We start from the raw sequence: 55,812 nt of genomic DNA on the forward strand, positions 1-55,812 counted from the left end.
GCCCGGCTCGCCCCAGAAGATCTCGCCGGTCGGGACGGTCACCGGGCTGCCGTCGGCGCGCACCGACTTGCCGTTGGACTCCATGGTGAGCTGCTGGAGGTAGGCGGGGAAGCGGTGCAGCCGCTGGCTGTAGGGCAGCACGGCGCGGGTCTCGGCGCCGAAGAAGTCGGTGTACCAGATGCCGAGCAGGGCCATCAGGACCGGCATGTTGGCGTCGAAGGGCGCGGTGCGGAAGTGCTCGTCCATGCTGTGGAAGCCGGACAGCATCTCGCGGAACCGGTCCGGCCCGACGGCGATCATCAGCGACAGGCCGATGGCGCCGTCGAAGGAGTAGCGGCCGCCCACCCAGTCCCAGAAGCCGAACATGTTGTCGGTGTCGATGCCGAACTCGGCGACCTTGCCGGCGTTGGTGGAGACGGCCACGAAGTGCTTGGAGACCGCGTCCTCGCCCAGCGCGCCGGCCAGCCAGGACCGGGCGACCCTGGCGTTGGTCAGCGTCTCCAGCGTGGTGAAGGTCTTGGAGGCGACCACGAACAGCGTGGTGGCCGGGTCGAGGTCGCGCAGGTTGCCCAGGATGTCGGCGGGGTCGATGTTGGAGACGAACCTGGCCTCGACGCCGGCGTCCACGTAGTCGCGCAGCGCCTCGTAGGCCATGGCCGGGCCGAGGTCGGAGCCGCCGATGCCGATGTTGACCACGGTCCTGATCGGCTGCCCGGTGGCGCCCTTCCACTCCTTGGACCTGACGCGGTCCGCGAAGGCGCTCATCTTGTCCAGCACCGCGTGCACGTCGGCCACGACGTCCTGGCCGTCGACGACCAGCTCGGCGTTCTCCGGCATGCGCAGCGCGACGTGCAGGACGGCGCGGTCCTCGCTCACGTTGATGTGCTCGCCGCCGAACATCGCGGCGATGCGCTCGCGCAGGCCCGCCCGCTCGGCCAGGGCCACCAGCAGGTCGATCGTCTCCTGGGTGGCGCGGTGCTTGGCGTAGTCGAGGTAGAGGTCCCCGGCGCTCACCGTCATCCGCCCGGCCCTGCCCGGGTCCTCCGCGAACAGCTCACGAAGCTGCTTTCCCGCCAGCTCCTCGTGATGCTTGCCCAGAGCCGCCCACTCCTGGCTCTGGCTGATGTCGCCGTTCACCGCTTCCTCCTCATACGTCGTCAAACCTGATCACATCGTCCCGTACTCGCGGGAGATCCGCTGAGCCGGGCTCCCGTCAGGGAACCCCGTACCCCACGGGGATGATTCCGCGCATGGCGCCGGGCACTCTTTGCTTTCAGTGGGACTCCCGGCCGGGCGCGTCGCCGGAGGAGCCCGTCAGGAAGTCGAGGTCGGCGCCCAGGTGCGCCTGCGTGACGTGGTCGACGTACAGGCGCTGCCAGCCGCGGGCCGGACGGGCGTGGCCGGTCATGACCGGCTCCCTGGCGGCCAGCTCGGCCTCGGGGACGTCGACGTCGAGCCGCCTGGCCGCCACGTCGAGCACGATCGGGTCGCCGGTGCGCACCCGCGACAGCGGGCCGCCGGCCGCCGCCTCCGGCGAGGCGTGCAGGACCACCGTGCCGTACGCGGTGCCGCTCATCCGGGCGTCGCTGACCCGCACCATGTCGCGCACCCCCCTGGCCAGCAGCTTGCGCGGCAGCGGCAGGTTGCCGACCTCCGGCATGCCCGGGTAGCCCCTGGGCCCGCAGCCGCGCAGCACCAGCACCGAGGTCTCGTCGACGTCGAGGCCGGGCGAGTCGAGCCGGGCGCGGGCGTCCTCGACGCCGTCGAAGACGATCGCCCTGCCGCGGTGGCGCAGCAGCTCAGGCGAGGCGGCCGCGGGCTTGATCACGGCGCCGTCGGGCGCCAGGTTGCCGCGCAGCACGGCGATGCCCGCGTCGGGCAGCAGCGGGTCGGAGCGCCGCCGGATCACGGTGTCGTCCCAGATCTCGGCGCCGGCCAGGTGCTCGACCAGCGGCCTGCCGGTGACGGTGATCGCCGCGGGGTCGAGCAGGTCCTCGACCTCCCGCAGCAGGGCGGCCAGGCCGCCCGCCCTGAACAGGTCGTCCATCAGGTGGCGGCCGGCGGGCTGGAGATCGGCCAGCAGCGGCACGCCGGAGCCGGCCCGGTCGAAGTCGTCGAGGCTCAGCTCGACGCCGAGCCGCCCGGCGATGGCCAGCAGGTGCACGACCGCGTTGGTCGAGCCGCCGATCGCGGCCAGCGTCACGATGGCGTTGAGGAAGGAGGCCCGGGTCATGACGTGGCTGGGACGGCGGCCCGCGCCTACCAGCTCCACGGCCAGCCGGCCGCTGACGTGCGCGCGTTCCAGCAGGCGGCTGTCGGGGGCCGGGGTGCCGGCCGTGCCGGGCAGCGTCATGCCGAGCGCCTCGGCCATGCAGGCCATGGTGGAGGCGGTGCCCATCGTGTTGCAGTGGCCGCGGCTGCGGATCATGGACGACTCGGAGGCGAGGAACGCCTCGCGGGACAGCGTGCCGGCCCGCACCTCCTCGCTGAGCCGCCACACGTCGGTGCCGCAGCCGAGCGGCACGCCGCGGAAGTGCCCGGTCAGCATGGGCCCGCCGGGCACGACGAGCGCCGGCAGGTCGACCGAGGCGGCGGCCATGAGCAGCGCCGGGATCGTCTTGTCGCAGCCGCCGAGCAGCACCACGCCGTCGATCGGGTTGGCCCGCAGCAGCTCCTCGGCGGCCATCGCGGCCAGGTTGCGCCAGAGCATGGCGGTCGGGCGCACGTTCGTCTCGCCCAGCGACAGGACGGGCAGGTCGAGCGGCACGCCCCCGGCCTCCCACACGCCGTTCATGACGCTGCGGGCGACCTCGTCGAGGTGGGAGTTGCACGGCGCGAGGTCGGAGGCGCTGTTGGCGATGGCGATGTGCGGCCGCTCGCCCTCGAACGCCTCGCGCGGCAGGCCGCGGCGCATCCAGGCCCGGTGGATGTAGGAGTTCCTGTCGTCACCGGAGTACCAGAGGGAACTGCGCAGCGCCATGTGACGGCACATTATCGGCAGCCCGGGGATTCAGCACCGCCTGCGGAGGAATGGGCAAGGGCATGGACCACATAGACGCGTACTGGCGGGCGGCCAACTACCTGTCCGTCGGGCAGATCTACCTGCTGGACAACCCGCTGCTGACCGAGCCGCTGCGTCCCGAGCACATCAAGCCGCGCCTGCTCGGCCACTGGGGCACCACCCCGGGGCTGAACTTCTGCTTCGCCCACCTCAACCGGGTGATCTCCGAGCGCGACCAGGACATGATCTACATCGCCGGTCCCGGCCACGGCGGGCCCGCCGCCGTCGCGCACGCCTGGCTGGAGGGCTCCTACACCGAGCGCTATCCGGACGTCTCGCAGGACGCCGAGGGCATGCGGCGGCTGTTCCGCCAGTTCTCCTTCCCCGGCGGCATCCCCAGCCACGTCGCGCCCGAGACCCCCGGCTCCATCCACGAGGGCGGCGAGCTGGGCTACTCCCTCGCCCACGCCTACGGCGCCGCGTTCGACAACCCCGGCCTGGTGGTGGCCTGCGTCATCGGCGACGGCGAGGCCGAGACCGGCCCGCTGGCCGCGAGCTGGCATTCCGACAAGTTCCTCGACCCCCGGCGCGACGGCGTCGTGCTCCCCATCCTGCACCTGAACGGCTACAAGATCGCCAACCCCACCGTGCTCGCCCGCATCCCCGAGCAGGACCTGTTCAAGCTCATGGAGGGCTACGGCTACCGCCCCCACCTGGTCGGCCCCTCGCACGAGGAGATGGCCGCCACCCTGGACACCGTCTTCGACGAGCTGGCCGAGTACAAGGACGGCCAGGACCGGCGGCTGCCGATGATCGTGCTGCGCACGCCGAAGGGCTGGACCGGCCCGCGCGAGGTGGACGGCAAGCCGGTCGAGGGCACCTGGCGGGCCCACCAGGTGCCGCTGTCGGGCGTCCGCGACAACCCGGCGCACCTGGCGATGCTGGAGGAGTGGATGCGCTCGTACCGGCCGCAGGAGCTGTTCGGCTCCGACGGCAGGCCGGTCGAGGAGGTGCTGGCGACGGTGCCGCGGGGGCCGCTGCGGATGAGCGCCAACCCGCACGCCAACGGCGGCGAGCTGCTGCAGCCGCTGCGGCTGCCGGACTTCCGCCGGCACGCGGTCGAGGTCAAGTCCCCGGCCGCCCAGCTGACCGAGCCGACGCGGGTGCTCGGCGGGTTGCTGCGCGACGTGATCGCCGGCAACCCGCGCAACTTCCGGCTGATGGGCCCGGACGAGACCGCCTCCAACCGGCTGCAGGCCGTGTTCGAGGTCACCGACCGGGCGTGGGAGGCCGAGCTGCTGCCCACGGACGAGAACCTGGCCCCGGGCGGCCGGGTGATGGAGGTGCTGAGCGAGCACCTGTGCCAGGGCTGGCTGGAGGGCTACCTGCTGACCGGCCGCCACGGCCTGTTCAACTGCTACGAGGCGTTCATCCACATCATCGACGCCATGTTCAACCAGCACGCCAAGTGGCTGGAGTCGTCGCAGAAGATCCCCTGGCGGCGGCCGGTGGCGTCGCTGACGTACCTGCTGTCGTCGCACGTGTGGCGGCAGGACCACAACGGCTTCAGCCACCAGGACCCCGGCTTCCTGGACGTGGTCGTCAACAAGAAGGCGTCCGTGGTGCGGGTCTACCTGCCGCCGGACGCCAACACCCTGCTGTCGGTGGCCGACCACTGCCTGCGCTCGCGCGACTACGTCAACGTGATCGTGGCGGGCAAGCAGCCGGTGCTGGACCTGTTCACCATGGAGGAGGCGATCGCGCACAACACGCGCGGCCTGGGCATCCTGCCGTGGGCCTCCACCGACCAGGGCAGCGAGCCGGACGTGGTGCTGGCCTGCGCGGGCGACGTGCCGACCCAGGAGACGCTGGCCGCCGCGGCGCTGCTGCGCGAGCACCTGCCCGAGCTGAAGGTGCGCGTCGTCAACGTGGTGGACCTGATGCGGCTGCAACCGCGGTCGGAGCACCCGCACGGCCTGCCGGACGCCGAGTTCGACACGCTGTTCACCGTGGACCGGCCGATCATCTTCAACTTCCACGGCTACCCCTCGCTCATCCACCAGCTCGCCTACCGCCGCACCGGGCACGCCAACATGCACGTGCGCGGCTACAAGGAGGAGGGCACCACGACCACGCCGTTCGACATGGCCATGCTCAACGACATCGACCGCTACCACCTGGTCATCGACGTCATCGACCGGGTGCCGGGGCTCGGCTCCAAGGCCGCGCACCTGCGCCAGCGGATGAGCGACGCGCGGCTGCGGGCCCGCGCGTACACCAGGGAGCACGGCGAGGACCCGGCGGAGATCAGGTCGTGGACGTGGCCGGCCGAATTCTCGTCCTGAACACCGGCTCCTCCTCCATCAAGTACGAGCTGGTGGACGCGCGCACCCGGGAGCGGCCGGCGCGCGGGCTGGTGGAGCGCATCGGCGAGGAGCGCGGGCGGCTGACGCACCACGCGGACGGCGGGCCGCCGTACGTGCGGGAGGAGCGCTTCCCCGGGCACGCCGAGGGGCTGGCGGCGATGCTGGAGGCGTTCGCGCGGGCCGGGCCCGAGCTGGCGCCGGTCGCGGTCGGTCACCGGGTCGTGCACGGCGGCACCCGCTTCACCGGCCCGGCCCTCGTCGACGACGAGGTGATCGCCGCGATCGAGGAGCTGGCGCCGCTCGCGCCGCTGCACAACCCGGTGAACCTGGCCGGGATCCGGGTGGCGCGGGCGGCGTTCCCCGGGGTGCCGCAGGTGGCGGTGTTCGACACGGCGTTCCAGCTCACGCTGCCGCCGCAGGCGTACACGTACGCGGTGCCGCGGGCCTGGCGGGAGCTGGGCGTGCGGCGCTACGGCTTCCACGGCACCTCCTGCGCCTACGTCTCCCGCCGCGCCGCCGCCCTTCTCGGCCGCGACCTGGCCGACCTCGACCTGGTCGTGCTGCACCTGGGCAACGGCGCCAGCGCGACGGCGATGTCCGGCGGGCGCAGCGTGGACACCTCCATGGGGCTGACCCCGCTGGAGGGGCTGGTGATGGGCACCCGTTCCGGCGACGTGGACCCCGCCATCGCCGGCTACCTGGCGCGGGTGCGCGGCCTGGGCGGCGAGGAGGTCGAACGCGCGCTCAGCCACGAGGGCGGCCTGCGCGCCCTGGCCGGGACGCTCGACATGCGCGAGGTGCGGGCGCGCGGCGACGAGGAGGCCCGGCTGGCCCTGGAGGTCTACACCCGGCGCATCCGCAAGTACGTCGGCGCGTACTACGCCCTGCTCGGCCGCCTGGACGCGATCGTGTTCACCGGCGGCGTCGGCGAGCACGACGCGGCCACCCGCGCGGAGTCGCTGGCCGGGCTCGACCGGCTCGGCATCACCGTGGACCCCGCGCTGAACGCGGCCGGCCCGGCCGGGGAGCGGGCGGTCTCGCCGCCGGGCGCGGAGGTGGCGGTGCTGGTCGTGCCCACGGACGAGGAGTGGGAGATCGCCCGCCAGTCGCTGGAGGTGCTCCCCCGCCGCTGAGCGCCGCTCCGGTCAGGCGTGCGGGACGGCCGGGACCCAGAAGTCCACGATGGTGCCGGCCCCCGGCCGGTCGGTCAGGCTCCACCAGCCGCCCGCGATCTCGGCCCGTTCGCGCATCTCGATCAGCCCGAAGTGCCGCAGCGGCCCCTCGGCGCCCGGCGGCAGCCCGGCGCCGTCGTCGGCGACGCGCACGTGCACGCCGCGGTCGAGCGAGACCAGCGAGAGCCTGATCGAGGTGGCGCGGGCGTGCTTGCGCACGTTGGTGATCGCCTCCTGGCAGATCCGGAAGATGGTGACGGCGGCCTCGGGCGGCGGGTCGGCGTCGAGGCGGTGGTCGATCTCGAACGACAGCCCGGTGCCGGCCGTCACCTGCCGCAGGTAGCCGGCCAGGCCCTCGACCAGGCCCTCCTCGTCGAGGGCCGGCGGGCGCAGCTCGAAGGTCAGGTCGCGCAGGCGGGCGACGGCGGCCTCGACGGCCTCGCCGATGCCGCGCACCTCGGCGGCCCGCTCACCGCCGAGGCCGCTCTCCATCGCGCGCAGGCGCATGCCGACGGCGACCATGGACTGGATCGTGTCGTCGTGCACGTCGTAGGCGATGCGCCGGCGTTCGACCTCCTGGGCGCGGACCAGGTGGGCCAGCAGCATGCCGCGTTCGTCGAGGGCGCGGGACACGTTGCGGCGCTCGGTCAGGTCGCGGGTGACCTTGCCGAACCCGCGCAGCTCGCCGCGGTCGTCGTGCAGGGCGGTGATGACCACGCTGGCCCAGAACCTGGTGCCGTCCTTGCGGACGCGCCAGCCCTCCTCCTCCCACCGGCCGTCGGCGACGGCGACCTCCAGCTCCATGGCGGGTTTGCCGGCCGCGACGTCCTCGGGCGGGTAGAAGACCGAGAAGTGGCGGCCGATGATCTCCTCGGCGTGGTAGCCCTTGATGCGCTCGGCGCCGGCGTTCCAGCTCACGATCCGGCCCTGGGCGTCGAGCATGAAGATGGCGTAGTCGACGACGTTCTGGACCAGCAGGCGGAAGCGCTCCTCGCTGTCGCGCATCGCCTGCTCGGCCAGGCGGCGCTCGGTCAGGTCGCCGGTGACCTTGCCGAACCCGCGCAGCAGGCCCCGCTCGTCGCGCAAGGCGGTGATGACCACGCGCGCCCAGAACCGGGCGCCGTCCTTGCGCACCCGCCAGCCCTCGTCGGCCACCCGGCCGGCCGCCGCCGCGCGGCCCAGCAGCTGTTCCGGACGGCCGGCCGCGACCGCCTCGGGCGGGTAGAACACCGAGAAGTGGCGGCCGATGATCTCCTCGGCCCGGTAGCCCTTGATGCGCTCGGCGCCGGCGTTCCAGCTGGTCACATGGCCCGCGGGGTCGAGGAGACAGATCGAGTAGTCGACGACGCTGCGGACGAGCAGCTGGATGTCCTCTGACTGCCTGTCTTGACCGGGCATACTGCAGCTTCGCACGGCCCGGCGGAAGACCGAAACTCGATCATGCCCTGGAGCGCTCCTGGGCGGGCGCGACGACGTGGGGCGCCAGCTCGCACCACACCACCTTGCCGCCTTCCCCGCTCTCCCCGGCTTCCCCGCCTTCGTCGGCTTGGTCGCCTTCGTCGGCTTCGTCGGCGCGGGAGACGCCCCAGCCGGTGGACAGCAGCTCGATGACGTGCAGGCCCCAGCCGTTGTCGGGCCCCGGCTCGCGCGGCTCGGGCAGGCGGGCGCCGCGGTCGCGCACCTCGATCCGCACGTGGGAGGGGGTGCAGCGGATGCGTAAGGCGGGCGGGCCGTCGCCGTGCACCAGCGCGTTGGTCACCAGCTCGGAGACCACGAGCAGGACGTCCTCGCGGCGCCCGAGGTAGCCGCACTCGGCCAGCACCTCACGTGCTCTCTGACGGGCCGCGGTGATGCTGCCCATCTCTTCCGGCAGCCGGGTGTCCACCTGGTACGGCGCCGCGAAACTGCCCATCCTCCTACTGTCGGGCAGTACAGGGTTGATCACGAGACGCAGCGGAACCACTTCTTCCGGTGCGGATGAGGGACGCCGTCTGGTGCATCTGCGTCAGTCGAGCAGCCCTTCCCGTCGCGCGACGGCCACGGCCTCCAGCTTGGAGCGGGCCCCGAGCTTCTCCAGGACGTGCTGGACGTGGTTGCGCGCGGTGTTGCGGGCCACGCCGAGCCGCGCGCCGATCTCGACCGTGCTCGCTCCTTCGGCCAGCAGCCGCAGCGTCTCGCGCTCGCGCGCGGTCAGCGCCGTACCCGGGCTCCGCACCCGGCCGGTCAGCCGGTCGAGCACGCCGGGCAGCAGGCCGGGCGCGAACACCACGCCGCCGGCGGCCGCCTCGCGCACCGCCGACTCCAGCTCCTCCAGCCTGGACGACTTCACCAGCAGGCCCGCCCCGCCCGCCTCCACCACCCGCGCGGCGACCGAGGCGGTGGCCTCCCCGGTGAGCACCAGCACCCGGGCCTCGGGCGCGACCGCCGCGAACCGGCCGATCGCCTCGACGCCGTCGCCGTCGGGCAGCCGCCGGTCGAGCACCACGACGTCGGGCCGGCTGTGGGCGGCCGCGGCGAGGGCGGCGGCGACCGTGCCCGCCTGCGCCACTACCTCGATGCCCGGCGCCCGGCCGAGCGCCAGGCCGATGGCCTCGGCCACCATCGCGTGGTCCTCCACGAGCAGCAGCCGGATGGGGGAAGTGGTCGGCATCGCTTCGTCTCGCCTCTCCCGCGGCAACGTCCCCGGCATCTTCCCACCCGCGTCCGGCCCGCGCCGCCGGTTCCCGCGCGGCCTGTCCCCGTGCCGCCCGCTCCCGCATCGCCTGTCCGCGCCGCCCGCCCCCGTGCCGCCCGCTCCCGTGCCGCCTGTCCCGCGCCGCCTGTCCCCCGCCGCCTGTTCCGGCGCAGGCCGGGCGGGCGGCGTCGCGGGCGGCCGGAAGGGCGCGGGACGGCTCATGGGCGGGATTCGAGGAGGTCGGAGAGGCGGCGACCATTGGTAGTGTTGTCCGAAAATATGCGTATTTTTTGGATGGGTGGGATAGGTGGAGGTTGAGCAGACAGCGTTGCCGGGCATCGGACTCCGGCACGATTTCACCACCCGCGCCGGCCAGCGAGTAGGCATCGTCTCGCACCGCACCGGCCGTCGCGACCTGGTGATCTACGACAAGGACGACCCCGACCGCGCCTGTCAGACGGTCAAGCTGAACGACGAGGAGGCCGACGCCCTGGCCGAGCTCCTCGGCGCCCCCCGCATCGTCCAGCGGCTCAACCAGCTGCACCAGCAGGTCGAGGGCCTGGTCAGCGTCCAGCTCCCCATCCCGTCCGGCTCCCCCTACGCCGGGCGCACCATGGGCGAGGCGCGGGTCAGGACCCGTACCAGCGCCTCCATCGTCGCCGTGGTCCGCGGCGGCCAGGTGTTCGCCAGCCCCGGTCCCGACTTCGTCTTCGGCGAGGGCGACGTCGTGGTCGTGGTGGGAAGCGCGGACAGCACCGCGGAAGTCGCCGGCATCCTGGCTGACGGGTAGGGCCGCGGGTGCACGAAACCGCGGTCATCTTTCTCGAATTCGGTGCTGTTCTTCTAGGTCTGGGGGTATTGGGCGCGCTCGCGCTGCGCGTCGGCATCTCACCGATCCCGCTCTACCTGATCGCCGGTCTGGCGTTCGGCACGGGCGGCGTGCTGCCGCTGGCGACCAGCGAGGAGTTCATCTCGGTCGGCGCGGAGCTGGGCGTCGTCCTGCTGCTGCTGACGCTCGGTCTGGAGTACAACGCCGACGAACTGGTCACCAGCCTCACGAGCAACGCGCGGGCCGGCATCGTCGACCTCGTGCTGAACGCCGCCCCCGGCGCGATCTGCGCCTTGCTGCTGGGCTGGGGGCCGGTCGCGGCGGTGGCCATGGCGGGCGTCACCTACGCCACGTCCTCCGGCATCACCGCCAAGGTGCTGTCCGATCTGGGGTGGATCGGTAACAGGGAGACGCCGACGGTGTTGTCCCTGCTGGTGTTCGAGGACCTGACCATGGCGGTCTACCTGCCGGTCCTCACCACGCTGCTGGCGGGCCTGAGCCTGGTCAGCGGGGCGATCTCGGTCGGCATCGCGCTCGGCACGGTGAGCGTCGTGCTCGTCGTGGCGCTGCGCTTCGGGCGCTTCATCGAGGCGTTCGTGTCCAGCCCCAACTCCGAGGTGCTGCTGCTGAAGGTGGTCGGGCTGGCGCTGCTGGTGGCCGGGCTGGCCCAGCAGCTGCAGGTCTCGGCGGCGGTCGGCGCGTTCCTGGTCGGGATCGCGCTGTCGGGGCAGCTCGCGCACGACGCGCAGGCGCTGCTCGCGCCGCTGCGCGACCTGTTCGCGGCGGTGTTCTTCGTGTTCTTCGGGTTGCAGACCGATCCGGCCAAGATCCTGCCGGTGGCGGGGCTGGCCGCGCTGCTGGCGCTGGTGAGCATGGTGACCAAGCTGCTGACGGGCGCGTACGCGGCCAGACGGGCGGGCATCGGCAAGGCCGGTCAGGCGCGGGCGGGCATCGCCCTCATCCCGCGCGGCGAGTTCAACATCGTCATCGCCGGTCTGGCGGTCGGCGCCGGGGCCCATCCCGACCTCGGAGCCCTGGCGGCGGCGTACGTGCTGATCCTGGCGGCGTTCGGGCCGCTGGCGGCCAAGCTCGTCCAGCCGCTCATCACGGCCATCGCGAACAAGGCGTGATCCGCTAGTTTGTTCGCATGGCCGACCGTAAGCACGGGGTGCCCGCGCCCCCGATCGAGACGACGATCCACGCCGACGACTGGGACAGGACGGAGATCGCCGGTGAGACCTTCCACCGGGTCCTGTTCCAGGGCGTCGACCTGACCGAGCTGGTCGACCAGGGGGCCTCGTTCGAGGAGTGCACGTTCAGGAACGTGCGGCTCAACGTCTCCGTCCACGAGGACGCGCGCTTCCTCAACTGCCTGTTCAGCCGGTGTTCCCTGTTCGACGCCACGTTCAGGGGGTGCAAGCTGACCGGCAGCATGTTCGACGGCTGCACCTTCGGGCTGCTGAAGGTCGACGGCGGCGACTGGTCCTACACCGGGCTGCCCGGCGCCGACCTGCGCGGCAGCGCCTTCCACGGCGTCCGGCTGCGGGAGGCCGACCTGACCGGGGCCCGGCTGGCCGGGGCCGAGCTGCGCCGGGCCGACCTGTCGGGGGCCTGGCTGCACGGCGCCGACCTCACCGGCTGCGACCTGCGCGGCAGCGACCTGAGCACGCTCGACCCGCACACGGTCACGCTCAAGAAGGCGGTCATCGACCCCGTCCAGGCCACGGTCATCGCCGAGGCCCTGGGCCTGGAGGTCCGCTCCTGAGCGGAGGCCCTGGAGGTCCGCTCCTGAGCGGAGGCCCTTGAGGTCCGCTCCTGAGCGAAGGCCCTTGAGGTCGGTTCCTGAGGCGGGGTCGGCGATGATGGCGGGGTGCCGATCGCCGATCTCAACGACGCCGAGCGGGCCGTGGCCGCCGCGCTCGCCCACGGCCGCGCCGTCGACCTGCGCACCGGCGACCCCGCCGCCGACGACCCGGCCACGGCCGCGTCCTGGGACGCCGGCCGCACGGTCCGCGGCGAGGCGCTGGCCGGGCTGCTGCTCGGCGGGGTCGACGAGCCCGCCGCCCAGCCACGGCTGATCCTGGCGGGGGCGAGGATCACGGGCGCGCTCAACCTGGCCTTCGCCGAGCTGCCCTTCCCCGTCACCTTCCAGGGCTGCGCCTTCGACGCCGCCCCCGACCTCTACCACGCCCGCACCCGCTTCCTCAGCTTCAGCGGCTCGCTGCTGCCCGGACTGACCGCCTCGAACGTCCAGGTCGAGGGCAACCTGCGGCTGGCGGGCAGCCACGTCACCGGCGAGCTGCGGCTGCCCGGCGGCCGGATCAGCGGCAACCTCGTGCTCAACTGCGCCCGCCTGAGCCACCCGGCGGGCACGGCGCTCAACGGCGAGCACCTCGACGTGGCCGGCCACCTGCGCGCCCAGGACGGCTTCGCCTGCGACGGCACGCTCGTCCTGGCCTCCGCCCGGATCGGCGGCGCGGTCGAGCTGGACGGCGCCCGACTCAACGCGCCGGGCGGCACGGCCCTGGAGGCGTCCAACGTGATCGTCCAGGTCGGGCTGTTCGCGCGGGACATGGAGGCCGACGGCGAGGTCAGCCTGCGGTTCGCCCGCGTGTCCGGCCCGCTCACGTTACGCGGCTCGCGCATCCGGCGGCCGGGCGGGCTCGCGCTGCGCGCCACCGGGCTCAACGCCGAGGCGGGGCTCTTCCTGGCCGGGCTGACGGCCGAGGGGCAGGTGCGCCTCAACCGCTCGGTCGTCGGCGGCACCCTCGGCCTGGAGGGCGCGCGGCTGAGCGCCCCGGGCGGCGTGGTGGTCGCCGCCGACGGCCTCACCGTGAACGGCTCGCTGCTGGCCTGGCGAGGGCTGCGCGCCGAGGGCGAGTTCAGCCTGCTCGACGCCACGGTCACCGGACCGGCGCACTTCGAGGGCGCGACCCTGGTCAATCCCGGCGGAGCGGCGCTGTCGGCCAACGGCCTGTCGGTGGGCAAGGTGCTCAACCTCTGCGACGGCTTCTCCGCCCGCGGCCGGATCAGGCTGACCAGCGCCCAGGTCGGCAGCCGCCTGTGCCTCGACGGCGCCACCCTGGCCGCGCCCGGCGAGGTGGCGCTGAAGTGCTGGCGGCTGGAGGCCCGCGAGCTGGCGCTGCGCACGGCCGCGCCGGTCGAGGGGGTGGTGGAGTTACGGTACGCGCGGATCGGCGTCCTGCGTGACGACCCCGCCGGGTGGCCGCGGGCGATGCGCATGGACGGGCTGTCGTACGAGGTGCTCGACCCCATGCTGCCGGCGGCCGGGCGGCTGCGCTGGCTGCGTACCGATCCCGACGGCTACCTGCCGGGCGCCTACGAGCAGCTCGCCGCGATGTACCGGCGGCTCGGCGGCGACGCCGACGCCCGCGAGACGCTGCTGGCCGGCCAGCGGCGACGCCGCGCCGCGCTCCCCTGGTACGCCCGCTTCTGGGGCCACCTCCAGGACGCCACCGTCGGCTACGGCTTCCGCCCCCTGCGCGCGGCGGCCTGGCTGGCCGCGCTGCTGGCCGCGGGCACGGTCGTGTTCGGGCTCGACGTGCCGCCGCCGCTGAAGCCGGGCGAGGCGCCGCCGTTCCACGCGCTGGTCTACACCCTCGACCTGCTGCTGCCGATCATCGACCTCGGGCAGGAGAAGGCCTACAACCCGCAAGGGGGCGCGCAGTGGCTGGCCTGGGGGCTGATCATGGCCGGCTGGGTGCTGGCCACGACCATCGCCGCCGGTCTGACCCGCTCACTGCGCCGGACCTGAGCCGGGGGCCGCGGGACGCCGTCAGCACAGCGCCATGGCCGTCTGCCACAGGCTGGGCAGGGCGGCCAGCACGTGGTCGCCGCGGCGGCGCCGGTCGGCGAACGTCTCGGCGCCGAGGTCGGCCAGCAGCTCCTGGAAGCCCTCCTCGTACCCGCCCGGCGCGCCGGCGGCGGCGCGTTTGTCCAGGCAGCGCGCGTACGTGGCGACCAGCCAGAACACCGCCTCCCGGTGGAGCCCGGCGGCGACGAGCTCGCGGCTGCCGTCGATGGCCACCGGACGCGCCTGCGGCGAGATGTCGGAGGCGAAGCGATAGGAGGGCGCCTCCAGCCCGGCCGTCGCGTCGAAGACCGTCTCCAGGGCCGCCAGGTGCCGCTCCACCCGCTGCCGGGTCATCCGCGCGCAGCCCAGCAGTTCGAGCAGGTGCTCGTGCCAGTCGAGCCGGCCGTGCCCGGCCAGCAGCTCGCGCACGGCGGCGTACCGGCGGCGCACGGTCGGGTTGCGCAGCCCGGCGACCAGCAGGACGTGCGTGGTCACGCCGGTGCCGAACAGCCAGGACGCCACCTGCTCGGGGACGGGCGCGTTCTCGTCCATGGAGTTGATCCAGCCGCGCACCCGGTCCATCGCCTGCGTGCAGCGGGCGATGATCCAGGGCCGCTCGGCGAAGTCGCGGGCCACCAGGCGCTGGATCTCGCCGAGCCGCCCGGTCGGGTCGGCCAGCACGCCGGGCAGGTGGAAGCTGCCGGCCAGGTGGTAGTCGCTCAGCACCTCGTGGGTGGAGCCGATGCGGGCGATGCCGGAGACCTCCAGCAGGACGCCCTCGTAGCGGAACTTGCCGATCGCGGGCGGCGGGTCGGCGAGCACCATCACGTCCACGTCGGACGTGGGGCCCAGCTCCATGCCCGGGGCCGCCCACAGCGCGGACCCGGTCAGGAACGCCCCCTCGAACCCGGGCAGGCGGGCGCCCTCGTCGAGCACCCACTGCCGGGCGAGCTGCCTGGCCCGCTCAACCAGCATCCACGTCCTCCCGGTCAGGGCCGCGCCGCGCGCCCCTGATCAGGAGGAACGCGCCCAGCACGACGAGCACCGCCAGCCCGCCCCAGATCCAGCCGGGGACGCCCGTCGCGGCGGGCCGTTCCTCGACGGGCGAGGACGCCACTGCCGGTTGAGAACTAGATCCTTTCATGACGAACGGGATTTCGCCCTCGATCGGATGTCCGTCCGAGGACACGACACGCCAGGCGATCACGTACGAACCGGGCGCGGGCTGACGGGGCACGTCGGCGACCACCTTGGGCCCGTCGACGCGGGGCTTGCCGACCTCGACGGCCTTGCCCGCCGCGTCGTGCAGCACCACGAAGGGGAACTGGACGTGGGCGTTGAACTCCAGCTCGATCCGCTCGATCGCGGACACCTGCGCGTTCTTGGCCGGTGAGCTGCTCTTGAGCGTGTCGTGGGCGAGCGCCGCGGTGGACGGCAGCAGCGCCAGGAGGGCCGCGCAGACGAGTACGGCCAGGCGGAAGGGCCAGGAGGGTTTCATCGCAACTCCGGATGCGGACGGCCGGACCGGCGCGGGGGCGCCGTCCGGGCACGGAAGGTCAAGGATCGGACGAGGACGCGTCCTGAGCCGGACGCGGGACTTTCAGCGGAGGCGGAGCCGCCGGGGTGGTCCTCGCCGGGTGACCGTGCGGCAGGCGGTCCTGCCCATCGGAGTGGGGACGTCGGCGTACGCCGCAGGACGCCCGCCGGGGCGGCGCGGCCCGACCGGAACCTCGACCGGCCCGAGCGGCAGCGGGCCGAGGATCGCGGGCGGCGCGGCGGACAGGCGGATCATCAGCCACAGCGCGCGCTCGCCGCGGTGCAGCCACCACGCCGTCAGCGCGGCCACGGTGAGGTGGACCAGCGCCATGGCGGGCGCGGGATGGCCGTGCGCGGCGGCGGCGCCCGTGGCGGGCGCGAGGCGTTCGAAGAGCTGGTGCAGCACGAGCTGGGTGAGCGTGGTGGCGGCCAGGATCGCCGCGGGGCCGCGCTCGCGGCCGCTGATCGTGGCCGCGGCGGCGAGGGCGGCCAGCACCCCGAGCGCGCCGCCCCAGAGCGGGACGGCCCCGCCACCGGCCAGCAGGTGCCCCGTCGCGGACACGAAGCCGCAGACCGTCGCGAACACGACGGCCCGCGACAGACGCAGCCAGACTGACGCGGCGGTCACAGCCGCCATCCTTACACAACCGCCACACTTACCAGGCGGCGCGTTCGGCGTGTCCGTGCGGGGGCAGCGGATTCTGATGGACTTCGCCCGAGGCGATGGGCCGGATCTGGAACTGGTGGTCCGGCAGGAGCTGACCGACGCGGGTTTCAACGTCGAACCGGCCCTGCTGCCGGTCGACGGGGGGCTCACCGTCTGGCACGACCCGTCCCGCGGGGTGGTGATCGTCTGGGGGCCGGCCGGCACCGACACCGCGGCCCACCTGGTGAAGTACGCGACCATCCGCACCGCGGTCCTGCTCGCGCTGCGGATGGTCCTGGCCGGGGCCGGTCACGAGATCCGGGAGGATCACGAGGGCCTGGAGCTGGTGGTCACCTCCTGAGGGGCGCGCAGCGGCGCCCCGACGTCGTGCAGGTGCCGCATGGCCTGGGCCCACGACTCGACGAGCCCGCACTCGACGTACTCGACGCCGAGCTCGCGGCAGTACTCGCGCACGAGGGGCCGGGCGCGGCGCAGGTTGGCCGAGGGCATGCCGGGGAACAGGTGGTGCTCGATCTGGTAGTTGAGCCCGCCGAGCGCGACGTTCATGATCCGGCCGCCGCGCACGTTCCTGGAGGTCAGCACCTGGCGGCGGAGGAAGTCCAGGGAGTCCTCGGCGGTGAGCACCGGCATGCCCTTGTGGTTGGGCGCGAACGTGCAGCCCAGGTACACGCCGTAGCAGGCCTGGTGCACGGCGAGGAAGACGAGCGCCTTGCCCGGCGGCAGCACCGCGAACACCCCCGCCAGGTAGGCCAGGTTGTGCGCGACGAGCAGCAGCCCCTCGGTGCGTCCGCCCTTCACCCTGCGCAGCGCGCGGAAGCCGGCCACCTTCAGGTTCAGGCCCTCAAGGGTGAGCAGGGGGAAGAACAGGAACGCCTGCCACCTGCCGATGAAGCGCGGCAGCCCGCGGCTGGCCTCGGCCTGCCGCCGCGACCAGATGAGGATGTCGGGCGCGACGTCGGGGTCGTGGTCCTCGTGGTTGGGGTTGGCGTGGTGGCGGGTGTGCTTGTCCATCCACCAGCCGTAGCTGAGCCCGACGGTCAGGTTGCCCACCACCAGCCCGGCGATCCTGCTGCGCCGCCGCGACCGGAACACCTGGCCGTGCGCCAGGTCGTGGGCCAGCAGCGTGACCTGGGCGAAGGCGACGGCCAGCAGCGCCGCGACGCCGAGCTGCCACCAGGAGTCGCCGACCGCGGCGAACAGCGTCCACCCTCCGGCGAACAGGGCGGCCACCAGGCCGATCCTGATCGCGTAGTAGGCGGGCCGCCGCTCCATCAGCCCCGCCTGGGCGATGCGGCGCGACAGTTGCGCGAAGTCGCTCCCCCGGGGCGCGGCGCGAGGGGTTTCCACCACGGTCAAGGTTCTCTCCGATGCTGGTGAGGCGGGCGTGATCACTCCTCAGCATCGCGGCGGCGGCCTTCCGGCGGACCCCCGCTGTCACCCGTCCTGTTGGTGGGGCAGGCCCTACCATCGGCGGCCGCCGGCCGGGCCGCGCGGGTCAGCGGTAGTAGCCCTCCAGCGGCGCGCTGGCCTCGGCGTACAGGGCCGGGCCCTCCTGCGGGACGTGCGGCCAGCCGGGGCCGGTCTTGAGGCCGGCGAGCTGCTCGTTCGACAGGGCGTAGACCACGCGGCCGAGGCCGGAGCGTTCGATGGCGCCGGCGCACATGCCGCACGGCTGGCAGCTGGTGTACATGGTGGTGGCGGCCGCGGCCTCCGGGGTCAGCTCGCGGGCGGCCCAGCGGGCGAGCTTCAGCTCCGGGTGGGCGGAGATGTCGCGGTCGCCGAGTACCGTGTTGTGCTCCTCGGCCAGCACCTCGCCGCCGGGGCCGGCCAGCAGCGAGCCGAAGGGGGCCTCGCCGTTCGCGCGGGCGCGGGCGGCCAGCTCGATGGCCCGGCGCAGCAGGGTCTCGTCATCGGGGGTCATCGTCGTCCTCCTTGGACGGGTCGGGGGATTCGAGGTCGTGGGATTCGAGGTTCCAGTGGGCGGCCACGGCCGCGAGCGCGTGCCAGGCCGTCTGGGGGTGCAGCGTCTCGGCGGGGTCGCCGGCGAACGGGTCGAGCACGACGGTGTCGGCGCCCAGCCGCCGCAGCGCGTCGAGGTCGGCCAGGACCTGGTCGAGGGTGCCCTCCCCGGCGTGGCGGCCGGGGCCGGTGACCGGCTCGGCGGTCAGCCGCAGCAGGATGCGGGGCGCGAACGCGGGCACCGGGCGGCCGAGCTCGGCGGCGACGTCCGACAGCCGCCCGGCGGCCTCGCGCAGCCAGGGCAGGGTGTTGCGCAGGGGGTGCCAGGCCTGGCCCAGCCGTACGGCGCGGCGCAGGCCGGCCTCGCCGTTGCCGCCGACCCAGAACGGGATGGGCCCGGCGCGGTAGTCGTCCGTGGCGGACCAGGCGGCGCGCATGGCCAGCAGGTGGTCGTCGGTCAGCCGTCCGCGCCGCTCGAACGGCACACCGAGCGCGTCGAACTCCTGCCGCGCCCAGCCGATGCCCACGCCGAGCACCAGCCGGCCGCCGCTGAACCGGTCGAGGTTGGCCGCCATCCGGGCCGTCACCAGCGGATGCCGGTACGGCACGATGAGCACCGAGGTGCCGAGCCTGACCCGCGTGGTGATCCCGGCCAGCCAGGACAGCGTGGTGAACGGCTCGTAGAAGGGTCCCGGGTACTGCGCGGCGACGTCGGGCGTGATCGCGACGTGGTCGGAGATCATCAGCAGGTCGTAGCCGAGGCCCTCGACGGTCTGCGCCCATCGCCGCAGCGTGGCCGGGTCGGTGCCGGGCCCGAAGTTCGGTACGTTCACGCCGATTCTCATGACACCGAAGGCTATCCAGGCCGTCCCGCCGGGCTGAAGGCCGCGCTCACGGCGTAGGGCGGGGATCGCCGTGGATCTGCCGGTATATTCGCCGGATGGCCGAGGATCTCGACGACACCGACTGGGCGATCCTGGCGGAGCTCCAGCGGGAGGGCCGCCTGCCGCTGACCGAGCTGGGCCGCCGGGTCAACCTCAGCGCCTCGGCGACGACCGAGCGGGTCAGGCGGCTGGAGGCGCTGGGCGTCATCGCCGGCTACCGGGCGGAGGTCGATCTGGGCAAGGTCGGGTTCGGCGTGCTGGCCGTCGTGCGGCTGAAGTACCCCGGCAGCCGGCACGAGCCGCTGCGCCGCCTGCTCGGCGAGCGCCCGGAGATCCTCGAATGCCTGCGCACCACCGGCGAGGACTGCTACACGCTGAAGGTGGCGGCCGGCTCGATGCCCCACCTCGAACGCGTCATCGACGAGCTGGCCCGGTTCGGCAGCACCACGACCAGCATCGTCTACAGCCAGACCCTGCCCTACCGGGGCCCGGCCGCCCCGCCCGCACGGCTCTGAGGCGGGCGCGCCGGGGCCTCCCGGAGGGCGGCGGGGTCAGATCGGCTGCAACGCCGGAGCGGTGCGCGGCGCGGCCTCGTCGCCGTAGATGTGCAGGTCGGCGCGGAAGGCCCGCAGGTACGCCCGGCGGTCGTGGAACGTGGCGGCCAGGGCGTCGCCGTAGTCGATGAGCTGCCGGTGGGCCTGCCGGCGCGGCTCGTAGCGGGCCTGGAGCAGCTTGTCCAGCAGCGGCAGGTCGCCGCCGGCCGCGGAGATGACGTCGGCCAGGATCTCGGCGTCGTACAGGGTGTAGCTCATGCCCATGCCGGTCATGGGGTGGCAGGCGAAGGCCGCCGAGCCGAGCAGCGCGGCATTGCCCCTGTGGTACGCCTCCACCCGCAGCGACGAGACCCTGATCGGCTGCCAGGCGGCCGCCTGCAGGGAGGCGAAGGCGTCGGTGCTGTCGGTGACGAAGCCCTTCAGCAGGTCGGGCAGGCCGGCGGCGCCCCGGCCGAAGACCTCGTCGTCCTGCTCGGGGGGCAGGCCGACGAACACTCTGGCCTGGTCCTTGTCGAGCGGGTAGAGGTAGGCGAGCCAGCCGCCGGAGCTGAAGTAGAGCCGGTTGAGCCGGGCCACGCTGGCGCTCAGCGGCACGGTGGCCACCCGCATCAGCAGCCGGTCGTAGGGCATGGTGACCTGGTCGATGTCGAGCGCCCGGCGGACGGCCGACCTGGTGCCGTCGGCGCCCACGACCACGTCGGCGCGCAGCCGGCTGCCGTCGGACAGCGTCAGCAGCTCGATGCGGTCGCCGTCGCGCTCGACGTGCTCGATGGCGGCGTCGAAGCAGAACTCGACGCCCTCCATCGCGCAGCAGGCGTAGATGAGCTCGACCAGCTCGCGGTAGGGGCGGATGAGGAAGCCCCCGTCGGGGAAGCGGCACTCCCTGATCGGCTCGCCGTCGTGGTAGTAGCGGATGAGGTCGCGCCGCAGGCCGTGGCGCTCGACGAGCTCGGCCAGCCCGTGGCGGGCCAGCACCCGCAGGCCGGGGGGCTTGAGGAAGTCGGCGCCCGCGCTGGGGATCGAAGGTCCCTGCTCGATGACGACGACGCGCTGCCCGCGGCGGCGCAGCAGCAGTGCGAGGAAACAGCCGCCGAGCCCGGCGCCGACGATGGCCACGTCGCACGAGGTGGTTGCCATGACGAGAGCCCTTCTTGAGGTTGAACTAGACGTGCGTGGTTCCGTAGGTCTCCGAGCTCTCTGCCGCCCGGGGCCTCGGGATGTGATCCCTGGGGGTCGTGCGGGTCTCGACAGGCAGCAGCGCGTCGGCCTCCGCCGCGACGGTGGCGAGGGTCATGCGCAGCTCCAGCAGCAGCCGGCGCGGCACCTTGATCATGTCGTCGCCCGGGTCGGTCCGCAGCCGGGTGATCTTGGTCAGTGCGATGGCCCCGATGAACACCGAGATGGCCACGCACATGGCGAGCGCGCCGGCCAGCCCGGCCAGCGGGCCGGTCAGGATGAACGGGTGGTCGATGACGAGGGACACCACGGCGATGCCGACGGCCCCGCCGACCATGCGCGCCATGGTGGCCGCGCCGACGGCGGAGGCGTACTGGCTGGGGCGGGCGGCCAGGGTGGTGGCCACGGAGGTGCCCGGCGCCAGCGCGCCGACGCCCATGCCGACCACGACGCTGGCGATCAGGCCCCACACCGTCGGCCCTGACTGGGTCAGCACGAGCACGCACGCGCCGCCGCAGAGCAGGGAGCCGGCGTAGATCAGGCCGTACGCGCCGATGTGCTTGAGCAGCTTGCCGGCCAGGTAGCTGGTGACGACGACGGCCACGGAGGTGGGCGTCAGCCACATCGCCACCTCCAGCATGGGGTAGCCGAGGTGGAGCAGGTACAGCGGCTGCACGGTGAGCAGCCCGTAGGACAGGGCGCCGAAGAACCAGGTGGCCAGCCAGCCCCAGACGAACTTGCGCTGCCGCCACAACGCCAGGTCGATGGCGGGCAGGCGGTGGTGCCTGGCCTGGGCCAGCGCGCCGCCGAGCAGCGCCAGGGCCGCGACGGCCAGCCACACGACGTCCATGCCCCAGGCCATGGCCTTGGAGATGGCCAGCACGATCACCGCGATCCCGGCGGCCAGCAGCCAGGCGCCGAGCACGTCCGGCACGCCCTTGGCCGCGGTACGCCTGCCGGACGGAAGCGCGGCGCAGGCGATCAGCAGCGCGACGCCGATGACGACGTCGGGGACGAACAGGGCGCGCCAGTCGACGGTGGCGGCCAGCCAGCCGCCCCCGGCCTGCATGAGCAGGCAGCCGAGCCCGGAGGCCGAGCTCCACAGCGCGATCGCGCCCCGGCGCTGGGACTCGGGCAGCTCGCCGAGCAGCAGCCCGAGGCTGGCCGGGATCATCGCCGCCGCGCCCGCGCCCTGCACCGCCCGCGCGGCCAGCACGAACGACCAGGACGACGCGGCCACGGTGGCGATCCCGCCGGCCACGAAGACCACCAGCCCGAACGCCAGCACCCGGCGGCGGCCGAACAGGTCGGCCCAGCGGCCGGCCGTGGCCAGCAGCGCGGCGATGGGGATGAAGGCGGCGCTGGTCAGCCAGACCAGGTCGCCCAGCGGCATGCCGGCGCCCGCCGGGGTGTAACGCAGCACGCCGACGGCCAGGGTGGTGGCCGTGGTGTCGGCCATCACGGTCAGCATCACGCCCGCGCCGACCAGCCGCAGCATCACGGCGTGACGGCGGGTCACGCCGGTACCTCTGACGGCCACTGGTGTCTCACGCACTCGGTCCTCCTCGCAAGAAAGCCTCAGGTTCCCCGCCGGCCGGCACACTGCGGTGGGTGCGACCGGCGCGGGGCGGTTCGGGGGGTCAGGCGCCGTAGCGGCCGGGAGAGAGCAGGCCGTCCGGGTCGAGAGCGGTCTTGAGCCGGTGGAGCATGCCGAGGCTGGCGGTGCTGGTCTCGGACCAGACGTCGGCGGCGGCGTGGTCGATGTCGGAGCGGTAGATGGCGCAGCCGTTGTCGCGCAGCAGGCAGCTCGCGTCGTTGCGCAGCTGGTGGGCGCGGCGGGCGGCGTCGGCGTCGGCCCGGTCGAAGAAGATCTGGATGACGGCGTTGGCCATGTGCGGGCTGACCAGGTTCCACTCCACCATCAGGGCGATGCCGTGGGCGTCGACCGCGGTCTGGAGGGCGTCGAGGATGAGCTCGGTCTTCCTGGCGTGCAGCGGCATCAGCGGCAGCAGCACGAGGAAGCCCATGCCGCCGGCGTCGATCTGCTCGCAGGAGGTGACGCCGAGCGCGTTGCGCACGCCCTGGCAGGTCGGGATGCCCTGGGCGGTGAGGGCCCTGGTGTAGAGCGGGTCGTCGGGGCCGACCTCGGCGGCGTCGAGCACGCGCAGCGTCTCGCCGCCCTCGACCTCGATGAGCGCCTTGCGCAGCATCTCCTCGGCCAGTTCGACGGTGGCGCCGGTGCCGAGCAGCGGCCCGAGGACGGTGAACTTGCCGGTGTCCACGCCCGCCGGCAGCAGCCAGCCGTCGTCGCGGCCGGGCGCGAGGGCCAGCTCGCGCAGCCGCATGAGCCCGCCGGCGGGGTTGCCGCGGCGCAGGAACCCGGTCATCGCGCCGATCGCGGCGCCGACCTGGTCGCGCCGGATGCGCGCGTGCACGAGCCCGATCGTCTCCGGGCGCGGCACCAGCGAGACGGCCATGGCGGTGACGACGCCCACGTTGTGCTGGACGAACGCGGCCGTCAGGTCGGGCCCGGCGACCCGGCCGTGGTAGACGCCGGTGGGGTCGAGCCCGCCGGTGGTGATCACGCTGCCGTCGGCGAGCACGGCCTCGATCCCGGCCACGTCGTGGACCCGGGAGCGGAAGCAGCCGTCGCCGCGTTCGAGGGCGTTGCCGATGACGGAGGTGTCGGCGCAGGAGGCGGTGACGTTGAGCATCCACGGCGTGTCCCGCAGCGCCTCGGCGAGCTGGGCCTGGGTCACGCCGGGCTCGATGACGGCGTAGCCGGCCTCCAGGTCGAGGGTGCGGATGCGGTTCATCTGGCTGAGGTCGACGACGACGTTGTCCTCGGTGACCGGCAGCGCGGAGCCCATGCCCCAGTTCCTGCCGGTGCTGACCGGGTAGAGGCGGCTCTTGCTCACCATGGCCCGGCGGACGAGGGCGCGTACCTCGTCCAGGGTGTGCGGGGTCTCGGTGCCCGCCAGCGAACGCGGTCGGTGGGCGCCCACGTCACGCGGCCGCAGATCCACTCGCGATAGTCCCTGCATGGCTCTCCTCGGGGGATGCGATATCACGTCAGGCGGTGTGCTGGAGGAGGTCGTCGATGGAGCCGATGGCCTGGGTGGACATCTCCCTGATCTCACGCAGCCGCTGCTCGGTGAACGCCTCGTAGGGCGCGGGCGGGACGGCGGCGGGGGCGGGGAAGTCGAGTGAGCCGCGCGGCGCGGCCTGTGCGGGCACGTCGTGCGGGCCGTAGGGGTGGCGGCGGGCGCGGGTGCGTCCGGTGTCGGACGACTCGTGCCGGACGAGCGCGGGCAGATGCGGTGGGGTTCGCATGACGGGAGCTCTCCTACAGGGTTCGTACGGGTTGTGCGTGCTGCCGCCCGTGGAGCGGCACGTGGGTCGTCACGTGCTCTCCTGGTGGCCGGAGCGGGGGATGACGGCCGTGGGGGTCGCCCTCGGCACGCCGTGGTTGATGACGCTGGCGGCGATCCGGCGCTCGGTCAGCCCCATGTGCGGACGGGGCGTGCCGGCCGGACGCACGGCGGCCGTGCCGCGGATGATCGAGCTGGCGTGCACCCACCGGCGGGTCTCGGCCAGCACCTCGCGCTGCGCCCTGGGCAGGTCGCCGTGGGCGGCGTAGTGCTCGCAGACGGACCACGCGAGGGCGCGGGCCATGATCAGGTGCTCTTCGCAGGCCGCGGCCACCTTCGACTCCAGCCCGACCACCTGGGCCAGGAGCAGTTGCAGGTGGGCCAGGCCGGAGCTGCGGTCGAACCCGTCGAGCTCGGCAAGCCGGGCCGGCCAGCGCAGCCGCCGCTCGACGGCGGCGCGGGTGGCGGCGGCGACGTCGGCCGCGGTGCGGCCCCGCGGGTCCTCGCCCTCCAGTTGCACGGCCCGCTGCGCGGTGTGCTCGAAGTCCGACAGCCGCTTGAGGCCGCTCTGCAGCAGCCTGATGCGGTTGTGCAGGCAGGCGGCGCTCCAGCCGAGCACCAGCAGCCGGTCGCTGTCGGCCTCGCAGTGCCAGCCGACGAGGCTGACCTCGCGGGCCATGCGGTGGTGGAGCACCCATGACTCGCGCGGGTCGACGTGTACGGGGGCGTCGATCCACACCTGCAGGCCGCCGGGGGGCAGCTCGCCGACGCCGACCTCGACCCCTTCGGGGGCCACCCTGGCGCAGATGCGCTGGACGACCTTCTGCTGCGCCGCCGTCTCCGGCGCCACCGGCGCCGGGTCCGCCGCCCAGACCGGCGGCACGCGCTCGGGGGCGACTCGCGCCCTGGGCTCGATGCTCATCTGAGGCCACCTCCAGACCCGAAGGTCCCTCCTACGTAAATTGACACTTAATCCTGCAGCTCTGATCCTCGGGTCGCGGCCCGTTGCTGTCAACTGACACTTAACGAATACCTATCGGATCCACGGTTGGCAACCCTGGGACGCAGGTGAAACAAGGGGCCGGAGGGGGCAGAGACAAGGCATGGCCTCGCCCGTCGCGAGGCGGCCGCCCGCGGGCGGCCACGAGAGGAAGGAGTCCCCGGTGGCGATGCCCAGAGCCGCGCTGGCGGCGGTGTTCCTGGCCGCCGGGCTGCCCGCGGCCCACGGGGTCACGCACGCCGGCGAGACGTTCTGCCGTCTTCCGGAGTTCACCGGCAAGTCGGTTCCGGAGGGGCCTTACCTGATCGACACTGATGTCTCACCGCGGTGGATTTACCCGTACCCGACGCCCGCCGAGCGCGAGCCGTCCTCGGAGCAGCGGCTCGACTTCGCCGGGTTCCCGAGCGTGGCGGCGCTGGACACGGTGGGCCGCGACGGCGCCCCGGTCAGGAAGCTCCTGGTCACCTACGCCACCAACGTGGACAAGGTCGTCACCCTCTCCAGCGAGTCGGCGACCTCCGACGACGGCGGCGTCACGTTCGGCCCGAGCAACCGCACGCCGCTGCGCGAGGCGCCGATCGAGCTGCGCGACGGCCGGCTGCTGGCCCTGGAGTACTACCTGCGGCGCTCCGGGCCGGGCACCGCCAAGCTGGGCGTGCTGTCCTCCGCCTCCGCCTCCGACGAAGGCTGGGTGCGCTGGGAGGCCACGGTCTCCTCGCCGGACGCCGGCGCCTCCGGCGGGGCCGCGCACGGCCTGCCGATCCAGCTCGCCGACGGCACCATCCTGTTCACGGCCTACATCCGCCAGGGCGACACCGAGTCCTACCAGCCGGAGGTGTTCGCCAGCGACGACGGCGGCCGCACCTTCGCCAGGCGCGGCGTGATCGCCCCTCCCCAAGGGCCGTTCGTCTACAACGAGACCGCGCTCGCCCAGACGCTCGACGGCTCCCTGCTGGCGGTCATGCGCAGGGACGGCGAGCCGCCCTCCACGCTGCACCAGAGCCGCTCGTCCGACGGCGGCCGCACCTGGTCGCCGGTCCGGCCGGTGCGCATCGACGGCCAGGACTGCCTGGTGCGCGGCGTGGCGCCGCGGCTGCTGCTGATGCAGGACGGCGTGCTCGTGCTCAGCGCCGGCCGTCCGCACAACTGGCTGGCGATCGCCCCCGACGGCATCGGCGAGGAGTGGCGGCAGCAGACGGTGACGTACCGCAACAGCGACGGCGTGCGGGACGTGCACGGCTCCTCGGGCTACACCGCCGTGGCCGCGGTCGGCCCGCACCGGCTGATCCAGGTGTTCGACAACTGCAAGCTGCCCGGCGTGCGCCCCGACGGGCTGCTCAACGAGACGGCCTGCCCGGCCCACGGCAAGTTCGAGAACGGCGGCTGGTACGCGATCAAGCGCCGCCTGTTCACCGTCACCGCCCCCGGCCCCGACCTGCTCGACCTGGCCGCCCTGTACCGCCGCGGCGCGCTCAAGGTGGAGACCGACATGCGCTGGACCCGCCCCGGCCGGCCGCGCACCGGCCCGGCGGGCGCCTTCGACGGCAGCACCGACTACTGGTCCGGCGCCGTCGCCGCCGGCCCCGGCCGGTACGTCCTGCACCTCGACCGGCCGTACGCGATCAACCGGATCGGGCTCGCCCTGCGCCCGGGGCACGCGGCGGGGGCCCGCGTGTACGTCTCCGCCGACGGCCGCTCCTGGGGCGAGCCCGTCGTCACCGTCGAGGACCGGACCGACTACGCCATGCGCTACCACACGGTGGCCCGCACCGGCGCGCACGTCATGATCGTCACCGAGCCGACGGACGACTGCGACGCCGAGATCGGCGACTCCTGCAGCATGCTCAACGAGCTCGAACTCTACGGGCGGTAGCCCGGCCGGAATATCCGTGTTATCAGCCGGGCCGAAAACAGCGCGACCGCCACAGAATGTGACGCCCGACCCGGCGGGCTTTTCCTGACCGGAGTTTTTCCCGTCGGGCGGAAACGCGCGGCTCGGTTACTGTGACTTCCGTTCCGCTCTGCCCGCCTTCCGGCCTGCCGCGGTGACGAACGGCCGGACCGATGTTCCGGAGAGCCGATAAATTGCCGCCCCATTTCCCCGGCGCCGAGGCGTCGCCGTGCGCCTGATCCCCTCCCGTCCCTTCGACAGCGCCGTCGTGTGCGGCGTGACGGGCACCGTCGCGCTGCTGTGCGCCGCCGAGGCGGCCGGCCGCCTCGGGCTGGTCTCCCAGCTCGAACTGCCGCTCGCCTCGGCGGTCCTGGCCACCGCCGCCGGGCTCGCCGCCGACCCCGCCTTCCTTGCCGACGTGCTGGCCACCTGCGGCGCGTGGGCGCTCGGCCTGGCGACCGCCGTGGCGGTGGCCGTGCCCGCCGGGCTGCTGCTGGGCAGCCTGCCCCCGGTCGAGCGGGCCCTGCGTCCCGTGCTGGAGTTCCTGCGGCCCATCCCGTCGGTGGCGCTCATCCCCCTGGCCGCGTTCGTCTTCACCGGCCGCCTGGAGACGGAGGTCGCGATGATCGTCTACGCCGCGACCTGGCCCGTCCTGCTCAACACCATGTACGGGCTGCGCGAGGTCGACCCGCTGGCCAAGGAGACGCTGCGGGCCTTCGGCTTCGGCCCGCCGGCCGTCCTGTGGCGGGTCAGCCTGCCGAGCGCGGCCCCCTTCGTGGCGACCGGCGTGCGGGTGGCCGCGGCCATCGCCCTGATCCTGGCCGTCAGCACCGAGCTGCTGGCCGGCGCCGACGGCATCGGCCACTTCATCATCGTGGCCGAGAGCAGCCCGGACGGCCTGCGGCTGACCATCGCCGCCACCCTGTGGGCCGGCGCGCTCGGCCTGCTCACCAACGCCCTGCTCGCCCGCGTCATCCGGCGGCTGCTGCGCTGGCACACGACGCTGACGGGAGCGGCACGGTGATCGGATCCGTGGCGCGGGCGATCGGATCCGTGGCGCGGCTGTGGGCCGTGCCCGTCGTCGTGGCCGTCTGGGAGGTGGCCACCAGGGCGGCGGGCAACCCCTACTTCCCGCCGCCGTCCGCGATCGCGCTGCGCCTGGGCGAGCTGTGGGTCACCCGGACGGCCCTGGACGACCTCTCCCACAGCCTGGGCCGGCTGCTGACCGGCTGGGTGCTGGCCGGCGTGGCGGGCGTGGCGGCCGGGGTCGCCATGGGCCGCTCGCCGCTGCTGTCGCGGTTCCTGGACCCGGTGGTGCAGTTCTGCCGGGCGCTGCCGCCGCCCGCGCTGCTGCCCGTGTTCCTGGCGCTGTTCTCGACCGGCACGCTCATGCAGGTCGCGGCCATCGCGTGCGGCATCGTCTGGCCGGTGCTGGTCAACGCGGCCGACGGCGCCCGCAACGTGGACCGGCTGCACCTGGACACCGCGCGGGTCTTCCGGCTGTCTGCCGGGCAGCGCCTGCTGCGGGTCGTGCTGCCCGCGGCGGCCCCGAAGATCCTCGCCGGGCTGCGGCTCAGCCTGTCGCTGGCGCTGATCCTCATGGTGATCGCCGAGTTCTTCGCCACCGACGGCGTCGGCTTCCGGCTGCGCGCCGCCCAGCGCTCCTTCGACCTGCCGGGCATGTGGGCGGCCGTCACCGTGCTCGGGGTTCTGGGTTATCTGCTCAATCAGGTTTTTCTGGCGCTGGAACGCCGGCTGGTGGCGCATTATGGCGCGACCGAATAAAGCCGCCCGGGAATGCAGCAGATTCCCGGACGGCTGTTCCTTTTCCCCGGCACGCATTGTTCACGAACTCAACTCTCCGGGAGCGTTATTCATGCGTCTGTTACTCGCGGCGGTCGCCCTCGCCCTGGCGATGACCGGGTGCGGCGGGGCGGATCCCCGGCCGTCGTCCGGCGGGCCGGAGAAGGCCGTGCTGAACCTCGGCATGCTGGCCCTTCCCGAGGTCGCGCCCGTCCAGATCGCCATCGACAAGGGGTTCTTCGCGGCGGAGGGGCTGACCGTCAAGCCCGTCGTGATCCAGGGCGGGGCCGCCGCGATGCCCGACCTGATCAGCGGCAGGCTCGACGTCCTGCACAGCAACTACGTCTCGGCGATGCTGGCCGCCGCGCGCGGCGTGGGCCGGTTGAAGGTCGTCGGCGACGCCTACGCGGCCAAGCCCGGCAACTTCGTCCTCATGACGCGCAAGGACTCGCCCGTCACGAAGCTGGCCGACCTCAAGGGCAGGAAGGTCGGCGTCAACACCCTCGGCAACGTCGCCACCCTGGCCGTGAGCGCGCTGCTCAAGCCCGCCGGCGTGGCGCCCGCCGACATCACCTTCGTCGAGCGGCCCTTCCCGCAGATGGCCGGCGCCCTGGCCAACGGCGACGTGGACGCCGCCGTGCTGCCCGAGCCGTTCTGGCAGACCGCGGCCGCCACCAGCGGGGCCCGCAGCCTGTCGGACCTGTTCACCGGGGCGACCGCCGACTTCCCGATGGCGGGCTACCTGACCACCGAGGGCTTCGCGGCCGACAATCCGCGCACGGTGGCCGCCTTCCAGCGCGGCCTGCGCAAGGCGGTGGACCTGGCCATCGCCGACCCGGCCCAGGCCAAGGCGGCGCTGCTGACGTACACGAAGATCGACAAGGCGACGGCCGACCTGATGGCGCTGGGCGGCTACTCCACCACCGTCGACAAGGCGCGGTTGCAGCGCGTGGCCGACCTCATGCTGGAGTTCAAGGGCAACGGCTACCTGGAGGCGCCGTTCGACGTCTCGGCCCTGCTCCTTCCCGGCGGCTCCTCATGACGGGCCTCGCGGGACGGCGCCCGCGGCGGGTGGTCATCGCCGGGGCGGGCATCGCCGGGCTCACCGCCGCCCTCAGCCTGCACGCCGCCGGCATCACGGACGTGACCGTGCGCGAGGCCGTCAAGGACATCAGGCCGCTCGGCGTGGGCATCAACCTGCTGCCGCACGCCGTGCGCGAGCTGATCGAGCTCGGCCTGGGCGACCGCCTGGCCCGCGTCGGCGTCGAAACCGCCGACCTGACCTTCCTCACCCGGCGCGGGCAGCGCATCTGGACCGAGCCGCGCGGCCGGGCCGCGGGCCACGCCTGGCCGCAGTACTCGATCCACCGCGGCCGGCTGCAGCTCCTGCTCCTCGACGCCGTGCGCGAGCGGCTCGGCCCGGACGCCGTGGTGACCGGCTCCCCCGTCACCGGGCTCGACCACGACGCCGACCTGCTCGTGGGCGCCGACGGCATCCGCTCCGGCGTCCGGGCCGCGCTGTTCCCCGGCGAGGGCGAGCCGCTGTGGGGCGGTCACGTGCTGTGGCGCGGCACGTCGCGCGCCCGGCCGTTCCTGACCGGCCGATCCATGATCATGGCGGGCGACGGCGCCCAGAAGATCGTCATCTACCCGATCGCGCCGCCGGACCCCGACGGCACGCAGCTCGTCAACTGGGCCATCCAGCACCGGGCCCCCGAGACCGTCCCCCGGGGCGACTGGAACCGGGAGGTGGAGATCGGCAAGTTCCTGCACCACGTGGCCGACGTGCGCTCCGACGCCCTCGACATCCCCGGCCTCATCGCCTCGGCCGACAAGGCGTACGAGTACCCGCTGGTGGACCGTGACCCGCTGCCGTACTGGTCGTCGGGGACGGCGGCGGGCGCGGTGACGCTGATGGGCGACGCCGCGCACCCGATGTACCCGACCGGGTCAAACGGCGGGACGCAGGCCGTCATCGACGCCCGCGTGCTGGCCCACGCGCTGGCCACCGGCCAGGGCCTGGAGTTCTACGAGAGCCGGCGGCGGCCGGTGACGAACCGGATCGTGCTGGCCAACCGCGAGGACGGGCCCGAGGTCGTCCTGAGGCTGGCGCACGAACGCGCCCCCGACGGGTTCGCCGACATCGAGGAGGTCATCCCCCGGGACACGCTGGAGAAGATCGCGCTGCACTACAAGCAGCTCGCGGGCTTCGAGCCGGCCACCCTGAACGCCCGTCCGAGCTGGTCGGTCCCCCCGGACACCGGGCAGGGGCCTGTTCCGCTGAACACCGGCCGGGCCGAGAGCCCGCCCTGACCGCCGGACGCGTTCTGGAGATGGGCGTGGTGAGGCGGGGGCGCGTGGGCGCCCCCGCGCGGGACCGGGCGCGGCCTCCTACCGCTTGGGCGGGAGGTCGTCGCCGCGGTTGCGGTTGCGGGTGTGCTCGCGCGCCTCGCTGTCCTCGTCGACCTCCAGGTGTTCCCTCCTGACCTGGCCCTCGACGGTCTCCTCGTGCTCGACGCGCTCCTTGTGCACGCGGATGTGCTCGACCGGCCTGGTCTCCTTGCCGATCACCGGCCGCTCCTCGTGCAGGGTGATCTGCTGCTCGTCCTCGCCGATCTCGTACGTGCCGGGCTCGCCGTCCCTGATGGGCTCGCGCTCGATCACGACCTCCTCGTGCGCGAGCGGCACCCTCTCCTGGACGTTCTCGGTCTCGACGTACTTGCGCAGCCGGACGTGCCCGCTCTCGCGGCTCTCCTTGCCGATGTGGAGCTGCTCCTCCGACGCGGTCATGTCCATGTCGCGGTCGCCCACGTCCCGGCCGCGCATCGGGCCCGGCCGGCCCATCGCGCCGGTCTGGCCGGTCTGGCCGGTCGGCGGCTGGCCGGTCATGCCCGGGCGCATGCCGGGTTCCCCGGTCGTCCGCGGCTCTCCGGTGGCTCGCTGGGCCTGCCGCTCCCCCGCGGCGGGCGAGCGCTGGGACGGGATGGTCGACGGCTGCATCCCGTAGTACCGGTAGAGCTCGGCCTCCTCCTCCAGCGACAGGCGGCCGTCCACGTCGATGTTGGGCGCGCCCTTGATCATCTCCTTGTCGAAGGGGACCCTGATCTCGTCCCCGGAACGGCGGGCGTTGGCCAGCGGCACGAAGGTCTGCTTCATGCCGAAGAACCCCGTGCGCACGGTCACCCACTCCGGCTCGCCGGTGCGGTCACTGAGGTAGACCTGGCCCACCTTGCCGATCGACTGTCCGTCCGACCCGATCACATGGCACTCGAGCAGGCTCCGGATCTCTGTTTGCATAGCCACGACGATCCCCCCGATTGTTCGTCCTGGTTCAAAAAGGACAAATACCCCAGAGAGTCGCATTTGCACACACAGGTCGGCCAGTCTTTGCCATGGATCGGCCTACGGCGGAGGCGCGCCGCGGCCCTCCCGGGAGCCCGCGTAGGCGGCCCGCCGCAGCCGGGCCGTCCATCCGGCCGGGCGCAGGCAGGGGGCGCTGTTGAGCACGGGGTCGAAGGTCAGGTCCTCGCCCGGCAGCGCGGTGTGCAGGCGCAGGCGGGCCAGGTAGCGACCGCCCGCCCACAGGTGGAACAGCAGCGGGCCGCGGGCCAGCGCGGCGGGCAGCAGCGCGGGATCGGCGGGCACGCGCTCCCCCTCGGGCCGGGCGACCAGCCGGTACAGGCCGGTGCCGTACACGTACGCCGTGAGGCTGGAGTACGGCCCCGACGTGAAGGTCCGGCGCGGCACCGGCACCGGGCCCGCGCCGGTGGACAGCAGCAGGTCAACCCCGTTGGGCAGGCGCACGGCCAGCCCCAGCACGTCGGGCAGCCGGCCCGGCAGGGACAGACCCTTGGACAGCCGGGCCCGCACCTCGTGCTCGCCCGGCTCCCCCAGCGGCGCCGCCTCGACCGTCAGCGTGCCCGCCAGGAGCAGCCCGCGCCGGTGCAGCGCACGGCCGTGCCGGAGCCCGGCCAGAGCGCGCGCCGCGGCGCGGGCGAAGGAGTCGAGCGCGGCCGGCGGGCCCGCGCCGCCGGGCATCGCGGACGCCCTCGTCAGTAGTCTTCCTGCGCCTTCTTCAGCGCCTTGAGGTGCTCCTGCAACGTCGGGGACGCGGCCTTGGCCAGCGCCACCACCGCCGGCGAGGAGCCCTTGGAGATCTCCTCCTTGGTGGCCTCGATCGCCGTCTTGTGGGCCTTGACCATGCCGGCGACGAACTCCTTGTCGAAGTCCTTGCCCTTGGCGTCCTGCAGGCGCTTGGCCATGGCGGTCTGGGCGGAGGTCGGCGCGGCGGGAAGCTGGATGGCGAGCTGGCTCGCGGTCTCGGTCACCTTCTTGTCGAACTGGGTGTGGTCGTCGACGAGCATCCGGCCGATCGACTTGATCTGGTCGGAGGTGCCCTTCTTCTCGGCCAGGCGGCCCGCCTCGATCTCGGCCAGGTTCCCCTGGTGGATGGTCGCCATCCAGGTCCTGTCCTGCTCGGACGGCTGAGCGTCGGTCCGCGGCGCCAGCCCCGCGGTGTTCGTTGTGGCGCTTTCGCCGCACCCCGACAGGGCGACGACGGCCGCGGCGGCCAGCAGCATGGTCAGACGAGTACGCATGAGGTTTCCTATGACATGGTGACACTTCTCCGACACAGAGAGTAACCATGCGCCCGCGACTTCCCCCTCAGGCGCGCCGCGTCGCACCCCTCGCCGTGGTGTCGCGGGCCGCCGCCGGAGCCGTCATCATGTTGACGGACATGACGCGGTCGCCGTGACCGCCGAGAAGCGCGAGGAGCAGGATGACGCCACCGGCCCGATCACCGGAGCAGCGCAGGCAGGACACGCTCGACCGGCTCGAACACGACGTCGACGTCTGGGTGGCCACGGCGGGCGACGGCGGCCCGTACATGACGCCGCTGTCGTTCCTGTGGGACGGGCACCGGCTCCTGCTCTCCACCGCCGACGCCACGCCCACCGCCCGCAACCTGCTCGACGGCGGCACCGTGCGGCTCGGCCTCGGCCTGACCAGGGACGTCGTCCTCATCCACGGCACCGTGACCGCCCAGCCGGCCGCCACGATCCCCGGCGACATCGGCGATGCGTTCGCGGCGAAGACGGGGTTCGACCCGCGGGTGTCGCGCGGGCCGTACACGTACTTCTGGGTCACGCCGGTGCTGGTGCAGGCGTGGCGCGAGGTGAACGAGCTCGCCGGGCGCGACCTCATGCTCGACGGGAAGTGGACCGTCTAACCGAACGCCAGCACGAGCGTGGTGTGCCGCTTCACGATGACGAACTCCCGCCCCGGCCCCTGGACGGCTCGCCCCCCGGGTCCCTTGGAGGCGGCACTCTCTGGGACGGCGCTCTCTGGGGCGGGGTCCTCTGGGGCGGGGTCCTCTGAGGCGGTGGCCTCTGGGGCGGGGTTGCGGTAGGCGGTCAGGCGTAGGCCGGGGGTGCGCGGGCGGCCGGCGGCGGCCCACGCCCTGACGTGCGCGGCCAGGTCCTCGGCCAGCGCCGCGCCGCCCGGCCCGTACCCCTCGGCCACCAGTTCGGCGCGCCCCGGACCATCCGCCGTCGGGGCGGCAACGGCGCGGTCGCGTTCCCCGGGCGTCCCGGGGGCGCGGGAGGCGAGCACGGCGACGGCGGAGCCGTCGGTGAGGCCGAAGGTGCCGCCGTAGCCGCCGTGCCGGTGGCCGCCGAGCACGCACCAGCGCGGCTCGTGCAACGCCAGCCACAACGCCACGTCGGCGCCCACATCCCCGAGCGCATCCCGCCGCCCCGCTGCCGGGCCCGCTGCCGGGCCCGCTGTCGGGGCCGCTGCCGGGGCCGCTGCCGGGGGCGGTTCCGGGAGCGGATCGGGCAGGGCCACGGGGACGTTCGCGGGGTCGGTCTCCAGGGCGGTCACGAGGTCGCCCAGCTCGCGCGCCACCGGGAGCGCCAGCCACAGGTCGGGGTCGCGGCGCAGCATCACCACCGACTCCGGCCCGGCGGACGGCCCCCGCATCCGCATGAACCCGCAGGGCGCCACCGTACGTCCGGCCCAATGGCCGCCCGAACGCTCCAGCGCCACCGACACCTGCACCCCGCGCAGGTCGAGCGGCACCACCAGCCGCCCGCCCGGCGCGAGCTGGTCGAGCCACGCGGGAGCCAGGTCCCACACGCCGACGGCGGCGATCACCCGGTCGTACGGCGCCGCCCCGGCGAACCCCTCGCCCCCGTCCGCGCACACCACCTCGACCTGCGGGAACCCGGCGTCCGCGAGGTTGCGCCGGGCGTCCCGGACGATGCCGGCGTCGAGGTCGAGGCTCACCACCCGCCCCCCGGGCCCGGCCAGACGCGCCAGCAGCGCCGCGTTGTAGCCGGTCCCCGCGCCGATCTCCAGCACCCGGTGGCCGGGCTCGACGCCGAGCTGCCCGAGCATGGTCGCCATGACGGACGGCTGCGACGACGAGCTGACCGGCAGGCCCTGCCCGTCCCGCCGGGTGACGACCGGCACGTCGCGGTAGGCGGTGCGGGGATCGACGCCGGGCAGGAACAGGTGGCGCGGCACCGCGAGGAGCGCGTCGGCCACGTCGCCGGGGAGCTCCTGGCGCTCGCGCAGGCGCGCGACCATGGCCTGCCTGAGCCGGACGGCGTCCATGCAGGGATTGTCCACCGGCCGGGAATTCCCGGTAAAGAAAACGCCAAGAAGGGTTGGGCTCCGGGATGAGGGGAATGGCAGGCAACTTCTGTACGTCGACCGTTTGGAGGAGCCGTAGTGCTCACCCTGACAGCCAACGCAGCACAGGCGATCCGCGACCTGACCGCGTCCGCGCCGGAACCCGCCCAGGGCGGGATCCGCATCTCCTCGCAGGGCGAGGGCGCGAACTCGCTCACCCTCTCCCTGGCCACGGCCCCCGAGCCGGCCGACGAGGTGGTGGAGACCGAGGGCGCGCGGGTCTACCTCGATCCCGTGGCCGCGACCGTGCTGGACGACAAGTCCCTCGACGCCGGGGCCGACGCGCAGGGGAGCGTGTCGTTCATGGTGACCCCGCAGGCGGTGTGACGGGCAGCCGCCGTACCGGTGCTCGCGCCGGTACGGCGGCCCCGCGCCGGGTCAGCCGGCCAGGAGCTTGTGCAGGTAGCGGATCTGCTCCTCGGTCTGGTAGCCCGCCCCGCCCTCGTGCCCGTTCCAGGGCCAGACGGTGATCTCCTTCGGTCCCTGCCAGTGGTTGTAGGCGGCGAAGACCGTGGAGGGCGGGCAGACGTAGTCCATGAGCGCGACCGAGTACAGCACGGGCACCCGGCCGCGGGCGGCGAAGTTGACGCCGTCGAAGTACGACAGCGTGCGGAACACCTGGTCGGCGCCGTCCCGGCGGGAGGCCAGGAAGCGCACCAGCTCCTGGTACGGGTCCCGGTCGGTGATCTCCACCGCCCGCCGGAAGTGCGTCAGGAACGGCACGTCCACCAGCGCGGCCCGCACCGACGGGCGCAACGCCGCCGTGGCCTGCGCGATCGCGCCGCCCTGGCTGCCACCCGAGACCACGATGCGCCCGGCGTCCACCGCCGGGTGGGCCGCGGCCACGTCGACCGCCCTGGCCGCGTCGGTGAACACCCGCCGGTAGTAGTAGTCCTCGGGGTCGAGGATGCCGCGCGTCATCATGCCGGGCGCCTGGACGTTGGCGCTGCCGTGCGGGTCGCCGGTCGTGCCGGGGCTGGTGGGGCTCGCGCCGCCGTGCCCCCGGGTCTCCATCACGAACACCGCGTACCCGGCCGCGGGCCACAGCAGGTGGTCCTTCGGGAACCCGCGTCCGCCGCTGTAACCGATGTAGTGCATCACGCACGGCACCGGCTCCCGCACGCCGCGCGGCAGGATGAACCAGCCGCTGATGCGGTGGCCGCCCCACCCGGCGAACGACACATCGTAGACGTCGACGCCGCTCAGCGGCAGGTCGTAGGGCACGAACTCGGCGGCCGGGTCGAACGCCTCGGCCTCGGCCAGCGTACGGGACCAGAAGTCGTCGAAGTCGGCGGGCTCGTCGCGGTCGGGGAGGTAGGCGCGCAGTTGCTCGATCGGGAGGTCGAACAAGGGCATCGGGGGGACTCCAAGCTGTAGGCAACCCTGATATTTCACCTCATCCGTCCAGGTAAGCGCTATCCTCCGTCGCCGGAAGCTGAAAGCGCGCGTGCGGGGTAGTGGAGTTCGCGTGATCGAATACGTGATCGAGGTTCCCTCCTCCCATCTCTATCCCGGCCTGGTGCTGGAGGCCCCCGCGGACGCCGAGGACTTCCTCGTGCTGTTCGCCGACGACTCCGAGTCGCGGGCCCAGCTTCTCGGCGACGCCTCGGGCCGTCCGGTGCTGAGGGTCGGCGGATACATGACCACGAACGGCACCGTCATCGACGAGCGGGTGTGGACCGTGCGCGAGACGCTGCGCACCGGCGGCCGCCTGCGCATCCGCCTGGGCCGCTCGCTCGACTCGCCCGTCAGGGGCTAGCGTCCCCTTTGTGAGGTCTTTGGCCGGGATGGTGGCGGGCGCCGCGGTGCTCGCGCTGTCGCCCGTGGCCGGGCTGGCCGCGCTGGCCGGGACGGCGATGGTGGGCGCGGGGTCCGGGGTGTTCACGGTGACCGGCCTCGCGGTGTTCGCCTCGGTGTTCCACCTCGGGCTGCTGCTGTGCGTGCCCCGGCCGGGCGCGGCCTGGGGGCGGTGGTTACGGGCCGCGCTGATCCTGGCCGTGGAGGTGGCGGTGGTCTGGCGGGTCGCGGACGCGACGCTGACCCCGCCGCCGGCGCCGGCCGCCGCCCCGTCGCCGGTGGCCGGGCAGCGCGAGTGGCGGCTGCCGACGGGGTCGCGATTGGCGTACGCACGGGTCGCGCCGAAGCGGGTCACCCGCCCGGAGCCGGTGGTCTTCCTGTCCGGCGCGTCCGGTCTGGCGGACCTGGCCGCCGATCCGGCGTTCTACCGGCGGCTGGCCGCCGACGGCCACGAGGTGTACGTCTACGACCGGGTGGGCTCCGGACGTTCGGCGCGGCTGCCGGACCCGGCCGCGTACGGGCTGGGCCGCGACGTGGCGGACCTGGAGCAGGTGCGGCAGGCGATCGGCGCCCGCCGCCTGACCCTGGTCGCGCGCGGCGAGGGCGCCCGGCTCGCGGCGGCCTACCTGTCCGCCCATCCGGACGAGGTGTCCAGGGCGGTGCTCGCCTCCCCCGCCGACCTCGACCGGGCCCGTGCCGCGACGCTGCTGGACGACGGCCCGCCCACCCCCAGGATGCTCGCGGTCCACACGCTGCTGCGGGTCGAACCGGCGGCGGCGCACGCGTTCGCCGGCGACGCCGAGCTCGACGCCCGCACCGTGGGCGCCGCCGTATGCGCGGCAGGCACCCCGCCGCGGGCGACCCCGCCCCCGGCCCGCGTGGAGGGCGGGTATGCGCGGCTGGTGGAGCGGCCGTCGCCGCCCGGGATGCGGGAGGGGCTGGCCCGGGTCACGGCGCCCGTCCTGGTGGTCAAGGGGGCGTGCGACGGGGAGAGCTGGTCGGCGGCCATGGGCGTCCGGCGGGCGATCCCGGGCGCCGGGCTCGTCTACGCCGAGGGGCGGGGGGCGTACCTGGCGACGCTGCGGGCGTTCCTGGCTGGCCGGGCGGTGCCGCCGTACGAGGGGGCGACGCCCCCGCCCGGTTACCGGGGGCCGTGGTGACGCCGCCCCCCCGCCCCCGCCCCCGCTCAGCGGGCGGGGCGGGCGCAGGAGCCGGCCGTGGCCGCCGCCACCTTCCATCCCGCGTCCGGGAACGGCGACATGAAGTGGGTCAGCAGGTCCACCGCGTAGTCGGGGGCCTGCCCGCCGGGGTCGAGGAAGGACACCATCTGCGGGCCGTCGGAGCCGCGCAGGGTGATCGAGCCGCCCCTGCCGCCGGAGGCGAAGCCGGGTCTGGCGTCCACGGTGAGGCAGGCGAGCCCGATCCCGGCGGCGGCGATCTCCTGGCGGGCGCCGATGCGGCGCATGCGCTGGTCGTAGCGGCGCAGCGCGAGCGAGGTGGCCCGGGTGAGCCGCAGGGAGCCGGTGAAGGCGTCCGCGCCGATCCGCCTGCTCAGCCTGACCCGCAGGGAGACGTCCGGCCGCAGGTCCACGCCCTTGGCGGCCAGGCGGAGGCGGTCGTAGGCGCCCTCGAAGCCGGGCGCGAGGAACCCGGCCGCGGCCGGCGCCCTGAGCCCGAACGGGATGCGTCCCGGCCGCACCCGCAGCCAGGACACGCGCCGGACCGCCAGTGACACCTCCCGCACCGCGCTCGCGCCGAGCGCGAAGTCCCCGCCGACCTGGTAGGTGAGGAACCCCGAGGTGTACGGGACCTGCTTGGACACGGCGATCCGCTGCCGCTGGACCGGGCCCACGCGCAGCCCCGCGCCCACCGCGATCCGGCCCGTCGGCCCCGGTTTCGAGACCAGGTCGAGCGACTGGTCGGGATTGAGGCGGATCGTCGTGTCGGCGGCCAGATCCTCGACCGCGAGCGAGACGCCGCCGAGCCGCCCGGACGGGTCCGCCAGGCGGCCGTCCACGGCCAGCCGGCCGTCCAGGGTGCTCGCGCCGCCCCGGTAGGTGAGCGTGGGGACGCTCAGCCCGGCGGCCGAGGCGTCGGCGTCCAGGCCGAGCACCGCCGGGACGTCGGTCAGCCGCAGCCCGCCGCTGCCCCGGCCGGGCAGGGTGACCTCGGCGGTCAGGCGTCCGACCGGCGCGGAGTTCCGTACCCGGATCCGGGTCCTGGCCCCGTACGTGCCCCGCACGTCCACGGCGGCGGGCACCGGGTCGAGGGCGATGTGCCCGCGCAGCCCGCCCGCCTCGGCCCGCACGTCGAGCGCGCCCAGCGTGGCGGGGGGCTCGACGCGATAGGCGACGTGCCCGGCGTCCAGGGGGCCCAGGGACATCCGGGTGATCCTCGGCGGCAGCCGGGTCAACGTGGCCCGCGCCTTGACCGGCACCGGCGCGAGCACGCTGCTGTCCAGGTGGAGGGCGAGGGTCCGGCGCCTGGGCGCGAAACCGGAGAAGGCGAACGTGCCGCCGGCCGGGTCGATCGTCACCTGGCTGGGCAGGCCGGTGACGTCGAGGTGGCCCTGCAGGCCGTAGCAGCCGCGTCGCGCCGTGCAGAACGGGCCCTGGCCGCAGCCCCCGGCCGGGCAGCCGCCGTCCACCAGCGAGAGGCCGCCCTCGACGGCGGGCGCGGGACGCATGCGGGCCAGCGCGGCGGTCCTGCCGAGCCAGGCGCTGGCGGTCACGCCGAGCCGGGACCCGGAGTAGGTGAGGCTGCCCTCGGGCGTGGCGGCGACGGTCAGGTCGCCCGGCACCGGGCCCACCCTGCCGAGGACGCCGAAGCGCACGTCCCCCAGGACGATGTCGGCGTCCACGGCGAGCCGCTGCCGGGCGGCGCGGAACCGGGCCAGGAACCCCTGGCCGGACGGGCTGAGCTCGACCCGCGACAGGCCCTTGACCAGCACACTCGCGTCCAGGTCGCCGCCCGCCCGATCGTAGTGGGCGGCCAGGTGCGGGCCGTCGGGGGACGTGGCGCCGTCGTGGTTGGCGACGGCCAGGGCCGCCGACCCCACCGGGCCGGACAGCCCGCGGAAGCGGTAGACGCCGTCCTTCCAGGCGGCCTCGAAGCGGGCCGGGACGCCGGTCACGTCGGCGGCGGCCCTGAGCAGCCGGCCGTCCGTCCTGATCCGGGCCAGCGCCGACACCTTGGTCACGGGGGCGCTGGCGGTCCAGGCGAGCGTCCCGGCCGCGGTGTCGGCGGCCAGTTCGGCCCGCTTCGGCGCCCCTTCCACCGCCACGCGGACGTCGTCCCCGGCCGAGGCGTCGTCGAGGGTGGTGACGTACGACCTGGCCGCGTAGAGGCGGAGGCCGCGCATCCGGCCGGACGTGGCGGCCTCGACCGACGAGCGCTCGCCCAGCCTCCACGCGGTCCTGACGTCCCCACGCACCCCGCGGACCGTGCCGTCGATCGTCGGCCCATTCCGGACGTCGGCGTAGGCCGCCCGGACGCGGTCGATCGCGCCGCCGGCCCGGTAGACGGCCGTCCCGGCGGCGGGGTCGAGGGCGAGATCGGCCACGGCGGGCGTGTTGGAGATCTCCAGGCGGGCCAGCCGCCTCCCGTCGAGCCCGGCCGCCACGAAGGGCCGGTCGCTCGCCCTGGCCTCCAGGCGGGCGCGCGGCGCGCCGCCGTACGTGACGTCGAACCCCGCGACGCCGGACAGCAGCGCCGAGACCCCGGTGGCGTCGCCGTTCCTGACCAGGGTGACGTGGCCGCCGGCGGGGCTGGCGATCGCGCCGCCGCCGCGTTGCAGGACCGCGGCGAACCGGCCGATCGGCGAACTGGCCGTCTGCGTGACGCGGTGCGCGGCCGGGTCGCTCGCCAGCCGGACCCGGGCCGGCAGACCGCTCAGCTCGGCCCGCAGCACGGTCCCGGACGCGGCCCGGTCGTAGTAGAGCACCTTGGCCGAGCCCGCGCGCGCGGGTCCCGACGACTCGACGGTCAGGCTCTGCCCGCCGCCGGACGCGACGTGGGCGGCGGTGAACGAGCGGGGCACCTCGCGCAGCTCGGCGCTCGCCGCCGTGGCCAGGCGGCCGTCGCGGTAGAGGTGGCTGTGCAGCTCGGCGCGGGCGATCGGGGCTGGGGCGGTGAAGCGCATCCGTCCGCCGGACAGGCGCACGTGGGCGCGGGTGGGCATGCGGTCCAGCACGGCCTGCGTGTAGCGGCCGGGGGCGACGGCGACCGCGTCCAGCCTGGCGGGACGGGAGGCGCTGACGTCCAGCTCGACCGCCGGTGAGGTGGTGGCGGTCGGGTTGGCGGGCTTGGAGGGGGTGGAGGTCGGTTCGGCGGGCTTGTAGGGGGTGGCGGCCCGTTTGGCGGGCTTGGCGGGGGTGGTGGCCGGGGTGAGTGCGTCGAGGGTGGCCTCTACGGTGAGGCGTTCGGTGGCGGGGGTCTGGCGCAGGCTCACCGCCGTGCGTCCGGTCAGCCCCGCCAGGGTGACGGCGGACGGTCCCGGGTCCTTGCGCGTGACGCTCGCCCGCACCGTCCGGCCGTCCGGGTCGATGGTGAACGTCCCGCGGTCGAGCGCCGACAGCGACGCGCCGCCGCGCAGGCCGTCGAACCCGACGGTCACCTTGCCGTCGTACTCGGCCCAGACCAGCGCCCTGACCCTCTTCCCGGACAGGCTCCTGACCGCGAACCCGAGCCCGACGCCCCCGCTCCCGGGGTTCGCGGCCGGCACCAGGTCGGCCGCCAGGTCGGGGAGGCCGTCGCCGGTGACGTCCGCGGCGACGGGCACGGCCACGGGCCTGCGTGCCGAGCACGCCACCGCCCGCTCCACCCCCACCACGCACAACCGATACATCACCCCTTGCCTCGCCGGCAGAGTCCCACCGGCCGCGCGGCCTCCCTGGGGGCGGGCCGGGGGGTGGATCCCCAGGTGCAGGGCGTCCAGGGCTTCGGTGACGGACGGGGGCGGGCGCAGGAGGGTCAGAGGGGCGGCGCCGGTCGTGTCGGGCAGGAGGGCGGCGGGGTCGGGGACCTGCCGTCCGAGCCCCTGCCGTTCCTGCCGCCGAGTGGCCTGGGCGGCGACGGCGTCGGCGAGACCCGTCCCGGCGGGCGTGGTGATCTCCAGCCGTTCCGGCCCCACCGGCCCCTTCCCCATCGGCCGCACGGCGGGCGACGGCCCGGACGGAACCCGCACCACGGCAGGCGGCGGCTCCGGTACCGCGGGCACCGCCCGCGCCATCACCTGACCGTCCGTCGACGCCTGGTCGCCCCGCGCAGCCGAGGCATGACCGGAGGCTGCGACGACGGGCGGACCTGCCAGTGCGGTGGCGGCGATGGACGTCGAAGCGAGCACGCGCAGAAGGGCGTGCGGCATGAAGCGTTCCCCCGAACCCGTCTAACTCATCCCATCAGAAACAATGGTCACGAGATGACCATATTTCCTCACTAATCGTCAAACGCGGCGCAACATGGAACTCCAGTTTCCGCCCCCGCCACCCCGCCCCCGCTTCGCACGGCCCTGCTTCGCTCGGCCCCGGGTGAGCCGCTATGCCGCCCGGCGCGCCCCCGTCCGGCTCACCGCCGTGACCACGGTGGCCGCCACGGCGAGCACCAGCAGGACGCCCACCGCCAGCCGGTAACCGTCCTGCAGCACGCCGGTCACGCCGGACAGCCGGGCCGGGTCGGCGGCGTACACCAGGTGCCGCTCGGCGGCCGGCACGGAGGCGGCGACGATGGCCAGCGACATGGCGGTGCTGATCACGGTCGAGACGTTGACCAGCATGAGCCGTACACCGTTGACCACGCCGAGCCGGTCCTGCGGCGCGTCCATCATGATCGCGGTGGTGTTGGCGGTGATGAACAGCCCGCTGCCGGCGCCCACGAGCGCGAGCGCCGTCCCGAGCCAGGCGTAGGGCACGGACGGGTCCAGCGCGGCCAGCATGACCGCCATGCCCGCCGCGCTCACCGCCGAGCCGGCCACCGCCACCGTGCGCGGGTGGAACCGTCCGGTCAGCGCCCCGGCGACCAGCGAGGTCAGGGCCGAGGCGGCCGAGACGGGCAGCACGGCGAGCCCGGCCTGGGCGGGCTCGAACTGCCGGGCGGACTGCAGGAACAACGAGATCACCAGCACGATCGAGAACTGCCCGAGCGAGTTGAGCACGGCGGCCAGGTTCGCCAGCGCGAAACCGCGGTCGCCGAACAGCCGCAGGTCGAGCAGCGGCGTCCGGCTGCGCCACTCGACCAGCGCGAACACCGGGGCCGCCGCCGCGAACGCCACCCCGCCCGCCACCACCCACGGGCTCAGCCAGCCCAGCGTGCTGCCCTGCGACAGGGCCAGCAGCAGCCCGCTCAGCCAGGTGAACAGCAGGACGATCCCCGGCACGTCCAGCCGCTCGCGCGGGCCCCTCGGCACCGGGCGGAGAGTCACCGCGCCCCAGACGACGGCCGCGACCCCGACGGGCACGTTGAACCAGAAGATCCACCGCCAGCCCGCCGCGCCGGCCAGGAACCCGCCGAACGACGGCCCCACGAGCCCCGCCACGGAGATGATCGCCATGTAGACGGCCATGCCACGGCCCAGCCGGGCCGGCGGGAAGGCGCCGGCCAGGATGGCCGAGCTGTTGGCCAGGATCATGGCCGAGCCGCACGCCTGGGCGACCCGGGCCGCGAGCAGCACCTCGATCGAGGGCGCGAACCCGGCCGCCAGGCTCGCGACCGTGAACACCACGAACCCCAGCAAGTACGTCCCGCGCCTGCCGAACAGGTCGGCCACCCGCCCGAACACCACCAGCCCGACCGAGCTGACCAGCATGTAGGCGAGCAGCACCCAGCTCGCCAGGAAGGCGCCGACGTGGAAGTGCGCGACGACGGCGGGCAGGGCGACGTTGAGCGAGCTGGAGGTGAGCCCGGTCAGGAACATGCCGAGGCTGGTGACCGAGACGGCCCGCCAGGCGTACCGGAGCTGCGCGTCCCCATCCTCCGCTGCCGCCCCTGCCGCCGGCACCGCCACGACGGCCTCGGACTCAGCCACACCGGACCACCTGAACGTTCATGCGCCACTCTTTTCTAGAATCCCCCTCTAGAAAAGAGTGCACCTCACCGATTGTCAAGATCCAGGGGGTATGTGCAGACGCCAGCACAGGAACTGGACACAGAGGAAGGGCAGGGGGCGGGGGCAGACATAAGGGCGGGCGCGGAAGGCGGGCATGGGGGTCGGGCGCAAGGGGCGGGCGCAAGGGGCGGGCGCAAGGGATTCAGCGGGAGTCGGCGGGAGTCGGCGACCCTCGCGGGGAGGGTTCAGCCCAGTGTGCGGAGGGCCTGTTCCGCGGTGTCGCCGGTGCCGACGGCCACCTCGCCGCCGTCGCCGTCCCGCGCGACGGCGACCACACCGGCCCCGGTCGGATGGCGGCTCAAGGTGACCGTGCAGCCGTCGCGCAGCAGCGCCTCCACGTCGGCCGCCCTCCGCGGCGCGGCCCACTCACCGGCTCCCGGCCCGAGCAGGCGGGTGGCCGCGATCAGCGCGGCGACCGGCGTCCGGTGCCGGGCCAGCAGCACAGGGCTGTCGTCGTACGGCTCCGAGACCTGCCGGACGAGCTCCCCCAGCTTCGCCTTGGCCGTGGACAGCGACACAACGGGCAATCCGGTCAGCATCCCGGGAACCTTGGACAGCGGCACCAGCGCGGCCCACTCCCAGCGCTCCCGCGTGATCAGCGTGATCTGCCCCTCACCCGCCGCGCCAACCAGCGCCCCCCAGCGGGACCGTGCCTCCTCGACCCCGATGGGCACGCCCAGCCTGTCCTCCATCTCGCTGTAATTGATCATGAGGAAAACCGTAAGGCACCTTACGATTTCGCGCAAGGATCATCGCCCGCCGCCGCACGGCGTCCGGCGCGCTCACCTCCCGCGACGCACCCTCCGGACGAGGTCGTCTGCGGCCTGCCGCCACTGCGGGTACTCGAAGGCGAAACCCGCCTCCAGCAGCCGCCCCGGGACGACCCGGCGGCTCTTGAGCAGCAGCTCGGTGTCGGACCGCAGCGCGTACGCGCCGAGCTCGGCCATCCACCGCGTCGCGGGCAGGCCCACCGACACGCCCCAGGCGGACCGCAGCGCGCGCATGAACGCGGCCTGCGGCAGCGGCCCGGGGGCGGCCAGGTTGACCGGTCCGCTCAGATCGTCCCGCCCGGCCAGGAACTCGACCGCGCGGACGAGGTCGCGCTCATGGATCCAGGACACGTACTGGGCGCCACCCGCCAGCGGCCCGCCGAGGCCGAGCCGGGTCATGCGCAGCAGCACGTCGAAGACGCCGCCGCGGTCGGGGCTCATCACCATGGCGGTGCGCAGGGCGACCTTGCGCGTGTGCGGGGTCTCGGCCCGCTCCTGCTCCCGCTCCCAGGCCTTGGCGATCTCGACGCTGTAGCGCCAGTAGCCCGGGACGCCGGGCTCGTCGCCGCCGATCAGACCGGTCGCCTCGTCGTTGGGCGCGTCGAAGCGGTGGGCGTAGACGGTGGCGGTGCTCATCTGCAACCAGGCCCGGGGCGGACGCGCGGCGGCGGCGATCGCCCGGCCGACGACCCGGGTGGAACGCACCCGCGAGTCCATCATGGCCCGCAGGTTGGCGGGGGTGTAACGGCAGTTCACGCTCCGCCCGGCCAGGTTGATCACGAGGTCGCTGCCGTCGATCTCGCGCGCCCACGCGCCCAGGGTCTCGCCGTCCCAGGCGACCTCGCCTTGCCGGGACGGCCTGCGGGTCAGCACCACGACCTCGTGGCCGGCGGAGGTCAACGCCCGGCGGAGGATCTCGCCGACCTGTCCGGTGCCTCCTGGAATCACCGTCTTCACCCTGCCGACCCTACTCCCGTCTTTTGAACGCGTTCAGGGCGGGGCCGAGCGCCGCCGGATCGTGCGCTCGTGGCGGCGGGACGCGCCGGGCGGGCGTTCGTCGTCGCGGCCGGTCAGGACGTGAGGGCGTCCAGCGTGCGCGTGTCCTCGTCGGTCAGGACGAGGTCGGCGGCGGCCAGGTTCTCCTCCAGATGGACGGCCGAGCCGGTGCCGGGCGTGGGCAGGACGACCGGGGAGCGGTGCAACAGCCACGCCAGCGCCACCTGCCCGGACGTCGCGCCGTGCCGGGCGGCCACCCGCTCGATCGCCGCCCCCGCCCCGGCCCCGGACCCGGCCCCGGCCCCCGCCCCCGCGGCGAGGGAGCCGTTCCCGAGCGGGAACCACGGCAGGAACGCGATGCCCAGTTCCTCGCACCGCCCCAGCACCGGCTCCGACTCCCGGTCCAGCACGTTGAACCGGTTCTGCACCGACGCCGGCCGCAGGACGGTCAGCGCCTCGTCGAGCTGATCCAGGGTGACGGTGTCGAGCCCGATGTGCCGGATCTTGCCCTCTTCGCGCAGTTCGGCCAGCGTGCCGAGCTGGTCGGCGAGCGGCACCGCGGGGTCGATGCGGTGGAGCTGGTACAGGTCGATGGCATCGGTGCGCAGGCGGCGCAGGCTCGCCTCGCACATGGCCCGCAGGTCCTCGGGGCGTCCGGCGGGGTGCCACTCGTCCGGGCCGGTACGGATCACGCCGCCCTTGGTCGCCAGCACCAGGTCGCCGGGGTACGGATGGAGGGCCTGGGCGATCAGTTCCTCGGCGATGTCCGGGCCGTAGTTGTCGGCGGTGTCGATGAGCGTGACGCCGCGATCGACGGCCAGGCGCAGGAGCGCGACCCCCTCGCCGGACGTCAGGCGCGGGCCCCAGTAGCCGGGGCCCGTGAGCTGGGCGGTGCCGTAGCCGAGGCGTCGTACCCGCAGCTCACCGGCGATCTCGAACGTCCTGCCCACCACCGCGCCCGCCCTTTCCCCCGATGAAAGGGCCCATCGTACGACCGCCGCACCGCCGGGACCGCCAGGTGGTGCGGCGCTGCCCGTCCAGCGGTGCCGACGGGTCAGGCCCCAGCCGGGAGCCGGAACCGCACAACCGGCACTCCAGCTGCCGGGAGCCAGGCATCCAGCCTTCCCAGCTGCCTGATGCCGGAGCCAGGCATCCGCGCCACCCAACCACCTAGAGCCGAGAGCCGGGGCCAGGCATCCGCCACCCCCAGCTACCTGAAACCGGGAGCCGGGAGCCCGGGAGCCGGGGCCAGGGGTCCGCCGCTCGCGGCGCTTGCGGACCTGTTCTTAGAGCGTGGCCACCACCGCGTAGCGCTCGTCGGTGATCTCCTTGCCCCACAGAGCCGGGTCGGGCAGGGCGTGCACCCGAAGGTCGCCGACCAGGGGACGGAGGGCTGTGGTCAGGTTGTCGGCGGTGACGCCGCCCATCCACGGGAAGTGCTCGCCCGGCACGTAGTCGGACTGGCCGCCTGAGCTCTGCCAGCGGCCCTCGACCAGCACCAGCCGGCCGCCGGGGCGCAGCAGCGACACCCAGCGGGCCAGCGCCGCCTCCGGATCGGGGATGGTCCACAGCAGGTGGCGGGCCAGCACGACATCGAAGCGGCAGTCGCCTACGGGCGGGTCGGCCGCGTCTCCCGTCAGCACCGTGGCGCCGGTGGCGGCCAGCTTGGCCCGGGCCCGTTCGACCATGCGCGGGGCCAGGTCGACGGCGGTCAGGCGATGGCCCTGGACGGCCAGCAGCAACGACAACGAGCCCGTGCCGCAGCCCAGGTCGAGCACGTCGAGCGGCCCGGCGGGCACCCACTCGGCCAGCCGTGCCGCCCAGGCGGCCCTGACCTCGGGGTCGCGGAGCCCGTGGTCGGCTTCGTCGTCGAAGGAGTCGGCGGCGGCGTCCCAGAAGCCTGCGATGGTCGTCATGAGTCGCATCCTGGCAAGCACCACCGACAGTTTCGCCCCCGCGGCCCTACGCCACACGCCGGGCCCCCGACCCACCGCTACCCCCTGACCGCCTCCACACCCCGGGACCCCAACCTGGCGCCTACCCGTGCCCACCGGCCGTTCCGTACGCCACAACACGCTGAGCCCCGCGGCCTGGCGCGGTCCTCGAAGACCGGCCCCTTCCGTGTTCCCATGCGGGGATTCCCGGGGCGGTCGGCGCGAGCTGGGCGGTAGTGATCGAGCGAACCTGGTGTACTGGTCTGACCAGTCGCTAGTGTTTCTCAGCATGACGGGATATGACGCGCTGTTCCGCCTCGACGGGCGGCGGGCCGTGGTGATCGGGGCCGGCAGCGGGATCGGCAGGGAGTCGGCGTTCGCCCTGGCCGCGCATGGGGCGTCCGTGGTGTGCGCGGACCGGGACCTGGACGCCGCGCAGGAGACCGCCGCCGGGTGCGGGGGCACGGCCCGGCTGCTCGACGTGCTGGACGCCGACGCCGTCCGGGCGTCCGCCGCGGAGGAGCCGGCCGACGTGCTGGTGTTCACGGCGGCGACGAACGTGCGCAAGCGGCTGCTCGACTACTCCGGCGAGGAGTTCGACCGGGTGGTGGGGCTGAACCTGCGGGCCTCGTTCGACGTGGTGCGGGCGTTCGGCGCCGGGATGGTGCAGCGGGGGCGCGGGTCGATCATCGGGTTCGCGTCGATCCGGGCGTCGGTGACCGAGCCGGGGCAGGGCGTCTACTCGGCCACGAAGGCGGGGCTGGTGCAGTTGCTGCGGACGGCGGCGGCCGAGTTCGGCCCGCACGGCGTGCGCGTCAACGCGATCGCGCCCGGCGTCGTGGAGACCCCGCTGACCCGGCAGATCAAGGACAACCCCGACTGGTACGCCGCGTACGCCGCCAAGAGCGCCCTCGGCCGGTGGGCCACCGCGCCCGAGATGGCCGGCGCGGTGGTCTACCTGGCCGGCGACGCGGCGAGCTTCGTGACGGGCTCGGTGTTGTACGTGGACGGCGGCTGGACCGCCGTGGACGGCCGTTTCGATCCGCCCAATTAACTCGAATACTCCCGACCGGATGGGGCAGCAGGCACGGGTCCCATTGAAGGGAGGGACTCATGAGAACAGCACGGAGCCACTTAGCACCCGCGGGAATCGCGGCCGTGCTGGCGTTGACCGTGTCCGCCACGGCACCCGCCGCGGCCCAGGCCGACACCGCCGTCCGGCCGGTGGCCGCGCCCGGCGCCGCAGCCGCCCAGTCGATCCAGTCCGTCCAGGCGTTGCACGCCTCGGCCCAGGACCGGGCGTACCTGCGGCAGACGCACCGCGGCAATCTCGCCGAGATCGCGGCCGGGAAGGCCGCGCTCCGCAGGTCGCACGACAAGGACGTGCGCGAGATCGCCTGGCGGCTGATCCGTGACCACCGCAAACTCGACGCCCGGCTGCGCGAGGTCGCGCACCGGCTGCGCGTCGGACTTCCTGACGCGCCGAGCGCCGCCCAGCGCGACGACCTGGACGCGGTGCTCGCCCGCCGTTCCGGTCACCGGTTCGACCGGGCGTGGCTGCGCCTGGAGGCCGGGGCGCACGAGCAGACGCTCAGGCTGATCAGGCGCGAGCTGCGGGACGGTCACTCCGGCTGGGTGCGGGACCTGGCGCGCGACGGCGCCCCCGCGGTCCGGCACCATCTGCGCGAGATCCGCGCGGAGCTCGACCGGCACACCCACTGACGGGCGTGCGCCATCCTGCCCCGCGACCGTGACGCGAACCGTCCATCTGACCGGGACGCGAACCGTCCGGCCGGAGAAACGAACCGGCTGGTCGGATGGCCGACGTCGCGGTCGCGGGTGTGGTTCCCGGGCGGGGGCGCCCCCGCCCCCGCCCGGGTCAGGCCGCAGGGCTCAGCCGCACCTGCACCGGCTGTCCGTGCACGGTCTCGAACTCCAGGACCGTGCGCGGCCCGGTGATCCTTGCCCGGCACGGCTGCCCGGCGTCCGCCCGCCACCGCCCGTCCAGGGTCACTCTCATGCGGTGCGGGTGGCTGGGGCTGGCCAGCCAGGGTCGTGACCACGGGCTGTAGTGCCCGACGTAGCGGCCCTTCTCGTACTGGTCGTGGTCGATCCCGCCGTAGAGGCGCAGGTCCGGATCGCACACCGCGATCACCAGCATCTCCCCCTCCGTACGGACGAGCAACATCGAAGGCGTGTCGACCTCGCGCACCAGACCTTCCAGACGGGTGCGCTCGAACACCGCGTACCCGGTGATGCCGGTGTCGCGATCCCGTACGACGTGGGCCGCCGTGTCGGCGCGCAGCACCTGGTACGGGGCCTTGGCCGCGTCCCCCATCGCGGCGGCGAAGCCGGCCATGCGCTCGGCCGTGGCGTTCACCACCATCGCGTACTCGTACGTCCCGTTCCGAGGGGCGGTGCCGTGCCTGATCCAGGCTGTGGCGAAGTCTCCGCTGGTGGGCTCTTCCGTGGCGTTGTTGCGGGAGGTCTGGGCCGAGCGGGTCAGGGCCACCTTCTGCCCGGGCGCCAGGTAGTAGCCGATGCCCTTGTCGTCGAGCAGCCAGCGCGGGCCGCCGTCGAGCGCCTGGTGGGGGAAGGCCGTGATCGTGGCGCCGTCCACCACGGTGGGCGCGTTCCTGGCCGGCAGCCGGGTCTGGAAGAGGGTGGTCTCCGTCTCATCCGCGGTGTCGTCGTTGGTGATGCCGGTGCCCAGGGCCACGACGCGGTCGTCGAACAGGAAGACCGACTTGCGGGCCCGGTGCGTGCCGTCGTACTTGGGGTGTCCGTGCAGGTCCATGGCGAACAGGGCGTTGCGTCCGTCGATGGTGCAGGCTCCGGCGAAACGGGAGTCGGTGAGGAGCATCTCCTCGATGGCCCCGGTCAGGTCGCCCTTGAGCTGGTCGAGCGGTTTGTGGATGACCGTGGTGCCGGGGCGGCGGTTCCAGTCCCAGCCGGGCTGGGCGTAGCCGCTGTCCTGGTTGGTGACGGGGTCGCCGCGGTGCAGGACCTGGATCTGGCCGTAGGTGTTGTAGCGGCCGTACCAGTTGGCGCCGACGTAGATCTCGGTGCTCCACAGGTAGCGGTTGTGCCCGCGTACGGTGATCTGCCATTCGTCGCGGCGGTGCACGGCCAGCGCCGCGTAGTTGAGCGCCCAGGCGCCGGTCGGAGCCGGTTCCGGGGCGATGCCGCGTGCGGCGAGCCGGGCCGCGAGCTCCTTCTGCCGCGGCGTCGGGTTGCCGGGCAGCAGGCGCAGGAAGGCGGCGGCGAGCTCGTCGTCGATCGGGGCCAGCCACTCGAACGGGACGATCGACAGCGCCGTGGCGCCGCTGGGGTTGCGGCCGCTGATCGAGATCGGCCAGTGGTTCTTGTTGGCGTAGACCCGCTGCATGAGCAGCGCCTTGCGCAGCCAGCCGAACGCCTCGGGCGAGATCGCGAACGAGCCGCCGTGCAGGACGTAGACCAGCGGCGCGAGCCCGGCGAAGCCGTCGCGGACGTAGTCGGGGAAGAAGCCGACGTGGTGGAAGGCGGTGCCGTCCACCTTGATGCCGTCCTGGATGCCGTCGGTGGGCAGCAGGGTGGCGTTCAGCCAGTCGCGCAGCGCCCGCAGGTACGCCACCTGCTGCGCCTCGCCGTCGCGCAGCAGCACGGCCGCCAGCATGCCGCGGACCGTGGTGTTGTACAGGTCCATCATGCTGCCCCTGGCCATCCGGAAGCCGAAACCGCGGAAGATCCGGCCGAGTCCGCTCAGCCATTCCAGGTCCGCTCGTACCCGCTGCAACTCCCCCGCCTCGCGCAGGGCGTCCCGCATGAGGTAAACGGAGTCGTACAGGCCGCGGACGTCGTAGCCGAGGTGGTGGATGGCGCCCTGGCAGCTGCCCTTCGTCCAGCCCTGTTCCCGCAGGTGGGCGACCATGCGCAGGTAGAGGGCGGCCAGCGCCGGACGTTCGGCGGGGGCGGCCTGGTGGGCCTGGGCGATCGTCTTCATCAGGTCGGTGCAGGCGCGCAGCGTGACCGGGTTCACGAACGCCTTGAGCTCGGCGGCGATCCCGGCCGGGTAGATCTGCGACTGGTAGGCGTGCGTCGGGCGGCCCTCCAGGGCGGCGACCTGGGCCGTCAGCGCCGGCACGTCCGGCTTGACCGGGGCGGTCAGGTACTCGTCGTGGTAGCGGGCGTGCAGGGCGCGCAGCGAGGCCAGCTCGGCGGCGGACGGCGGCGACAGGTCGGGCTCGACGGTGGCCAGCAGCCGGTCGAAGCGGTGGAGGGCCTGCCAGTGCTGGTTGTCGTACTCGTCGCCCTCGGGGGCGATGTCGGGGAGCTGGTGGTCGCGGCAGGGGGCGTCGGGACGCAGCGGCACGTTGAGCATGAGCTGGTCCAGGTGCAGGGTCCCGGCCCGGCGCGGGGCGACGATCCGCAGGGTGTCCATGTCGGGGTGGGGCCTGCCGTGCATGTCGTAGGCGTACCGCACCCACGCCGTACGCCACCCGCTGAACCCGAGCCGGAACTCGAACCACAGGTCGGTGCGCTCACCGCGCCCGAACTCGAACCGCAGCACGTCGTCCACCGGCTCGGCGTTGTGCACCCACACGCAGAACGCGTCCACCAGCCCCTGCCACGCCTGGTCGTCGCCGAGCCGGTAGGGGTCGGGCGCCCACCGCAGCGGCGCGCGGACGGTGATCACGTCGCGGCTCGCGTGCTCCCAGCGCAGCGACCTCGTCCCGCACACGGCGACCCGGTCGCTGATCGACAACGTGGAGCCGGGGCCGGCGGCGAAGTGCGGCGGGACCGCGCTCTCCAGCAGGAACACCGGCGGGTCCATCGCCATGGCCCGCTGCTCCAGCCCCTCCGCGGCCGGTCCCGCTTCCGCCAGTGCCGCCGTCCCCGGGCCGCCACCCGCGAGGAAAGCGCTTGCCGCACCTGCCTTGAACACCGTTCTGCGCGTGATCTCCACCATGGGCGCCATCCAACGCGACCGCTGCGGCAAGGTAAAGACATCTGGTCAAACCGTTACCCTCAGCGGAGTGAGCAGAGGTTCACGTCCTGGTCGCCGCCGCCGTGGTCCGAAGGGTCCGCGCCGCCAGTGTGGCGGTCCCAGCCCGTCCTGCTCAAGGTCGGGGGGCCGTTGTCGCAGAGGATCTGCTCGGGGCCGGCGACCACCTGCCGCAGGTCGTGGAGGTCCCAGAGGGAGAAGGTGGCGCTGTCGGGGGCGGCCGGCAGGGCGCCGCGGGCGCCGTCGCTCAACGCCGCCCCCCTCACCTCCGACGGGTACCCGCGCAGCCGGTCGTCGGCGCGCACGCCCAGAGCGGCCAGGCCGAGGTCGCGAGCCTTGACCGGATCGTCCCCGCGCAGCTCGGCGGCGTGCAGCGCGAGCCGGTGGGCCAGCGCGACACGCTCCTGGTCGAGCGCCCGCCCGTGCTCCCGCCACCAGCCCACCCGTGCTCCCGCCACCAGCCCACCCGTGCTCCCGCCACCAGCCCGCCCGTGCTCCCGCCACCAGGCCGTGCCCGAGGCCGTGCCCGAGGCCGCCAGGGCGACGGCCAGGAGGGCGGCGAGCACCGGCAGGGCCCTGCTGCCGCGCGCTCGCGGGACAACCGCCGGCTCTTGCGTCCGTATGGCCAAGGCACGCGCCTCCTCGTCGTCCGGCGCCACCCTACAGCGGCCCTCAGGGGCGGATGATCGCCATTCTGGTGACCGTCATTTCCTCCATGGCGAACCTCGGGCCCTCGCGGCCGCTGCCCGAGTCCTTGACGCCGCCGTACGGCATGTTGTCGGCTCGGAAGCCGGGCACCTCGTTCACCACCACGCCGCCGGTGTGGATGCGTTCGATCGCGGTGAAGGCGGTGGCCAGCGAGCGGGTGAAGACGGAGGCGTGCAGGCCGTACCGGGAACGGTTGACGGCCTCGAAGGCGGCGTCGAGGTCCGGCACCCCGCGCACGCACACCACCGGGCCGAAGATCTCCTCGTCCCACGCGGCGGCGCCGTCGGGCACGCCGGACAGCACGGTCGGCGCGATGGCCCGGCCCTCGCGCACCCCGCCGGCGACCACCTCGGCGCCCGAGCCGCCGATCCACTCAAGGACGCGGTCGGTGGCGGCGGCGTCGATCAGCGGGGCCACGCGGGTCTCGGGCAGGCGCGGGTCGCCGACGGCGACGTCCTTGACGCGGGCGGCCAGCAGCGCCAGGAACTCCTCCCGTACGGGCTCCTCCACCAGCACCCGCTGCACCGCGATGCACGCCTGCCCGGAGGCGTAGTAGCCGCCGCGCACGACGGCGTCGGCGGCGGCCGTCAGGTCGGCGTCGGCGGCGACCACGAGGGCGGCGTTGGAGCCGAGTTCGAGCAGCACCTTGGTGGGGGCGGCGGCGCGGGCGATGGCGTGCCCGGCGGCGGCCGAGCCGGTGAAGGAGACCGCGCCGATCCGCCGGTCCTCGACCAGCGTGCGGCCCACCTCGACGTCCCCGGTGACGAGCTGGACGCCGGCGGGCGGCAGGCCGCCCTCGCGGAGCAGGTGCACCAGCCGGAGCGTGGCCAGGGGCGTCGCCGGGGCGGGCTTGACGATCACCGGGCAACCGGCCGCGACCGCCGGGGCGATCTTGTGGGCGGCCAGGAGCAGCGGGTAGTTGTAGCCGGTGATCCCGACGACGACGCCGATCGGCCGCCGCGTCCAGAACCCGATCAGCCCCTCCCCCGACGGCAGCAGGTCCAGCGGGACGGTCTCGCCGTGCAGCCGGGCCACCTCCTCGGCGGCCGTGGCGAGGGTGAGCAGCGTCCTGGCCACCTCGACCCGGCAGTCGACCAGCGGCTTGCCGGTCTCCAGGACCAGCAGCCGCTCGAACTCCGCGCGGCGGGCGGCGAGCGCGTCGTGCGCGGCCATGAGCGCGGCGCGGCGGGCGTGCGAGGGCAGCGCGGCCATGGCGGGCGCGACGGCCAGCGCCTCCTCCAGGGCGCGGGCGGCGTGCGCCGGGGTGCCCAGCGGGGCACGGGCCACCACCGAGCCGTCGTAGGGGAAGATCACCTCGGTGGTGTCCTCGGTGGCGGCCCATCCGGCTCCGATGGGCAGGCCGTCCGGCCAGGTCATCTGTCTCTCCCTAGGACGCTCGGGAACACGTCGAGGTACGCGGGCGCGTCCTCGCGGCCGGTGGCGGCGAGCATGGCGTGGGCCACCGCCCGGCTGAACACGTCGGCCGCGGCGGCCAGGACGTCCTGGAGCCCGTCGGGGCCGGGGGCCGGGCGGGCGCAGGCGGCCAGGCCGAAGACGGTGTCGCCGTCGACCATGGTGTGGGCCGGCCGGATGGCTCTGGCCAGGCCGTCGTGGGCCACACCGGCCAGCTTGCCGCACTGGGCCTTGGTGAGGGTGAGGTCGGTGGCCACCACGCCGATGGTGGTGTTGAACGAGGTGACCTTGTCCGGCTGCCACGCTCCGGCCTCGGCGGGGTCCGGTCGGCGCAGGTGGCCGAACTCGCCGGGCAGGCCGTAGCGGACGCCGGCCAGGGTGGCGCCCGCCGGGTCGAGCACGGACCCGGCGGCGTTGACGACGGCCAGGGCGGCCACGGTGACGCCGCCGGGCAGGACGGCGCTGGCCGTCCCGACGCCGCCGGCCAGGCCGCCCGCCATCGCCCCGGCGCCGGCCCCGATGGACCCGCTGGCCGTGGGAGGCGCGGTGGCGTGCCGGGCCGCCGTCCCCGGGGCGGGGGTGGCGGCCGTACCGCCTCCCCGGCGGGGCGGGGGGAAGGGCGGTTCGTGCGCCGGTGCGCGGGCGGCGGCAAGGGCGGCGGCGCCGAGGGCGGCGTCGGGGGTGGCGCGGAAGTCGCCGCCGCGCCCGAGGT

50 protein-coding genes (2 of these 50 only partly in view) are annotated in these 55,812 nt (G+C 74.0%); 19 read left to right on the forward strand and 31 right to left on the reverse strand.

The annotated features are described in order from the left end of the window. Together pgi and ACIBQ8_RS08210 are read right to left on the reverse strand one after the other, a co-directional pair. Nucleotides 1-1,137, reverse strand: partial view of a glucose-6-phosphate isomerase gene (gene pgi / locus ACIBQ8_RS08205; protein WP_397173782.1) — the 5' portion only. The gene continues 495 nt to the left of window position 1, outside the view; the window shows 1,137 of its 1,632 coding nt (coding positions 1-1,137); its start codon is at nucleotides 1,135-1,137; its stop codon lies off the left edge, out of view. 136 nt (nucleotides 1,138-1,273) lie between these two features. Beyond that, nucleotides 1,274-2,980, reverse strand: a complete 1,707-nt coding sequence (locus ACIBQ8_RS08210; protein ID WP_397173781.1) for an IlvD/Edd family dehydratase — start codon at nucleotides 2,978-2,980, stop codon at nucleotides 1,274-1,276. 62 nt (nucleotides 2,981-3,042) lie between these two features. On the opposite strand from ACIBQ8_RS08210, the gene ACIBQ8_RS08215 reads away from it, so the two are divergent. Together ACIBQ8_RS08215 and ACIBQ8_RS08220 are read left to right on the forward strand one after the other, a co-directional pair. Further along, nucleotides 3,043-5,346, forward strand: a complete 2,304-nt coding sequence (locus ACIBQ8_RS08215; protein WP_397173780.1) for a phosphoketolase — start codon at nucleotides 3,043-3,045, stop codon at nucleotides 5,344-5,346. Further along, nucleotides 5,316-6,500, forward strand: coding sequence for an acetate/propionate family kinase (locus tag ACIBQ8_RS08220; protein WP_397191538.1), 1,185 nt, complete (start codon nucleotides 5,316-5,318; stop codon nucleotides 6,498-6,500). The genes ACIBQ8_RS08215 and ACIBQ8_RS08220 overlap by 31 nt, the downstream gene beginning before the upstream one ends. A 12-nt stretch (nucleotides 6,501-6,512) precedes the next feature. Here the strand turns inward: ACIBQ8_RS08220 and ACIBQ8_RS08225 are convergent, their stop codons facing one another. From ACIBQ8_RS08225 to ACIBQ8_RS08235, 3 genes are all read right to left on the reverse strand, one after another. Further along, nucleotides 6,513-7,937: a PAS domain S-box protein gene (locus tag ACIBQ8_RS08225; protein ID WP_397191539.1), complete on the reverse strand. Its 1,425-nt coding sequence runs from the start codon at nucleotides 7,935-7,937 to the stop codon at nucleotides 6,513-6,515. A 40-nt stretch (nucleotides 7,938-7,977) separates the two neighbouring features. Continuing rightward, nucleotides 7,978-8,451 carry an ATP-binding protein gene (locus ACIBQ8_RS08230; RefSeq protein ID WP_397173777.1) on the reverse strand — a complete coding sequence of 158 codons (474 nt, stop codon included), beginning with the start codon at nucleotides 8,449-8,451 and terminating at the stop codon, nucleotides 7,978-7,980. A gap of 93 nt (nucleotides 8,452-8,544) precedes the next feature. Beyond that, on the reverse strand, nucleotides 8,545-9,189 hold the full coding sequence (locus ACIBQ8_RS08235; RefSeq protein ID WP_397191540.1) for a response regulator: 645 nt from the start codon (nucleotides 9,187-9,189) through the stop codon (nucleotides 8,545-8,547). A 331-nt stretch (nucleotides 9,190-9,520) separates the two neighbouring features. Here ACIBQ8_RS08235 and ACIBQ8_RS08240 point away from each other — a divergent pair, with 331 nt between their 5' ends. From ACIBQ8_RS08240 to ACIBQ8_RS08255, 4 genes are all read left to right on the forward strand, one after another. Then, nucleotides 9,521-10,003: a cation:proton antiporter regulatory subunit gene (locus ACIBQ8_RS08240; protein ID WP_358010494.1), complete on the forward strand. Its 483-nt coding sequence runs from the start codon at nucleotides 9,521-9,523 to the stop codon at nucleotides 10,001-10,003. Nucleotides 10,004-10,011: 8 nt separating this feature from the next. After that, a complete protein-coding gene (locus ACIBQ8_RS08245; protein WP_358286270.1) occupies nucleotides 10,012-11,172 on the forward strand; it encodes a cation:proton antiporter in 1,161 nt (386 codons plus the stop codon). A 17-nt stretch (nucleotides 11,173-11,189) separates the two neighbouring features. Then, a complete protein-coding gene (locus ACIBQ8_RS08250; RefSeq protein WP_397173773.1) occupies nucleotides 11,190-11,807 on the forward strand; it encodes a pentapeptide repeat-containing protein in 618 nt (205 codons plus the stop codon). 105 nt (nucleotides 11,808-11,912) lie between these two features. Further along, a complete protein-coding gene (locus tag ACIBQ8_RS08255) occupies nucleotides 11,913-13,817 on the forward strand; it encodes a hypothetical protein (protein WP_397191541.1) in 1,905 nt (634 codons plus the stop codon). Between the two features lie 21 nt (nucleotides 13,818-13,838). Here the strand turns inward: ACIBQ8_RS08255 and ACIBQ8_RS08260 are convergent, their stop codons facing one another. The 3 genes from ACIBQ8_RS08260 to ACIBQ8_RS08270 all read right to left on the reverse strand — a co-directional run bounded on the left by ACIBQ8_RS08260 (nucleotide 13,839) and on the right by ACIBQ8_RS08270 (nucleotide 16,020). Beyond that, nucleotides 13,839-14,831, reverse strand: coding sequence for a hypothetical protein (locus ACIBQ8_RS08260; protein ID WP_397191542.1), 993 nt, complete (start codon nucleotides 14,829-14,831; stop codon nucleotides 13,839-13,841). Next, the gene (locus ACIBQ8_RS08265; RefSeq protein ID WP_397191543.1) at nucleotides 14,821-15,354 is read right to left on the reverse strand and encodes a copper resistance protein CopC; all 534 of its coding nucleotides are present in this window, start codon (nucleotides 15,352-15,354) and stop codon (nucleotides 14,821-14,823) included. The genes ACIBQ8_RS08260 and ACIBQ8_RS08265 overlap by 11 nt, the downstream gene beginning before the upstream one ends. Before the next feature lie 102 nt (nucleotides 15,355-15,456). Continuing rightward, nucleotides 15,457-16,020, reverse strand: coding sequence for an MFS transporter (locus ACIBQ8_RS08270; RefSeq protein WP_397173766.1), 564 nt, complete (start codon nucleotides 16,018-16,020; stop codon nucleotides 15,457-15,459). A gap of 76 nt (nucleotides 16,021-16,096) precedes the next feature. On the opposite strand from ACIBQ8_RS08270, the gene ACIBQ8_RS08275 reads away from it, so the two are divergent. Next, nucleotides 16,097-16,399 (forward strand): hypothetical protein, encoded by a 303-nt coding sequence (locus tag ACIBQ8_RS08275; RefSeq protein WP_397191544.1) that lies wholly within the window; start codon nucleotides 16,097-16,099, stop codon nucleotides 16,397-16,399. On the opposite strand, the gene ACIBQ8_RS08280 is transcribed toward ACIBQ8_RS08275, so the two are convergent. From ACIBQ8_RS08280 to ACIBQ8_RS08290, 3 genes are all read right to left on the reverse strand, one after another. Further along, nucleotides 16,366-17,331 carry a fatty acid desaturase family protein gene (locus ACIBQ8_RS08280; RefSeq protein WP_397191634.1) on the reverse strand — a complete coding sequence of 322 codons (966 nt, stop codon included), beginning with the start codon at nucleotides 17,329-17,331 and terminating at the stop codon, nucleotides 16,366-16,368. The two genes, ACIBQ8_RS08275 and ACIBQ8_RS08280, sit on opposite strands and share 34 nt — an antisense overlap. A gap of 223 nt (nucleotides 17,332-17,554) precedes the next feature. Then, the gene (locus tag ACIBQ8_RS08285) at nucleotides 17,555-17,980 is read right to left on the reverse strand and encodes a nucleoside deaminase (protein ID WP_357976749.1); all 426 of its coding nucleotides are present in this window, start codon (nucleotides 17,978-17,980) and stop codon (nucleotides 17,555-17,557) included. Beyond that, nucleotides 17,967-18,863 (reverse strand): LLM class flavin-dependent oxidoreductase, encoded by an 897-nt coding sequence (locus ACIBQ8_RS08290; RefSeq protein WP_397191545.1) that lies wholly within the window; start codon nucleotides 18,861-18,863, stop codon nucleotides 17,967-17,969. Before ACIBQ8_RS08290 ends, ACIBQ8_RS08285 begins: the two co-directional genes overlap by 14 nt. 95 nt (nucleotides 18,864-18,958) lie before the next feature. Between ACIBQ8_RS08290 and ACIBQ8_RS08295 the strand changes: the two genes are divergently transcribed. Then, nucleotides 18,959-19,417, forward strand: a complete 459-nt coding sequence (locus ACIBQ8_RS08295) for an Lrp/AsnC family transcriptional regulator (protein ID WP_358286255.1) — start codon at nucleotides 18,959-18,961, stop codon at nucleotides 19,415-19,417. Nucleotides 19,418-19,453: 36 nt separating this feature from the next. On the opposite strand, the gene ACIBQ8_RS08300 is transcribed toward ACIBQ8_RS08295, so the two are convergent. The 5 genes from ACIBQ8_RS08300 to ACIBQ8_RS08320 form a co-directional block, all read right to left on the reverse strand. Next, nucleotides 19,454-20,593 (reverse strand): FAD-dependent oxidoreductase, encoded by a 1,140-nt coding sequence (locus tag ACIBQ8_RS08300; protein WP_397173761.1) that lies wholly within the window; start codon nucleotides 20,591-20,593, stop codon nucleotides 19,454-19,456. A gap of 25 nt (nucleotides 20,594-20,618) precedes the next feature. Beyond that, nucleotides 20,619-22,187, reverse strand: a complete 1,569-nt coding sequence (locus ACIBQ8_RS08305; RefSeq protein ID WP_397191546.1) for an MFS transporter — start codon at nucleotides 22,185-22,187, stop codon at nucleotides 20,619-20,621. An 85-nt stretch (nucleotides 22,188-22,272) separates the two neighbouring features. Continuing rightward, nucleotides 22,273-23,658 (reverse strand): FAD-binding oxidoreductase, encoded by a 1,386-nt coding sequence (locus ACIBQ8_RS08310; protein ID WP_397173757.1) that lies wholly within the window; start codon nucleotides 23,656-23,658, stop codon nucleotides 22,273-22,275. 46 nt (nucleotides 23,659-23,704) lie between these two features. Beyond that, nucleotides 23,705-23,965 (reverse strand): hypothetical protein, encoded by a 261-nt coding sequence (locus ACIBQ8_RS08315; protein ID WP_364337588.1) that lies wholly within the window; start codon nucleotides 23,963-23,965, stop codon nucleotides 23,705-23,707. Between the two features lie 69 nt (nucleotides 23,966-24,034). Continuing rightward, complete coding sequence (locus tag ACIBQ8_RS08320; RefSeq protein WP_397173754.1) at nucleotides 24,035-24,925, reverse strand: hypothetical protein; 891 nt, start codon at nucleotides 24,923-24,925, stop codon at nucleotides 24,035-24,037. A gap of 247 nt (nucleotides 24,926-25,172) precedes the next feature. On the opposite strand from ACIBQ8_RS08320, the gene ACIBQ8_RS08325 reads away from it, so the two are divergent. The 5 genes from ACIBQ8_RS08325 (at nucleotide 25,173) to ACIBQ8_RS08345 (ending at nucleotide 31,010) form a co-directional block, all read left to right on the forward strand. Beyond that, nucleotides 25,173-26,876 (forward strand): exo-alpha-sialidase, encoded by a 1,704-nt coding sequence (locus ACIBQ8_RS08325; protein ID WP_397191635.1) that lies wholly within the window; start codon nucleotides 25,173-25,175, stop codon nucleotides 26,874-26,876. A gap of 247 nt (nucleotides 26,877-27,123) precedes the next feature. Continuing rightward, nucleotides 27,124-27,918 carry an ABC transporter permease gene (locus ACIBQ8_RS08330; protein WP_397191547.1) on the forward strand — a complete coding sequence of 265 codons (795 nt, stop codon included), beginning with the start codon at nucleotides 27,124-27,126 and terminating at the stop codon, nucleotides 27,916-27,918. After that, complete coding sequence (locus tag ACIBQ8_RS08335) at nucleotides 27,915-28,679, forward strand: ABC transporter permease (RefSeq protein ID WP_397191548.1); 765 nt, start codon at nucleotides 27,915-27,917, stop codon at nucleotides 28,677-28,679. Before ACIBQ8_RS08330 ends, ACIBQ8_RS08335 begins: the two co-directional genes overlap by 4 nt. 91 nt (nucleotides 28,680-28,770) lie before the next feature. Beyond that, complete coding sequence (locus ACIBQ8_RS08340) at nucleotides 28,771-29,739, forward strand: ABC transporter substrate-binding protein (RefSeq protein WP_397173749.1); 969 nt, start codon at nucleotides 28,771-28,773, stop codon at nucleotides 29,737-29,739. Further along, nucleotides 29,736-31,010: a flavin-dependent oxidoreductase gene (locus ACIBQ8_RS08345; RefSeq protein ID WP_397173748.1), complete on the forward strand. Its 1,275-nt coding sequence runs from the start codon at nucleotides 29,736-29,738 to the stop codon at nucleotides 31,008-31,010. Before ACIBQ8_RS08340 ends, ACIBQ8_RS08345 begins: the two co-directional genes overlap by 4 nt. 78 nt (nucleotides 31,011-31,088) lie before the next feature. Here ACIBQ8_RS08345 and ACIBQ8_RS08350 read toward each other — a convergent pair whose 3' ends face one another. The 3 genes from ACIBQ8_RS08350 to ACIBQ8_RS08360 form a co-directional block, all read right to left on the reverse strand. Continuing rightward, nucleotides 31,089-31,994, reverse strand: coding sequence for a DUF2382 domain-containing protein (locus ACIBQ8_RS08350; RefSeq protein ID WP_397173746.1), 906 nt, complete (start codon nucleotides 31,992-31,994; stop codon nucleotides 31,089-31,091). A 105-nt stretch (nucleotides 31,995-32,099) separates the two neighbouring features. Beyond that, nucleotides 32,100-32,735 (reverse strand): hypothetical protein, encoded by a 636-nt coding sequence (locus ACIBQ8_RS08355; protein ID WP_397191549.1) that lies wholly within the window; start codon nucleotides 32,733-32,735, stop codon nucleotides 32,100-32,102. A 14-nt stretch (nucleotides 32,736-32,749) separates the two neighbouring features. After that, on the reverse strand, nucleotides 32,750-33,295 hold the full coding sequence (locus ACIBQ8_RS08360) for a DUF4142 domain-containing protein (RefSeq protein WP_397173743.1): 546 nt from the start codon (nucleotides 33,293-33,295) through the stop codon (nucleotides 32,750-32,752). A 182-nt stretch (nucleotides 33,296-33,477) separates the two neighbouring features. Between ACIBQ8_RS08360 and ACIBQ8_RS08365 the strand changes: the two genes are divergently transcribed. Further along, a complete protein-coding gene (locus tag ACIBQ8_RS08365) occupies nucleotides 33,478-33,927 on the forward strand; it encodes a pyridoxamine 5'-phosphate oxidase family protein (protein WP_397173741.1) in 450 nt (149 codons plus the stop codon). On the opposite strand, the gene ACIBQ8_RS08370 is transcribed toward ACIBQ8_RS08365, so the two are convergent. After that, complete coding sequence (locus ACIBQ8_RS08370; RefSeq protein WP_397191550.1) at nucleotides 33,924-35,315, reverse strand: methyltransferase domain-containing protein; 1,392 nt, start codon at nucleotides 35,313-35,315, stop codon at nucleotides 33,924-33,926. The genes ACIBQ8_RS08365 and ACIBQ8_RS08370 overlap by 4 nt on opposite strands. Nucleotides 35,316-35,432: 117 nt before the next feature. On the opposite strand from ACIBQ8_RS08370, the gene ACIBQ8_RS08375 reads away from it, so the two are divergent. After that, on the forward strand, nucleotides 35,433-35,720 hold the full coding sequence (locus ACIBQ8_RS08375; RefSeq protein ID WP_352327979.1) for an iron-sulfur cluster biosynthesis family protein: 288 nt from the start codon (nucleotides 35,433-35,435) through the stop codon (nucleotides 35,718-35,720). A gap of 51 nt (nucleotides 35,721-35,771) precedes the next feature. On the opposite strand, the gene ACIBQ8_RS08380 is transcribed toward ACIBQ8_RS08375, so the two are convergent. Next, a complete protein-coding gene (locus ACIBQ8_RS08380; protein WP_397173737.1) occupies nucleotides 35,772-36,749 on the reverse strand; it encodes an acetylxylan esterase in 978 nt (325 codons plus the stop codon). A 112-nt stretch (nucleotides 36,750-36,861) separates the two neighbouring features. On the opposite strand from ACIBQ8_RS08380, the gene ACIBQ8_RS08385 reads away from it, so the two are divergent. Then, nucleotides 36,862-37,152 carry a hypothetical protein gene (locus tag ACIBQ8_RS08385; RefSeq protein WP_397191551.1) on the forward strand — a complete coding sequence of 97 codons (291 nt, stop codon included), beginning with the start codon at nucleotides 36,862-36,864 and terminating at the stop codon, nucleotides 37,150-37,152. A gap of 10 nt (nucleotides 37,153-37,162) precedes the next feature. Beyond that, the gene (locus ACIBQ8_RS08390) at nucleotides 37,163-38,350 is read left to right on the forward strand and encodes an alpha/beta fold hydrolase (protein WP_397191552.1); all 1,188 of its coding nucleotides are present in this window, start codon (nucleotides 37,163-37,165) and stop codon (nucleotides 38,348-38,350) included. A 26-nt stretch (nucleotides 38,351-38,376) separates the two neighbouring features. On the opposite strand, the gene ACIBQ8_RS08395 is transcribed toward ACIBQ8_RS08390, so the two are convergent. From ACIBQ8_RS08395 to ACIBQ8_RS08420, 6 genes are all read right to left on the reverse strand, one after another. Next, nucleotides 38,377-42,555 carry a hypothetical protein gene (locus ACIBQ8_RS08395; protein WP_397191553.1) on the reverse strand — a complete coding sequence of 1,393 codons (4,179 nt, stop codon included), beginning with the start codon at nucleotides 42,553-42,555 and terminating at the stop codon, nucleotides 38,377-38,379. A gap of 171 nt (nucleotides 42,556-42,726) precedes the next feature. Then, nucleotides 42,727-44,211, reverse strand: a complete 1,485-nt coding sequence (locus tag ACIBQ8_RS08400; RefSeq protein ID WP_397173730.1) for a DHA2 family efflux MFS transporter permease subunit — start codon at nucleotides 44,209-44,211, stop codon at nucleotides 42,727-42,729. A gap of 266 nt (nucleotides 44,212-44,477) precedes the next feature. Then, entirely contained in the window at nucleotides 44,478-45,002 is a 525-nt protein-coding gene (locus ACIBQ8_RS08405; protein WP_397191554.1) for a type II toxin-antitoxin system prevent-host-death family antitoxin, read from the reverse strand. A 72-nt stretch (nucleotides 45,003-45,074) separates the two neighbouring features. After that, entirely contained in the window at nucleotides 45,075-46,019 is a 945-nt protein-coding gene (locus tag ACIBQ8_RS08410) for a TIGR01777 family oxidoreductase (protein WP_397191555.1), read from the reverse strand. A 113-nt stretch (nucleotides 46,020-46,132) separates the two neighbouring features. Continuing rightward, on the reverse strand, nucleotides 46,133-47,008 hold the full coding sequence (locus ACIBQ8_RS08415; protein ID WP_397191556.1) for an aldo/keto reductase: 876 nt from the start codon (nucleotides 47,006-47,008) through the stop codon (nucleotides 46,133-46,135). A gap of 336 nt (nucleotides 47,009-47,344) precedes the next feature. After that, a complete protein-coding gene (locus tag ACIBQ8_RS08420; RefSeq protein ID WP_397191557.1) occupies nucleotides 47,345-47,974 on the reverse strand; it encodes a class I SAM-dependent methyltransferase in 630 nt (209 codons plus the stop codon). 307 nt (nucleotides 47,975-48,281) lie between these two features. Here ACIBQ8_RS08420 and ACIBQ8_RS08425 point away from each other — a divergent pair, with 307 nt between their 5' ends. Together ACIBQ8_RS08425 and ACIBQ8_RS08430 are read left to right on the forward strand one after the other, a co-directional pair. Further along, nucleotides 48,282-49,046, forward strand: coding sequence for an SDR family NAD(P)-dependent oxidoreductase (locus ACIBQ8_RS08425; protein ID WP_397173721.1), 765 nt, complete (start codon nucleotides 48,282-48,284; stop codon nucleotides 49,044-49,046). 104 nt (nucleotides 49,047-49,150) lie between these two features. Next, on the forward strand, nucleotides 49,151-49,714 hold the full coding sequence (locus ACIBQ8_RS08430) for a DUF4142 domain-containing protein (protein ID WP_397191558.1): 564 nt from the start codon (nucleotides 49,151-49,153) through the stop codon (nucleotides 49,712-49,714). 157 nt (nucleotides 49,715-49,871) lie between these two features. Here ACIBQ8_RS08430 and ACIBQ8_RS08435 read toward each other — a convergent pair whose 3' ends face one another. The 4 genes from ACIBQ8_RS08435 to ACIBQ8_RS08450 form a co-directional block, all read right to left on the reverse strand. Next, a complete protein-coding gene (locus ACIBQ8_RS08435; protein ID WP_397191559.1) occupies nucleotides 49,872-52,943 on the reverse strand; it encodes a chondroitinase family polysaccharide lyase in 3,072 nt (1,023 codons plus the stop codon). 59 nt (nucleotides 52,944-53,002) lie between these two features. Beyond that, complete coding sequence (locus ACIBQ8_RS08440; RefSeq protein ID WP_397191560.1) at nucleotides 53,003-53,545, reverse strand: hypothetical protein; 543 nt, start codon at nucleotides 53,543-53,545, stop codon at nucleotides 53,003-53,005. A 106-nt stretch (nucleotides 53,546-53,651) separates the two neighbouring features. Then, nucleotides 53,652-55,064, reverse strand: a complete 1,413-nt coding sequence (locus ACIBQ8_RS08445) for an aldehyde dehydrogenase family protein (protein WP_397191561.1) — start codon at nucleotides 55,062-55,064, stop codon at nucleotides 53,652-53,654. Then, nucleotides 55,061-55,812 carry the 3' portion of a P1 family peptidase gene (locus ACIBQ8_RS08450; protein ID WP_397191562.1) on the reverse strand. Its footprint extends 370 nt past the window's final position, so 752 of the gene's 1,122 nt are visible here — the last part of the coding sequence; its start codon lies beyond the right edge, outside the window — the gene reads right to left on this strand; its stop codon occupies nucleotides 55,061-55,063. The genes ACIBQ8_RS08445 and ACIBQ8_RS08450 overlap by 4 nt, the downstream gene beginning before the upstream one ends.

The sequence above is a fragment of the Nonomuraea sp. NPDC049646 genome (assembly GCF_044465525.1).
Classification (GTDB): domain Bacteria; phylum Actinomycetota; class Actinomycetes; order Streptosporangiales; family Streptosporangiaceae; genus Nonomuraea.

Bases quoted from the DNA above. Each gene is read 5' to 3' on its own strand.
- ACIBQ8_RS08210 (WP_397173781.1), bottom strand. From the start codon at position 2,980: ATGGCGCTGCGCAGTTCCCTCTGGTACTCCGGTGACGACAGGAACTCC.
- ACIBQ8_RS08215 (WP_397173780.1), top strand. From the start codon at position 3,043: ATGGACCACATAGACGCGTACTGGCGGGCGGCCAACTACCTGTCCGTC.
- ACIBQ8_RS08225 (WP_397191539.1), bottom strand. From the start codon at position 7,937: ATGCCCGGTCAAGACAGGCAGTCAGAGGACATCCAGCTGCTCGTCCGC.
- ACIBQ8_RS08230 (WP_397173777.1), bottom strand. From the start codon at position 8,451: ATGGGCAGTTTCGCGGCGCCGTACCAGGTGGACACCCGGCTGCCGGAA.
- ACIBQ8_RS08235 (WP_397191540.1), bottom strand. From the start codon at position 9,189: ATGCCGACCACTTCCCCCATCCGGCTGCTGCTCGTGGAGGACCACGCG.
- ACIBQ8_RS08250 (WP_397173773.1), top strand. From the start codon at position 11,190: ATGGCCGACCGTAAGCACGGGGTGCCCGCGCCCCCGATCGAGACGACG.
- ACIBQ8_RS08260 (WP_397191542.1), bottom strand. From the start codon at position 14,831: ATGCTGGTTGAGCGGGCCAGGCAGCTCGCCCGGCAGTGGGTGCTCGAC.
- ACIBQ8_RS08265 (WP_397191543.1), bottom strand. From the start codon at position 15,354: ATGAAACCCTCCTGGCCCTTCCGCCTGGCCGTACTCGTCTGCGCGGCC.
- ACIBQ8_RS08275 (WP_397191544.1), top strand. From the start codon at position 16,097: ATGGACTTCGCCCGAGGCGATGGGCCGGATCTGGAACTGGTGGTCCGG.
- ACIBQ8_RS08280 (WP_397191634.1), bottom strand. From the start codon at position 17,331: ATGGAGCGGCGGCCCGCCTACTACGCGATCAGGATCGGCCTGGTGGCC.
- ACIBQ8_RS08285 (WP_357976749.1), bottom strand. From the start codon at position 17,980: ATGACCCCCGATGACGAGACCCTGCTGCGCCGGGCCATCGAGCTGGCC.
- ACIBQ8_RS08290 (WP_397191545.1), bottom strand. From the start codon at position 18,863: ATGAGAATCGGCGTGAACGTACCGAACTTCGGGCCCGGCACCGACCCG.
- ACIBQ8_RS08295 (WP_358286255.1), top strand. From the start codon at position 18,959: ATGGCCGAGGATCTCGACGACACCGACTGGGCGATCCTGGCGGAGCTC.
- ACIBQ8_RS08300 (WP_397173761.1), bottom strand. From the start codon at position 20,593: ATGGCAACCACCTCGTGCGACGTGGCCATCGTCGGCGCCGGGCTCGGC.
- ACIBQ8_RS08315 (WP_364337588.1), bottom strand. From the start codon at position 23,965: ATGCGAACCCCACCGCATCTGCCCGCGCTCGTCCGGCACGAGTCGTCC.
- ACIBQ8_RS08320 (WP_397173754.1), bottom strand. From the start codon at position 24,925: ATGAGCATCGAGCCCAGGGCGCGAGTCGCCCCCGAGCGCGTGCCGCCG.
- ACIBQ8_RS08325 (WP_397191635.1), top strand. From the start codon at position 25,173: ATGCCCAGAGCCGCGCTGGCGGCGGTGTTCCTGGCCGCCGGGCTGCCC.
- ACIBQ8_RS08340 (WP_397173749.1), top strand. From the start codon at position 28,771: ATGCGTCTGTTACTCGCGGCGGTCGCCCTCGCCCTGGCGATGACCGGG.
- ACIBQ8_RS08345 (WP_397173748.1), top strand. From the start codon at position 29,736: ATGACGGGCCTCGCGGGACGGCGCCCGCGGCGGGTGGTCATCGCCGGG.
- ACIBQ8_RS08350 (WP_397173746.1), bottom strand. From the start codon at position 31,994: ATGCAAACAGAGATCCGGAGCCTGCTCGAGTGCCATGTGATCGGGTCG.
- ACIBQ8_RS08355 (WP_397191549.1), bottom strand. From the start codon at position 32,735: ATGCCCGGCGGCGCGGGCCCGCCGGCCGCGCTCGACTCCTTCGCCCGC.
- ACIBQ8_RS08360 (WP_397173743.1), bottom strand. From the start codon at position 33,295: ATGCGTACTCGTCTGACCATGCTGCTGGCCGCCGCGGCCGTCGTCGCC.
- ACIBQ8_RS08365 (WP_397173741.1), top strand. From the start codon at position 33,478: ATGACGCCACCGGCCCGATCACCGGAGCAGCGCAGGCAGGACACGCTC.
- ACIBQ8_RS08370 (WP_397191550.1), bottom strand. From the start codon at position 35,315: ATGGACGCCGTCCGGCTCAGGCAGGCCATGGTCGCGCGCCTGCGCGAG.
- ACIBQ8_RS08380 (WP_397173737.1), bottom strand. From the start codon at position 36,749: ATGCCCTTGTTCGACCTCCCGATCGAGCAACTGCGCGCCTACCTCCCC.
- ACIBQ8_RS08395 (WP_397191553.1), bottom strand. From the start codon at position 42,555: ATGCCGCACGCCCTTCTGCGCGTGCTCGCTTCGACGTCCATCGCCGCC.
- ACIBQ8_RS08405 (WP_397191554.1), bottom strand. From the start codon at position 45,002: ATGATCAATTACAGCGAGATGGAGGACAGGCTGGGCGTGCCCATCGGG.
- ACIBQ8_RS08420 (WP_397191557.1), bottom strand. From the start codon at position 47,974: ATGACGACCATCGCAGGCTTCTGGGACGCCGCCGCCGACTCCTTCGAC.
- ACIBQ8_RS08425 (WP_397173721.1), top strand. From the start codon at position 48,282: ATGACGGGATATGACGCGCTGTTCCGCCTCGACGGGCGGCGGGCCGTG.
- ACIBQ8_RS08435 (WP_397191559.1), bottom strand. From the start codon at position 52,943: ATGGTGGAGATCACGCGCAGAACGGTGTTCAAGGCAGGTGCGGCAAGC.
- ACIBQ8_RS08445 (WP_397191561.1), bottom strand. From the start codon at position 55,064: ATGACCTGGCCGGACGGCCTGCCCATCGGAGCCGGATGGGCCGCCACC.